Below are 56,027 nucleotides of genomic sequence, written 5' to 3'. Positions count from 1 at the left end.
CGTCAGGATGCGGATATGGCGATCACGAGATGGTTCTTCGAGCCCGGCCACACGGCCGCCGAATTCAGGGCCAGGCACATGATGGTCACGTACGTGCGCGGGCAGTTCAAGAACGTTCAGGGCTCGATCGAGGTGGATCCGGACCGGCCGGAGGACGCCCGGATCGAGGCGACCATCGACGCCACACAGGTGTACACGGGACAGCCCCAGCGGGACGCCCATCTGCGCAGCGCGGACTTCTTCGACGTCGAGCACCATCCGACGTGGACGTTCACCGGCACGGGCGTCACCCAGCTGAGCGAAACCGAGTTCGAGGTCGCGGGCGATCTCACGGTGCGCGGTGTCACCCGCCGGGTGCCGCTGCACGTGACATATCTGGGGCAGTGGGGCACGCCCTGGTGGGAGGGTGACCGGGACCTGGGGCCGCGGCGGCGGGCGGGCTTCCTCGCGACGGGCCGGGTCAACCGGCAGGACTTCGGGGTGTCCTGGAACGACACGGTGGACCGGGGCGGGGTCGTGGTGAGCGACATGGTCGACATCACCATCGACGTCGAGGCCGTTCTCGATCCCGCGGGCGGGCGTGCCTGAGCAGCTGGATCACTGACGGCCCGGGGGCGTGCGGGTGCGGGTCCACTCCCCCAGCTGCCGGGCCGTCCACGTGTTGATGATCCGTTCCTTCGGCACGCTGCATTCCACCGCCCGGGCGCATCCGTTGATCTGCCAGTCGAGCTGCCCGGGCGCATGGGCGTCGGTGTCGACCGAGAAGAACGTCCCCGCCTGGACGGCCTCCCGGAGCAGCCGACGCGGCGGGTCCAGCCGCTCCGGCCGGCAGTTGATCTCCACGGCGGTGCCCGACTCCGCGCAGGCCGCGAAGACCTCGGCGGCGTCGAACGCCGACTCGGGCCGCTTGCCGCCCAGCAGCCGCCCGGTGCAGTGCCCCAGCACGTCGACGCGCGGATCGCTGACCGCGGTCACCATCCGGCGGGTCATCGGGCGCGCGTCCATCCTCAGCTTGGAGTGGACGGAGGCCACCACCAGGTCCAGCCGGTCGAGCAGCTCGGGCTCCTGGTCCAGCGAGCCGTCGGTCAGGATGTCGACCTCGATCCCGGTCAGCAGCCGGAAGGGGGCCAGCGTCTCGTTGAGCTCCTCCACCACGTCCAGCTGCTCGCGCAGCCGGTCCGCCGAGAGCCCCCGGGCGACGGTCAGCCGCGGGGAATGGTCCGTCAGCACGGCCCAGTCATGGCCCAGCCGGGCGGCGGTACGGGCCATCAGCTCGATCGGGGAACCGCCGTCGGACCAGTCCGAATGCAGATGGCAGTCGCCGCGCAGCGCGGCCCGCAGCTCGTCCGCGGCGGCGTCCGGCCGGTCGGCGCCGTCCCCGCCACCGGGTTCCAGTTTCCGGAGATAGGCGGGCACCTCGCCCCTGAGCGCTTCCTTGACCACCTGTGAGGTCTTGGGGCCGAGGCCCTTGAGCGAGGCGAGGGTGCCCGCCGCCACCCGTCGCTCCACCTCGTCCGGGGACAGCTCGGCGAGCGCCGCCTGGGCGTTGCGGAAGGCGCGCACGCGGTACGTCGGGGCCTGCTCGCGTTCCAGCAGGAACGCGATCCGGTCCAGCGCCGTGAGCGGGTCCACCACCCTCTCCCTTGTCCTTGCGGCGGCTCAGGCGCGCCGGTCCGGGCGGCGGCCCGGGGGCTGCCGGGGCTCGGCGCGGGCGGTCTGTTCGGGCACGTCGCAGGTCTGCGGCGATTTGTCGGAGACGGTGATGGGCCGGCCGTAGTGCTGGATCTCCAGCGGGGCACCCTCGACCAGCGTGTACGTGGCGGTGAGGTCGGTGATCTCCACCCGCAGCCGCCGTCGCAACACCTGCACGCTGAAGGCCAGCCGGGCCAGCTTCTCCGGCAGCTTGGGCGAGAAGCACAGGCTGCCCTCGCGGTACCGCATCCCGCCGAACCCGGCGACCAGCGCCATCCAGGTGCCCGCCAGCGAGGCGATGTGCAGGCCGTCTCGGGTGTTGTGCTCCAGGTCCCGCAGGTCCATCAGGGCCGCCTCGCCCAGGTAGTCGTAGGCGAGGCGCAGATGGCCGACCTCGGCGGCCATGACGGCCTGGGCGCAGGCGGACAGGGAGGAGTCGCGGACGGTCAGGTGCTCGTAGTAGGCGAAGTTGCGGGCCTTCTCCTCGGGGGTGAAGCACTCGCCGCGCAGATACATGGCCAGCGCCAGGTCGGCCTGTTTGACCACCTGCTTGCGGTACAGGTCGAAGTAGGGGAAGTGGAGCATCAGCGGGTACTGGCTGGGGTGGGTGTTCTGGAAGTCCCACTCCTGGTGGCCGGTGAAGTCGGCGGACTGTTCGTGGACGCCCAGCGTCTTGTTGTACGGGACCGTCATGGCCTCGGCCGCGTCCCGCCAGGTCGCGGCCTCCTCGTCGTCGGCGCCCAGCAGTGACCCCTTGTCGGGGTGGCGCTCCACGACGTCCGCGGCGGCGCGCAGGTTCGACTGGGCCATGAGGTTGGTGTAGACGTTGTCGTCCGCGATGGCGCTGTACTCGTCCGGGCCGGTCACCCCGTCGATGTGGAAGCGGCCGTGGTGGTCGTGGTGGCCCAGGGAGCGCCACAGCCGGGCGGTCTCCACCAGTATCTCCACTCCGGTTTCGCGTTCGAACTCCTCGTCGCCGGTGGCGGCGACGTAGCGCACCACCGCGTCGGCCACATCCGCGTTGATGTGGAAGGCGGCGGTGCCGGCGGGCCAGTAGGCGGAGCATTCGGAGCCGTCGATGGTGCGCCAGGGGAAGGCGGCGCCCTCGTGGCCCAGCTGGCGCGCCCGCTCCCGGGCGGCGGGCAGGGTGGACTGCCGCCAGCGCAGCGCCTGGGCGACCGCCTCGGGGAAGGTGTAGGTCAGCAGTTGCAGGACGAAGGTGTCGGCGTCCCAGAAGGAGTGGCCGTCGTAGCCGGAGCCGGTGAGGCCCTTGGCGGGGATGGCGCGTTCCTCGGCGCGGGCACCGGCCTGGAGGACGTGGAAGATGCCGAACCGCACGGCCTGCTGGATCTCGGCGTCGCCCTCGACCTCGACATCGGCGCGGGCCCAGAAGTCCTCCAGCCAGGCGCGCTGCTGTTCGACCAGGCCCTCCCAGCCGGTGGAGGCGGCTCCGGCGAGCGCCGCCTCGACCTGGTCGCGTACGGCGGGCAGCGAGCGCGCGCCGGACCAGCCGTAGGCGACCAGCTTCTCGAGCCGCAGCTTCTCGCCCGGCTTGAGGACGGAGGTGACGGTGAGACGGGCGACGTCCTCGGCGCTCTCACTGGCATGACGGGTGGGCGGCGGCCCGGAGATCAGGTGGTCGGCGGCGGCTCCGATCCGCAGCCGGCTGGCCTTGGTGCAGTGGATCAGCCGCAGCCGCTTGTCGACGGCGGCGTTCTCCTCGGACTCGAGCGGACTCTCCAGCGCAGAGGCGACCCGGGGGTCCCCGCCACGCTCCGGCAGCTGCTCGTTGGCGACCAGCTCGGACTGGACGACGACGCGGATCTCGGCGTCCACCGCCTCCACCTCGTAGGCGATCGCGGCAACGGCCCGCTGGGTGAGGGAGACCAGCCGGGTCGAGCGGACGCGCACGCTGGTTCCCGAGGGAGAGGTCCATTCGCAGGTGCGGTGCAGTACCCCGGCCCGCAGGTCGAGCACGCGCTCGTGGGAGCGCAGCCGCCCGTAGCGCAGGTCGAAGGGCTCGTCGTCCACCAGCAAACGGATGATCTTGCCGTTGGTGATGTTGATCATGGTCTGGCCGGCTTCGGGATAGCCGTAACCGGCCTCGGCGTACGGCAGCGGGCGCAGCTCGTGCACCCCGTTGAGGTAGGTGCCGGGCAGCCCGTGCGGCTCGCCCTCGTCGAGGTTGGCGCGCCAGCCGACATGGCCGTTGGAGAGCGCGAAGACGGACTCGCTCTGCGGCAGCAGATCGAGGCGGAGCGCGGTCTCGCGCAGCTGCCAGGGATCGACGGCGTACGAGGCATCGGTGATCACGAGGCGTCCTCCAGCAGCTCGGCGAGATCCTTGACGACGATGTCGGCGCCGTGTTTGCGCAGGGCGTCGGCCTGGCCGACCCGGTCCACGCCGACGACGCAGCCGAAGTCACCGGCCCGGCCCGCCTCCATGCCCGCCAGGGCGTCCTCGAAGACGACGACCTCGGCGGGGGCGGCGTCCAGTTCCCGTGCGGCCTCCAGGAAGGTGTCCGGACGCGGTTTGCCCGGCAGCCTCCGCTCGGCGGCGACCACGCCGTCGATCCGCACCTCGAAGAGGCGCTCGATACCGGCGGAGATCAGCACGTCGCGGCAGTTGGCGCTGGAGGAGACGACCGCGGTGCGCAGCCCGGCGGCGCGCGCGGCCTCGGCGAAACGCACCGATCCGGGGTACGCCTGGACGCCTTCCTCCCGGATCTTCTCCAGGACGAGGGCGTTCTTCCGGTTGCCGAGCCCCCGGACGGTGTCCTTGTCGGGCGGGTCGTCCGCGCTGCCCTCGGGGAGGTCGATGTCCCGGGAGGCCAGGAAGGTGCGTACGCCGTCGGCGCGCGGGCGGCCGTCGACGTACTCGTCGTAGTCGGTGGTCTTGTCGAAGGGGCGGAAGGAGGGGCCGTCGCGGCGTTGCAGGAACTCGTCGAACATCTGCTTCCACGCCGCCGCGTGTACCACCGCGGTCCTGGTCAGCACGCCGTCGAGGTCGAACAGGCAGGCCCGGATGCCCGCCGGTAGGCAGAGCTTGGTCATGGCCCCCGGTTCCCCCGCGCACGCCGGAATATGCGGGGGATTCTCCGGTGGGGCCCGGGTCTCACCCCGGTACGGCCGTGCGGCCCTCGCGGCGGGAGCGGTCGGCGGCCTCCAGAACGGCGACCACCTCGCGGCCGAACCGCACGTCACAGGGGTCGGGCACGCCGTCCCGGGCGCTCAGCAGCAGCCGGTCGACGGCCGCGCCGAACGCCTCCACCGCCGTGGTTCCGGGATCGGGCACCTCCGCCGTGCCCTGTTCCCCGTAGAAGTCGCATCCGAATCCGGCGGCGGCGGGCGGGGCGTCCAGGGTGAGCGCGAGGGTGCCGACCGCGCCCGAGTCGTGCCGCAGCAGCACGTGCGCGGCGCCACGCGGTCCGTCGAGGGCGGTGACCTCGGCCACCGGGCCCAGCACCGGCAGCAGCAGGGACAGGGCGTGCGGCCCGACGTCCCACAGCCCGCCGCGTTCGCGGCGCCAGGGAGAGGCGCCGTAGGGGCTGCCGGTCCGGAATATGGAACCGAAGCCGGTGGCCCGGCCGCCGTCCCAGCCCCCGGCCGCCGCGGCCCGGTCCAGGAACGCTGCGATGGGCGCGGCGAAGCGCCGGGTGAAGAAGACCACCGAGGCAGACGAGCGCTCCTCGGCGGCGGCCACGATCCGGTCGGCGGCAGCGGTGGTGAAGGCCACCGGCTTGTCGAGCAGCAGATGGCGCCCGGCCAGCGCGGCACGCTCGGCGAGGTCGCTCTGGACGTCCGGCGGGAGGGCGACGGCGACCGCGTCGACGTCGGCGATCAGCGCGTCGGCGTCGGGGTAGGCGCGGGTGCCGTAGCGGTCGGCGAGCGCCTCCGCCTTGGCCGGGTCGCGGCCCCAGATCCCGGCCAGTTCCGCGCCGGGGTGCGCGGCGAGCGCCGCGCCGTGGGTCTCGGCCGCCCAGTGTCCGGTGCCCAGCAGTCCGAAGCGCATCCTGCCCGCCCTTTCGCCCGGTTCGCCGCGGGGCGCTCCCCGCGGCCGGACGCGATCCTACGCCGCGGGCGTTACGCCGCTCACCTGCTTGGACGTGGGCGGGTGCCGGGGTGCGGGGGCGGTGACAATCTTGGGCCACGGCCCCGCCACAGCCCGGGCAAGGCCGCGCTCCCCTCACCGCTGGAGGACGTCCGTGGCCAGCCCGACCCCCACCACTTCGGGCCGTACGACGCGGCCTGCCCCGGGGCGCCGCCGCAGCGCGACGCGCGCGGCCGCGGCGCTGCTGCTGTGCTGTGCGGCGGTGCCCGCCTGTGCCTCCTCCCCGGACCACGGCTCCCACCCGCGGAAGTCCGCGGCGCCGCACCACTCGGGCCGGGCGCAGGCCGCGGCCGAGAAGGCCCAGAGGGCGGAGAAGGCCGCCCGGGCCCGTCTGCTGCCGGGCATGCCCGCGCCGCTCGATCCTCAGGACCTGTACGCGGCGGACCGGCCGAACAAGCTGTCGCGCACGGTGAAGGGCTTCCCGTCGCGGGTGTACGTGCCCAACACGCTGTCGGACACGGTGAGCGTGATCGACCCGAAGACGTACAAGGTGGTGCGCACCATCGAGGTCGGTCACCAGCCGCAGCACGTGGTGCCGTCGTGGGATCTGAAGACGCTGTGGGTCAACAACGACCTCGGCAACTCCCTCACCCCGATCAATCCCAGGACCGGCCGGGTGGGCCGCCCGGTGGACGTCCACGATCCGTACAACCTGTACTTCACGCCGGACGGCAAACACGCCGTGGTGATGGCCTCCAAGGACCGGGCCCTGGTGTTCCGGGACGCGCACACCATGCGGGTGGTGAAGTCGGTGCCGGTGACGTGCTTCGGCGTCAATCACGCGGACTTCTCCCCCGACGGGCGCTACTTCATCGTCTCGTGCGAGTTCTCGGGCGAACTGCTGAAGGTGGACACGGCCCGCATGAAGGTGGTGGGTCAGCAGCGGCTGCCGCTCGCGGGAGCCATGCCGCAGGACGTCAAGATCTCGCCGAACGGCAAGACCTGGTACATCGCCGACATGGTGGCGAACGGCGTGTGGGTGCTGAACGGGGACACCTTCCGCCGCCCCCGGCTGCTGCCCACCGGCAAGGGCGCCCACGGGCTGTACGTCAGCCGGGACTCCCGCACCCTCTACATCTCCAACCGCGGCGAGGGCACCGTCTCCCTGCTGTCCTTCAAGTCCGGCAAGCTCACCGACCGTTGGCGGCTGCCCGGCGGCACCAGCCCCGACATGGGCGGTGTGTCCTCGGACGGCAAGGCGCTGTGGCTCTCGGGCCGCTACAACGGCGAGGTGTACGCGATCGACACCCGCACCGGGAGGCTCCGCGCCCGGATCCCGGTGGGCGGTGGCCCGCACGGGCTGGCCGTCTATCCGCAGCCGGGCCGCTACTCCCTCGGTCACACCGGCATCTTCCGCTGAGCCCGTTCCGCTGGGCCCGTAGAACCTGATGTATAGCCCGCCTATACAGACCCGTGATACGTATATACGTGTGGAGTACACGCATCACCCCGGCTCACCGGAACCCCCTGAGCCAGAGGGCGCCGCGGCCCGTGAGGAGGTCGCGGAGGCGCTGGAGCAGCTGGCGCTTCTCGCCGTGCGCCACCTGGCCACCCGGGACATCAGCTTCACCGCCGCCTCCACCCTCGGCCGCCTGGAGCGGGAGGGCCCGGCCCGGCTCACCGCACTCGCCGCCGACGAGGGCGTCAGCCAGCCCTCGATGACCCAGCTGATCCAGCGGCTGGAGCGGCAGGCCCTGGTGGCCCGGGTCGACGATCCGCACGATGGGCGCGTGGTGCTGGTGGCCATCACCGACGGCGGGCGTGCGCTGCTCGCCGAACGGCGCCGCGACCGTACCGCCCGGCTGGCCGGACTGCCCGCCACCCTGCCCCCCGAGGACGAACAGGCACTCGCCACCGCCGTCCGCGCCGCCGCCCCCGCCCTCCGGCGGCTGGCGACGAGCACGGGGGCGGACCCGCAGGCCCCCGGGGAGTTCCGCTTCCTGAACGGAGCCATGGCGGCCGAGTCCGCCCCGGTTCCCGCGGGCTGAGCCGAACGGCGCGGTCAGATGCGCCAGGAGCGGATGCGGCCCGCCGCGTCGAAGACGTCCGCCTTGCCGGACAGGATGTCGCGGACCAGGTCGATCAGCGCGCCGTACGGCGGGTCGATGCCCTCGCCGGACGCGTGCATATAGGCCACGGCGGTCGCGCTGGCGAAGCGCGCGTTGCTCGCCGGGAGCGGCCGGAGCATGGCGAGCGTGTGCAGCAGCGCCGCGGCCCGCCACGCCGGGTCGGGATCGACACCCAGGCGCGGCGGGTCGACGCGGTGCCGGGCCACGGCGGCGACCAGCCCCGAGAAGTCGGAGATGGCCGGCTGTTCGGGCAGGACTTCCTCATGGCGCTGGAGCAGCCAGGGGACATCGATGTGCAGCGGCGGCATCGTCAGGCGGCCTGTCCCGGGTGGCGGTGTTCGTCGTCCGGGAACGCGTCCGCGAAGGCGTCCGCGGTGTCCGCGAAGAAGCGGCGGAAGACCTCGGCTCCTTCCTGGAGGGCGCGGTGGCGGGCGATGTCGGCGACGGTCGCCTCACGGACGAGGGCCTTCATCGTCGTACCGCGCTCCTTGGCGATCTGGCGGAGGTCCTCAAGTTCCCGATCGCTGAATTCCACGTTGAGTGCTGACATGCGGCACACCCTACGCGCCCGGTACCCCGACAGCAATCGCCCCAGCTCACATCATGTTTTTGTAGGTACTTGACAACGCGTCGGGGGCGTGTTTGCCGGGCGGCCGGGCACCGTCCTGATCGACCCGGACGAACGGCTCGCGCACCTCATGGCTCGCCAGGGCGCCGTACGCGGCGGGGCGCCGGAACGCGTTCCCCCACGTCTCACGGCGCCGGTAGTCGCGGAGCGCGTCGAGGTCGAAGACCGCCGGGTAGATCCCCTCGGCCTCGCCCGCCTCGACCACGAGCATGTCCCGGGAGCGCCCATCGGCGAAGGCGATGCCGTCGAAGGCGATGGAGTGCCCCCAGCCGGGGCCCGCGTAGTTGGCCATGGCCAGGGCGGTCATGTTCTCGCTGGCGCGGGCCCGGAACTGGCTGAGCCGGTTGATCTCCAGATCGCAGGCGTTCGGCGTGAGGACGAGTTCCGCTCCGGCGAGCATCAGGGCCCGGGCGCTCTCCGGGAACTCCCGGTCGTAGCAGATCATCGCCCCCGTCATGACCTCGCCCGCCGCCGTGTCCAGGGCGCACACCTCGAAGCCGTCGCCCGGGGTGAGGACGGCCTCGGGCAGGTCGAAGGCGCAGGTGTGCACCTTGGCGTAGGTGAGCGCGAGGCGGCCGTGGCGGTCGATGAGGGAGACGGTGTTGCGCGGCTGCCCGTCCCACCGCTCCAGATAGGTGAGCGCGATCGCCATCTCGAGTTCGGCCGCCAGCTCACGGAAGTGGGTGACGAAGGGCCCGTCGCAGGTGATCGCCTCATCGCCCCATACGGCCTCGGGCGCGGGCAGCGGCGGTGCGGGCGGCGCTCCGTCCCACAGCCGGGGGTGGCGGTAGCGGTTACCGGTGGTCTCGTCGGCGACGGTCGCGCGGTAGCCGTTGCTCCACATCTCGGGGAAGAGCGCGATGTCCGCGCCGATGGCCTTGGCCCGGCGGCAGGCGGCCTCACCGGTGGCGAGGTTCGCCCGCAGGCCGCGGCCGGGAGGGGCGAGCTGGAGCAGGGCGACGGTCATGGTGGTCATGGCTGGTTTCTCCTTCGTCGGCTGGTGGGAGCGGTGGCGAAGGAGTGACCGGCGGACCCCGGGCGCGGGGCGGGCGTCAACGCATGCCCACCACGCTACCGGGCACCGGGGCCGCTTGTAAGGGGGCGGTTCCCGGCGAAGAGGCCGACGGCACGGTGCACGGCCGGTGAGGGTACGGTGAGCCGCATCACAGGAGATCACAGGGATCGCGGGAATCGCAGGAGGAGAGCGTGGCCATGGAGCAGCGGGTGTGCGGCCGGACCGGGCGCAAGGTCTCCGTCGTGGGGCTGGGGACCTGGCAGCTGGGCGCGGGCTGGGGCGATGTCAGCGAGGCGGACGCGCTGGCCGTGCTGGAGGCGGCCGTCGAGTCGGGGGTGACGTTCTTCGACACCGCCGATGTGTACGGAGACGGGCGCAGCGAGCAGCTCATCGGGCGCTTCCTGCGGGACCGGCCGGACGCCGGGATCTTCGTGGCCACCAAGATGGGGCGGCGGGTGCCGCAGGTCGCGGAGAACTACACGCTGGACAACTTCCGTGCGTGGACCGACCGTTCGCGCGCCAACCTGGGCGTGGACACGCTCGATCTGGTGCAGCTGCACTGCCCGCCGTCCTCGGTGCACGCCACCGACGCGGTGTTCGACGCGCTGGACACGCTGGTGGACGAGGGGCGGGTGGCGGCGTACGGGGTCAGCGTGGAGACCTGTGAGGAGGCGCTGACGGCGATAGCGCGGCCGGGGACGGCGAGCGTGCAGATCATCCTCAACCCGTTCCGGCTCAAGCCGTTGGAGAGGGTGGTTCCGGCGGCGGAGGAGGCCGGGGTGGGGATCATCGCGCGGGTGCCGCTGGCGTCCGGTCTGCTGTCGGGCCGGTACACCAAGGACACGCTGTTCGCCGACGACGACCACCGTACGTACAACCGGCACGGCGAGATGTTCGACCAGGGCGAGACCTTCTCGGGGGTGGATTTCGAGGAGGGCGTCGAGGCGGCGGTGGAGTTCGGGAAGCTGGCGCCGGAGGGCGCCACGCCCGCGCAGACGGCGCTGCGGTGGATCGTCCAGCAGCCGGGGGTGACCTCGGTCATCCCCGGCGCGCGTTCGCCCGAGCAGGCGCGGGCGAACGCGGCGGCAGCGGCGCTGCCGCCGCTTCCGCAGTCCACGCTGGACGCCATCGGCGAGCTGTACGACCGGCGAATCCGCGCGCAGGTGCACCACCGCTGGTGACGTGGCGCGGGCCGGTGGCGTCAGAATCCCGCGTCCGCCGCCCATCGGGTCAGCTCCCGCTGGGCGGCGGCGCGCAGCTCCGCGGAGGGGGCGGCGGTGCCGTCGGCGACCAGGGCGTAGTGCAGGGTGCCGGAGTCGGTGTCGGCGTCGGCAGGTGCCGACAGCACCAGACGGCGGGTGTCGGTGCCGCCGGGCTCGGCCGCGGTGGCGATGGAATGGTCGGCGGTGTGCCCCTGGGCGGTGTACGCGGGCGGGCCGGTGACGGTGCCCAGGTCGGAGACGACGGTGGTGGCGGCGGGGTCGAAGTCGCGTGGCAGGTGCAGCTCGGTGGGGGCGTCGGTGTCGCCGTCGGAGCGCCACACCAGCAGGCCGTAGCGGCCGGAACCGGTGAGCTTGGCGACGTTGGGGAGGGAGCTGGGGATGCGGTCCCAGCTGAGGGTGGTGCCGCCGTCGCGTGAGCGGTCCTCGAAGGTGAACGCGAGCGTGCGGCCCGCCACCGCGCTCGGGTAGAGGCGGTCGAGCAGCCGGGCGTCCTGGCGCAGCTGGGCCTTGCCGGAGTCGTCGAGGCGTACGGCCGAGAGGTCCTCGTCGTTCCAGGCGTCGCCTTCGGTGAGGATCTTGCCGGTGTTGCCGTTCATCGCCTCGCGGTGGCGGCCGTTGTAGATGTCCCATTGCCACTGGTTGGAGGAGAGGGCGGGACCGGAGGCGGCGGGCTTGGTCCACCAGGTGGCGCCGGGCAGGCGGGAGTCGAGCGCCTGGTACATGCCCTTGAGGACGGTGGGCGCCTTGTCGGAGGTGAAGCCGGTGAGCGGATGGCCGAACTCGCTCATCACAGCGGGGGTGTTGAGGGCGGTGGCGCGGTCGCGGACGGCTCCGAAGTCGGTCGAGTACTGGCCGTCGGCGGCCTTGCCGGGCATGAAGATGCCGGAGATGGCCTTCTGGTCGTAGTAGTGGGTGTTGAAGACGTAACGGGAGCCGGGCTTCCCCACGTCGAGCAGTCCGCCCTCCTGGCGCTGGAAGTCCAGATTGGAGTTCCAGAACATGTTGGGCTCCACGAAGGCGGGCTTGTCCCGCCAGCCCGCGGCGTCCATGCGGGCGCGGAACTTCTCGTAGAACGGCCACAGCACGTTCTTCTCCCAGGTGCGGCTGTTCTGGCCGTTGTCGTAGACGCCCGCGTAGGGCTCGTTGAGCGGGTCGAAGCCGGTGACACGGGCGAACGCGTCGGCGGGGAGGTGCTGGGCGACGTAGGACATGGTCTTCTCGGCGGTGGCGAGGAAGGCATCCTGGACGCGCACGGTTCCGGCGCTGGTGGTCAGGGCGCGGTTGTTCCAGAAGTCGCGGGTGGCCTTCATGACGGCCTGGTTCTGGGTGATGTTCTGGCCCCAGTGGGCGCAGATGCCGCAGGACTCCTTGCCGTAGCCGCCCGCGTCGACGACCCACTTCGGGGCGCCGTCGCCGCTGTACCAGCTGTCCTTGTCGAAGATGTGGCGGGAGTAGAGGTCCTGGTGGAAGTCGGGGTACACCCGGATTCCGGCGTCGAGGAAGGCCTTCATCTGGGCGGTGACCTGCTCCAGGTAGCCGGTGTCCACCTCGCCGGGCCGGGGTTCGGCGTGGGCCCAGGAGAGCAGGAAGCGCACCGAGTTCGCCCCGGTCAGGTTCCGCATCGCGGCGGCGGACTTCCGGGCGTCGGCGACGCCGGCGAAGGGGAGGCCGTTGTTCTCCTCCAGTTTGGTCTCGCCGGAGACGTTGAAGCCGCGGAGCACGACCTCGCGGCCGTGGCCGTCGGCAAACCGGGTCCCGTCCGTGGTCACCTCGTCCGCGGCCCGCCCGTCGAACCAGGGCGGTTCGGCCGCGGCCGCCGGGGTGCCCGGGGCCACGATCGCGGCCACCAGCAGAACGGCCGCCCCGAGCAGCCCTGTACGGCCCGCTCGGGACCGGCCGTTCCGTATGCCTGAAGTCGCGATGCCTCGCGTCGCATGCGTCGCCATGGACACTACCGTCCAGTAGACATGAAGAATCGTCAACTAGCGGCGGTCAGTGGATCGTTCGGCCGTCGCGACGCATCGGGACAATCGGGTTACCGCGGGAAACCGCTGCCCAGGGCCGCGCCCGCTTCCGGGGCGCCGAGCCCGTCGGGACCGAAGGAGACGATGCCGTCGGTCGTGAGACCGGCCGACGACCCACGCAGCGCCCAGGCGGCACCGCTGGAGGTCTGGGCGCCGTCCTCGCCGGGGGCACCCACGGACAGGTCGCTCTTGCCGTCGCCGTCGGTGTCGGCGTGCTGGACCGCCGCACCGAAGTAGTCGCCCGCCTCGGCGGCGCCCGGGACTCCGGCGGTGTCCTGGGTGAAGGCCTGGGCGCCGGTTCCGGACAGCCCGCCCGAGCCGCCGTACAGCTGGACGACGCTGCCCGCGTCCTTCTGACCGGCCTCCAGGTCCTCGTACGGGATGCCGACCGCGACGTCCGCGTAGCCGTCGCCGTTGACGTCGTCGGCGCTCAGCGCGTTGCCGAACTGGTCGCCGTCCTCGTTGACGCCCGGCACGCCCGCGGTGTTCTGGTCGATGGTCTTGGTGCGCGTGGTGCTCGGGCCCGACGCGGTGCCGTAGAACACCTTCAGGGTGCCGTGGTCGTACGGCAGGTTCTCGACGACACCGCCGGGGACGGTGCGCATGATGAGGTCGCCGAAGCCGTCCTTGTCGACGTCGCCGATGGTCGTGGCGGCGGCGTCGGTGAGCTTGGTGGGCGTCTTCCCGAGGCCGTCCGTGCCGCCCTTCCAGACGAGGGTGTCCTCTGACATCTCCTCGAAGGCGTGGGTGCTGACGAGTTCGTCCTTGCCGTCGCCGGTGATGTCGCCCGCGGTCAGGCTGGTCGGCCGGTCGATCTTTCCGGTGTCGACGGTGGCGCTCCCCGCCGCGGCACCCTCACGGGTGAACGGGCCGAAGCGGACGCGCAGCCCGGTCGTCTCGTCGAGCTCCGAGCCCTTGTCGACGATGACCTGGTCGACCAGATCGGCGTGGCCGTCACCGTTGAAGTCGCCACCGGCGATGGTGCTGTAGCCGAAGTTGTCGCCGTCGCCGTCGGGCAGCCGGGTGCCACCGCCCAGGCCGTCCGCCGAGCCCCACAGGACCGTGGTGGCGGGCTTGCTGCCCGTCTGGACCGCCAGGTCGGTGTAACCGTCGCCGTCCAGGTCGCGGGCGACCGTCTCCTCACCGAAGTACGCCGAGGCGGCGGGGTCACCGGGGACACCCTCGGTGGCCTGGCTGACGATCTGCCGGTGGCCGGTGTCCGTACCGGAGGCCGAACCGTAGACGACGGCGACATAACCGGCCTTGGTCTTGCCGCCCACGGTGCCGGTCGGCGCGGAGACGGCGAGGTCGGCGTATCCATCCTTGTTGAAGTCGGCCCGCGGCGCGGAGGCCGCCGCGGTGGTGCGGGCCTCGGCGGCACCCGCCGACGGGGCGGCGAGTAAGGCGGGGGTGGTCACAAGCGCGACCACCGTCGCGCAGCGCGCGACGGTGGAAAGAGAACGGGACCGCACAGATCCTCCAGCTCGTTGGTGAGCGTTTACCTCATGTACATCCACCAGGACAGCCGAAGTCACCGAACGGTTGCGCATGGGGACCTAGGGAATCCCCTAGCTAGGGGGTGCCTCGGCGATCGCCTGCGGCAGCTTTAAGCAACCGTGAGCACGATTTTGCCTTGGATATGCCCTCGTGCGGCCCGTTCGTGCGCCGCTCGGGCATCCGCGAGCGGAAACGTGCTGTCGATCGCGACGCGAACCGTGCCCGCCTCGAGCAGGCGGCCCAGTTCGGCGAGCTGTGCGCCGTTCGAGCGCACCTGGGCGCCCGAGACCGTGACGCCCAGCTTCGCGGTCTCCTCGTCGTCGAAGTCACCGAAGAACACCGGGAACAGGGCGCCGCCACGCCTGAGCGTGCGCAGGAAGCGACTGCTCCCGGGGCCACCGACGGCGTCGAGAACAAGGTCGACGTCGTGCACGAGTTCCTCCGGACGACTCTTGGTGTAATCGATGAACTCGTCGGCGCCGAGCTCGCGCAGGAACGATTCATGCGTGCCCGACGCCACCGCGGTGACCCGTGCGCCCTTCCACTTCGCCAGCTGTAGCGCGAAGTGCCCCACGCCGCCCGCGGCGCCGTTGACGAGCACCGTCGTGTCGGCGTCGAGCGGCACCGGGCGATGCCGCGCCGCCTGGAAGGGCGACGGGTGATCGTGTCCGACCTCGATCAGGAACTGCCACGCCGTCAGCAGGGCCATGGGTGCGCCGGCGGCGTGCACGTGGTCGATGCCGGCCGGCTTGCGCGCGAGGTCCGACGCGGGCGCTGCCACGTACTCGGCGTACGCGCTGCCGTCGAAGCTGGGAAACCGCAGGAGGCCGAAGACTTCATCACCGACGGAGAAGCCGTCCACATCGGCGGCGACGGCCTCGACCACGCCTGACACGTCGGTCCCCGGAATCACGGGCAAGCTGAACTTCGGCCTCGTCTCCGGGGGCAGATTGGTCAGCCCGTCGCGCAGGTACCAGTCGGGGGGATTGACCCCGACCGCGTGCACGCGAACGAGCACCTCACCCGGCCCCGGCTCGGGAATCGGCACCTCGTCGTCACGCAGAACCTCAGGGCCGCCGTGCTCATGGAGGCGGATCGCCCGCATCGTGTGTGTCGGCATCGTCTTCTCCTGCCCCTACCACGGGATACGCTGATCGGATCAGTGATCCATGCATCCGGATCACTGATCCAGATCATACATACGGATCACTGATCCGGAAAGGCAAGAGGGAGCGATGCGGGCCGACGCCAGGAAGAACCGCGACCACCTACTCGCCGTTGCGGGCACCGTCATCACCGAGCAAGGCGTCGACGCGTCGATGCGCGACATCGCCCGCAGGGCCGAGGTGGGGCTCGCGACGCTGCTCCGCCACTTCCCGACGCGTGAGGCGCTGTTCGAGGCCTTGCTCCGTACGAGCTTCGACGAGCTGACGGCGAGGGCAGGCGAAGTCGAAACGTCGAGCTCGCCCGACGATGCGCTGGTGTCGTGGCTGCGCGACTTCGTCGCATGCGCACACAACTATCGCGGCGTTGTGGCGTTGATGGTGGCTGCCATCGAGGACACGGAGTCCGCGCTTCATACGTCGTGCGTCACGATGCGCGCCGCCGGCACACGGCTCCTTGCCCGCGCCCAGGCCGAGGGCATGGCGCGCACCGACATCGACGGCACCGACCTGTTCGCCCTGGCCGGGTCGCTCGCGTGGCTCAGCGACCAACCCGCGCTCGCCCCGCGCGCCGATCACCTCTTCGAAGTCGTCGCGAGCGCGATCCTGACGAATCCGGCGAGCACGACGCCATAGGCATTCGCTATAGCGCCTGCTGGTATTCGGGTGTCACGCCGAGTTCCTCGGGGTGCGGGTGAGCAGATCGGCGACCCGAGCGGTCATCCGGCTCTCCTCGCCGTTGCGCGCGGTCGTCGGGTGGTACGCGAGCACAAAGCGGCGCCGCTGGTCACGGGTGGAGAACGCGGCGTTCTTGTAGCCGTACGTCTCACCGGTCTTGCCCCACAAGGTCACGCCGTTGACGGTGGCCTGCTGGAGCCCGGTGCTGTAGCGGGCCGGACTGCCGTCCAGCATCCGCACGTCGTCCGGCGGCAGGGTGAACATCAGCCGGAGCAGCTCGGTCGGAAGCAACTCACCGGAGAACAGCGCAGTGAGCAGCCGGTCGACATCGCGGGTGGTGGAGACCATGTCGCCTTCGCCCCGGGTGGACGACTGGTCGTACACGGTGATGTCCCGCAGACTGCCGTCGGCCATCTTCAGGTAGCCGTGCACGTGTCGGCCATGGATGTGTGGGTCGTCGCCTGGTACGACGGTGTGTTCCAGACCCAGCGGGCGCAGGATGCGGGCCTCGACGGCCTTCCCGTACGGGCGGCCGGTCACCGTGTCGATGATCAGCGCGGCCAGTACGTAGTTGATGCCGCGGTACTGCTGCCGGGTGCCCGGCGCGAACTTCAGCGGCCCGTGCGTCGCCGTCGCCACCCACTCCCGCGGCGTCCAGTGATCGAAGCGGTGCTGGAACACCTCCTCCGCGGTCTTCGGTTCCGGGATGCCGACGTGGTCGGGCAGCCCGCTGGTGTGGTTCAGCAGATGCGCCACGGTGACGGCCGCGTACCGGTCCGGCAGCAGCCCCGGCAGGACCCGTCGCACCGGCGTATCCAGCGTGATCCGGCCCTCCGCCACCAACTGGAGTACCACCGTGGCGACGAAGACCTTGGTGATGCTGCCGACCCGGACCTGGTCACCCGCCCTCACCGGCCGCCCCGTCCCGATGTCGGCCACGCCCGAGGTACCGCGCCACCGGCCCGCTGTGCCGCTGATGCGCAGCTGGGCCGCGGTCGACGGCGGGCTCTGGAGGTCGTCGATCGCTGCTTGTAGGGCGGTGGGATCCAGCGGCGGGAGCGCCATGGGCGAGGCGGCGGCGCGGCGCGCGGGCAGTGCCGCGCCGGTGGCCAGCGCGGCGGTTCCTGCCAGCGCGGCTCTCCCGAAAACCCTTCGTGACATGCGCGTTGAGGTCATGCCTTACACGCTGTCAGCGGGCGGGCACCTGGGCATCGGGGGCGCCCCTCAGTGTTCCCTGGTCCCGCCCTGACCCGTCCCGCACACAAAAGAACGTATCGCTGTCCGGCCGGGCTCGGCAGAACGATTGACGCACCAGCTGCCACGGTCTACCTTCTGACCGACTCGCCGAACTTCGTTCGAAATACCGACATCATCTGGTGCTTGGCCGCACATCCCATACCCTCGACACCCCCCACGAGCCGCGGCCGCTGGCCCGGCTCATGCACCTCCCTTGGAGACCAAGATGAGTGCCATGCTCCGCCCCGGCTCCCAGCCGTCCCGCCGCCGCTTCCTCGGCATGGCTGCCGCCACACCCCTGGCGGTTTCCGGCGCACTGACCCTCGGCGCCGGAACGGCCCACGCCGCCGACTCGGCCTATGCGATGTGCTACTTCACCGAGTCGACCAGCCTGGGCGCGGGCACCGACTACGGCCTCCACCTCGCCGTCAGCACGGACTCCCTCAACTGGACACCGCTGAACCAGAACAACCCCCTGGTCACCCCCACCGCGGGCGCGCTCGGCCTGCGCGATCCCTTCCTCATGCGCAAACAGGACGGGAGGTTCGTCGTCCTCGCCACCGACCTCAAGGGGACCGACTGGAGCTACAACAGCCAGTACATCCATGTCTGGGACTCCGCCGACTTACGCACCTTCACCGGCTACCGGCGGCTGAAGCTGCACGACATGACCACCCACAGCTGGGCACCAGAGGCGTTCTGGGACGCGGGCAGAGGGCAGTACGCGGTCATCTACTCCTCGGTCAACTCCAGCGGCCACAACGTGATCATGGTCAACTACACCAGCGACTTCGTCACCGCCTCCGCCCCGCTGGTCTTCTTCGACCCCGGCTACGACGTGATCGACGGTGACATGGCCGTCGGCGTGGGCGGCTACAACTACTTGTTCTTCAAGAAGAACCAGACACTGGTGGCGGCCCGCTCCACCTCCCTGAACCCCGGTAGCTTCAAGGAGTTCAGCGCCGGTGTCGCGCACGGCGGCACCGAGGCGCCGACCGTCTACAAGTCCCTGACCTCCAACACCTGGTACCTGTGGGGCGACACCTACACCCCCAACGGGGTCTTCTACGCCTGGCGCAGCACCGACCTCGCCTCCGGCACCTGGACCGCGCTCGACCAGAAGACCTACACCCAGCCCGTCAACTCCAAGCACTGCGGGATCACGACGATCACCACGGCCGAGTACAACAACCTGATCGCCAAGTGGGGCGCCCCGGCCTGGAACCGGCTGAAGTCGTACAACTTCCCGGATCGCTACGTCCGCCACTTCGACTACGTCGGCCGCATCGACACGTATCCCTTCGACCTGTACACCGACTCGCTGTGGAAGCTGGTGCCGGGCCTCGCCGACAGCTCGGGGGTGTCCTTCCAGTCGGTCAACAACCCGACCCGCCACCTGCGCCACTACAACTACGAACTCCGACTCGACGCCAACGACGGGACGTCCACGTACGCCGCGGACGCCACCTTCTACCGCACGGCCGGGCTGGCCGACTCCACCTGGGCTTCCTTCCGCTCGTACAACAACCCCACCCGCTACATCCGCCACTCCAACTACGTCCTGCGCATCGACCCCATCTCCACGGCGACCGAGCGGCAGGACGCGACCTTCCGCGTCGGCTACTGAGCGGCGTAGCCCCTGAGGCCGATCCGTCGGGGACGGGGAAATCCCCTACAGGTGTGTGATATCCGGGCGTTGGACGGTGTGGCCGATTCAAAACTGAGCTCGATTGATCGCTAGTCAGCTATGGCTGGTGTCCGCGCTGGGCTATGGCACCAGAAGGACGGCATCAGCGCCGGATGGCGCCAGGAAGCGGCCCACACGGTCCACTGGCCAGCTCTCCCCGCCTGGATTGGGCTGGTCGAGACAATCCTCATTGATCCGTTGGTGCGGCGAGTGCCGGGTTCTGTCCGGACCGGCTCAGGGCCTGGGCGACGAACCCGGACGCCGCCAAGTGAGCCACCGTCTCGCTCAGGAACCGCACCGTCTCCGGATGCCGCGCCTTCGTTGTCCCGAGCGCCTGCCGGATCGTCATGAACGCGGGCTCGATGAGACGCAGTTCGGGGCGGTCGGCGACGTGTGCGGTGAGTGGCTGCCGGATTCCCGCCGCGGCCTCCAGCTTATCGGCGTGGAAGACGTCCACACCCTCCGGGCCCCGGACCACGGTGGCGTGGCGCAAGGTGCGCGTCAGGTAGAGGTCGTAGGCGGAGCCCTGCTTCACGCCGATGCGGATGCCCGGGCGGTCCACGTCTTCAGGGGCCCGCAGGGTGGAGTCGGCAGGGACGGCGTACACGCCTTCGATGTGTACGTACGGGGCGGTGAACGCGATCTCCGTCTCACGGGCCGGATCGACGGCGAGGAAGCACAGGTCGGCGCGGTCGGTGGCCATGGCCTCGTAGGACTTGCGGGCCGCGTCGAAGCAGAGGAACTCCACGGGCAGGCCAAGGCGTCGGGCTATCTCACCGGCAAGATCGACGGTGATCCCGCGGGGCGCGTCCGCGGTGCCCTGGGCGAGGACGGGGTTGCCGAGGTTGATGGAGGCGCGGAGCACTCCGGTGGGGGCGAGGTCGCGGGCGAGCGCGGTGGCGTCAGGGATCTCCATGGGCCGAGTCTAGGTACGGTCGGCAGCCCCCGGCTTCGCCGAGTCCAATCGGCCCGCGGCCCGCCGCGCCGCCTTCCCGGCCGGGGCGGGCAGGACACCGACGCCGGGTACGTCGAGTCCGCCGGAGGGCATCAGCCGTCCGGAGAAGACGTTGTTGGCGCCGACGAATCCCGCGACGAACCGGCTCCGGGGGTGCTGGTAGAGCTCGACGGGGGTGTCGACCTGCTGGACGCGCCCGGCGTCCAGGACGGCGATCCGGTCGGCGAGCGACATGGCCTCCTCCTGGTCGTGGGTGACGACCAGGAAGGGCGGGGCTCACCAGATCGCCACATGAAAACGGCGGCCATTTTCATGGACGGGCTACAGGAACCACACCGAGCAGGAGAGGACCCCTTCGTCATGGCCGTACCCAAGCGGAAGATGTCCCGGAGCAACACCCGCAACCGCCGCGCGCAGTGGAAGGCAAGCGCGCCGGACCTGGTGACGATCACCATCGACGGCCGCGAACACCAGGTGCCACGACGGCTCGTCCCCGCTTACCGGCGCGGCCTGCTGCACCCCGAGAACTGACCGCACCATGGCCGACCGCGCCTCGCCGAGATGACGAACGGCCGAATCTGCTGCACCCCGCGCGACGACGGCGCCTCCAGCACCGCCCTCCGGGCCACCCGGCCCTTCCACCCCGCCCGGCCGTGAGGCGTCGTCGCCACGCACCCGGACACCGGAGCCTTACGGCAGCGTCCTGCGCATGGTGTCCCTTAAACGCTCACACATCGACGCCACAGTCCTTGGCGATTCCGAGCAGACCCGACGCATGACCCTGGCCGATCGCGCGGAACTTCCACTCCCCGTCCCGCCGGTACAGCTGGCCGAACACCATCGCTGTCTCATCGCGGCCGCCCTCGGTCAGCTCGTCGCCCCCTTCACCCTCGCCCGTCCTGTTGTCGCCGGTGTGCCGAACGGCGCTGTCGGGCGTGGCACGGTTGTTGAAGAAGACGAAATGCTCGTCCGAGAGGATCCGGCCGTCCACGCCCAGCACCAGCGCACTGGCGTCGAGGTCCACGTCACCCGGGCCGGTGTTCACCTTCCGGCCGAGGCCCGCGACCACGCCAGCGAGGCCGGGCTGGAAACACCGTCTGCTCGGGCCGCGTGCCCGACCAAGGGAAAATCTACAGGACCGTAGAAGTCATGGAGGCAGGTGACCGATCATGTGAAGCCACCAGGCCCCGCGGAAGTACAACCCCCTTCGCGGCACCTCTCTACAAACCTGTAGTTTTCTCTTTCCACGTCACGCGATGGGGAGTACCGACAAGGAGATGCAGATGGCGCTGTGGGACCGCCTCAAGGACTCGGTCCAATCGATGCAGGCTCAGCTCACGGCGAAGAAGAGCCACCTGAAGAGCGGAGCCTTCCGGGACGCCAGCATCGCGATGTGCGCCCTGGTGGCGGCGGCGGACGGCAGGATCGATCCCTCGGAGCGGGAACGCGTCGCCCAGCTCATCGCCACCAACGATGTGCTCCAGACCTTCCCTTCGGACGATCTGCACCGCCGCTTCGAGGAGAACCTCGACAAGCTGACCGTGGACTTCGACCTCGGCAAGGTCAGCGCGATACAGGAGATCAGCAAGGCGAAGAAGAAGCCCGCCGAGGCACGGGCCGTCGTCCAGATCGGCATCGTCATCGGTGGTGCCGACGGCCACTTCGACGACAGCGAACGGGCCGTCGTCCGCGAAGTCTGCTTCGCCCTGGACATTCCTCCGGCCGAGTTCGACCTGGAACCGCACACGGCCGACGACCAGGCCTTCCGGCCCGACGTAGAGCAGGAGACGCACCCCGGGGCCGCCCTGCCCGCAGACGAGCTCCAGGTGTTCCTCAAGGCGCTGGCCAGCGGGACGCGCCAGAAGCTCTTCTCGCACTTCGCCAACGGCGAGGAGCTGACGGTCGGCGAGGCCGCCGAACGCGCCGGACTCGGTGCGTCGACCACGTCCGAGCACCTCGCCGTCCTCCGACGCGGCGGGCTGCTCAAGTCGGTGCGTACCGGCAAGCTCGTCCGCTACCGCACCGACCAGGAGAACATCACCGAACTCCTCGGACAGCTCCATTCCTTCCTGCTCGTCCCATCGACACCGCAGGACACCGGCGACCCGGTTACATCGGGGTGGCCGCGTGGAGGATCAGGAACAGGGTGACCGCCGAGTTCGCCGAGGACAGCGCCGACGCCGTCGTGCCCACCGCGGCACCCCATGCGGCCAGGCCCACCGTGGTGAACGCGGGCGGCCAGATGCGCCCCGCGGGAGCGGGGCGCAGCAGCGCGGCCACCCGGCGGGGCACCGGCCCCGTGGCGGCGAAGCCCGCCAGCGTGCCGACCGGCGCGCCCCGGGACATCAGCGCGGACTTGCCGATCGCCCGCGCCACGGTGCGCCGGTTGCCGACCGTCTGTGCCGCCTCCTCGTCCGCCCACCGCTCGGCCGTGTAGGTGACCGCGGTCCGCAGCGGACGCAGGAACGGGTTGGCCCACGCCGCGAGTTGCACGGTGAGCAGGAACCGGTGGTGGCGGCGGGCGAGATGCGTGCGCTCGTGGGCGAACAGGGCCCGGCGCTCGGCCGAGTCCAGCCCGGCGAGCATCCCGGTGCTCACCACGACGCGGTCCCGCCTGCCCGGCAGGGCGTAGGCGTACGGCGCCTCGTCGGGCAGCACCGCCACCGGGGTGGCGGGCAGGCCCGCGAGGGCGCGCTCGGCGCGGCGCCGTACGCGCTGGTGGCGCCACAGCGCCCGGGTGCACGCGGCGAGCACGGCGAACAGCGCGGGAATGGCGGCCTTGCCCGCCACCTCGTCGTACGGAACGGCTTCGCGCACCTCCGGGTCCGACCAGCCGTCGGGCAGCGGGTTGCCGGGCAACTGGGCCGTGCCGACCACCATCAGCAGCCCCAGGCACAGCGTGCTGCACACCGCGAACACCCCGGCCACCGCGGACAGCAACCAGGTCGCCGCACGCGGGTGCAGATGCTGCTCCGCCAGCCGGGCGATCGGCCACGCAGTCAAGGGCAACACCAGCGGCAGGAAGACGAAGACCCCCATGAACTCCTCTACTCCTCCGCTTCCCTGGCCCGTGCCAACAGTTCCCGCAACATCTGCTCGTCCTGCTGCGACAGGCCGGTCACGAAGCTGGCCAGCACCGCTTCGCGATCGTCCTCCTTGTCCAGCACCCGCCGCATCCGCAAGGCGGCCAGACCCGCCTCGTCGGCCGCCGCCGTCCACACGAAGGACCGGCCGGCCTTCTCCCGCGTCACCGCGCCCTTGGCCAGCAGCCGCGTCAGAATGGTGATCACGGTCGTATAGGCCAGAGCACCGCCGAGCTTCTCCTGGACCCACGCCGCGCTCGCGGGCTCCGGCGCCTCACGCAGAGCCGCCAGCACCTGCGCCTCCAGCTCACCCTGACCGCGCCGTCGGCCGCGCCCCTGGTCTCTCACCCCGTCTCCCTCCGGTCAACTGCCGCCCATGCCCGGGCGGGGTGGTTCATCGTAGCCACGCGATCCAACGGCACCCTGGCCCATATTTCTACAGTGCCGTAGATTACCGTCGTCGTTCGCGGCCCACGTCACGGGCCGCCACCTACCGGAGGGGACCACCCACCCATGTTCGGCCTCAGCGAGCTCGCTCTCCTCCTCATCGTCGCCATCGTCCTGATCGGCGCCAAGAAGCTCCCCGACCTCACCCGCTCCGCGGGCAAAGCGGCCCGCATCCTCAAAGGCGAGGCCAGGGCCATGAAGGCCGACGACACCTCGGCCAACGCCCCGAACACCCCACGCGTCATTCGGGCCTCCCCCGGCGACGTCACGCGCAAGGACCCGTCCTGAGAACGTCGACGACACCCTCCGCGGTCATGGGGCGGGCGGGGCCGCCTGGGCCAGGCCCGTCTGGTAAGCGATGACGACCAGTTGGGCGCGGTCGCGGGCGCCCAGTTTCGTCATCGCGCGGTGGATGTGTGTGCGCACGGTCAGCGGGCTGAGGGTGAGGACCTCGGCGATCTCGGTGTTGGACTTGCCCTCGGCGGCCAGGCCCATCACCTCGCGTTCACGGCCGGTGAGTTCGGACAGGCACTCCGGGGGCGCGAGGTGGGTGTCGGGGGCGGGGGTCATGAGGAAGTTCGTGATGAGGGTGCGGGTCGCGGCAGGTGACAGGAGGGCCTCGCCGGAGGCCACCGTGCGCAGGCCCGCCAGCAGGGTGTCGGCGGTGACGTCCTTGCCGAGGAAGCCGCTGGCACCGGCGCGCAGCGCATGGGCGACGTAGTCCTCGGTCTCGAACGTCGTCAGGATGAGGACCCGGGTGGCGGCCGGTGACGCGCAGCCGTGCCTCCTCCCGGGTGCGCTCGGCGTGTTCGGCGCGGGCCTGCACCGATGCCAGGTAGGCGCGCCGCAGGCCGGTCATGGTGCCGGCGGCGAGCGGCAGCAGCAGCCAGAAGAAGGGGCCGATCGTCCTGAGCACCAGGGAGAGACGGTCCATGGAGTCGGAGACCGTCGACGCGACCGTCAGTGCCGCCATGACGGTGATGCCGAAGGCGCGGGTGGTCTTGCGGTCGGAGAGCGTGGCCAGCCAGTAGACGGCGCTGGAGCTGTTCATCTCGGTCAAGACCGTGCAGTACCACCTGACGCACGTCTACTCCAAGCTGGGCATCCGTTCCCGCAGCGAACTCGCCGCGCGCTTCAGGGAACCGGACGTCAGTCCGTGACGAAGTCGTCGGGGGCGGACCGGGCGAGTGCGGCGAGCGTGGAGAGCGCCTGGGGCAGGACGTCGATCCGCGGTGAGGCGAGTCCCAGCCGGATCGCGTTGGGGGCGTGATTGCCGCTGACGGTGAACGCGGCTGCCGGGGCCACCCCGATGCCGTGCCGCGCTGCTGCGGCCACGAATGTGTCCGCACGCCACGGGCGAGGCAGCTGCCACCAACAGTAGTAGGAAAGCGGATCGCTCTGCACCGTGAAGTCGCCGAGGAGTTCACCCGCGATCTCCTGGCGTACGCGGGCTTCCCGCTGCTTGGCCTGGACGAGCGCCTTCACCGTTCCGTCCGTCTGCCAGTGGGACGCCGCTTCCAGGGCGAACCGCATGGGTGTCCACCCACCCGAACGCAGCGAGGTGGCGACGCTTCCCGCGGCCGCAGCGGGTGCCACCGCATACCCCAGCGTCAGGCCGGGGGCGAGCCGCTTGGAAAGGCTGTCGACGAGGACTGTCCGTTCGGGGGCGAGTGCCGCGAGCGGCGGCAGATCGTCACGGAGGAAGGACCAGATGGCGTCCTCGACCGCAGGGATTCCCCACCGCAGAAGCACGTCGGCAAGCCGCTCCACCCGCTCTGGGGGCATGGTCAGCGACAGTGGGTTGTGGAGGGTCGGCTGTACATAGACAGCGCTCAGTGGACCGCTGCGGTGAGCCTCCTCGACGGCCTCCGGGATGAGCCCCTCGGCGTCCATGGCCAGCGGCACGAGGACGATCCCGAGCCGGGCGGCGATCGACTTGATCACCGGGTAGGTCAGCTCTTCGACGCCCAGCCGGGTGCCGGGTGGCACCAGGGCGGTGATGACGGCCGAGATTGCCTGACGCCCGTTACCGGCGAACAGAACCTGCGCCGGATCGGGGCGCCAGCCGCCGCGGGCGAGTAGATCGGCGGCGGCCTCCCGGGTGTCGGGGGTGCCTGCCGCGCCGACCGGTTGCAGCACGGACTCCAGGACATCGGGTCGCAACAGCCCGCCGAGCCCAGTGGCCAGCAGCTCAGCCTGCTCGGGCACCACGGGGTAGTTGAGCTCGAGGTCGATTCTGCTGGTGGTGGGCTCGGTGAACGCGGGGGCGGATGTGCGGGGAGCCGCGCGTACGAACGTGCCGCGGCCCACCTCGCCCACGGTGAGGCCGCGCCGGGCGAGCTCCTGATAGACCCGCGTCGCCGTGGAGTTGGCGATGCCGTGCCGCTGGGCGAACTCTCGCTGAGGGGGAAGCCGATCGCCCGGCCTGAGCATGCCCGACCTGATCTCCTCGGCCACGGTGTCGGCGACGCTCTGGTAGTCCTTCACGGCGCCATCCAAGCACGATATTGCACTGAGTGCAATATCCATTGTTGCTCTGAGATCAGACGGGGAATACACTCGGCATTGCTCTGAGGCGGCACCGGCTCTCCCGCCACCTCGGTGCATCCGTTGCGGGTTCACCTTGAGGGGTATTCATGATTGAGCTGAGCGGCATCCTCGGCGTCGTGACGGTGGCTCTGGGGATGGTGCTCACCCCGGGCCCGAACATGATCTATTTGGTGTCCCGCAGCATCACCCAGGGGAAAGGTGCCGGCATGATCTCCCTCGGCGGTGTCGCCCTGGGCTTCATGGTCTATCTGCTGGCAGCGAATCTGGGCCTGTCGGTCGTCTTCCTCGCCGTGCCCGAGCTGTACGTCGCCGTGAAGCTGGCCGGTGCGGTCTATCTCGCCCATCTCGCCTGGACCGCTCTGAAGCCGGGCGGTGTCTCCGCCTTCGCGCCGCAGGACGTCACGCGGGACTCGCCGCGCAAGCTGTTCACGATGGGTCTGATGACGAACCTGCTCAACCCCAAGATTGCCATCATGTACCTCTCGCTCATCCCGCAGTTCATCAACATGGACGCGGGCCATGTCCTCTTCCAGGGCCTGCTGCTCGGCTCCATCCAGATCGTGGTGAGCGTTGCGGTGAACCTGACCATCGTGTTGGCCGCGGGAACCATCGCCGTGTTCCTCTCACGACGACCCTCCTGGCTCAAGGTGCAGCGCTACATGATGGGGACGGTGCTCGGCACGCTGGCCATCACGCTGGCCCTCGACACGTCGAACCCTGGGGCGCGTTCCAGCTGACGGGTACCCCCGGCCCACTTGTCGCTGTGTGCGGCGCTCATCCGTCCTGTTGGCCGCGGGACGCCGGTCTTCCGGTGGGCTGGTCGGTCTCGGTGGCGGCCCAGGCGGCCAGGAGACGCAGGGTGTCGTGATCGGGTGTGCCGGGGGCGGCGCTGTAGGCGGTGAGGGTCAGGCCGGGCTGAGCGGGCAGTTCCATGGCGTCGAAGTCGAGGGTGATCACGCCGATGGCGGGGTGGCGGAAGGACTTGCGGCCGGTGTGGTGAAGGCGGACGTTGTGCTTGGCCCAGGCGGTGCGGAACTCCTCGCTACGGGTGACGAGTTCGCCGATCAGGCCGGTCGGCAAGACGCAGTGGGTGGTGGGTACGCAGACCGAATACTCCACGGTGTTCGACCTGCCCATGGACTCCGTCCGCGTCATCTCGCCGTTCGTCGGAGGTGTCTTCGGAAGTGGGTTGCGCTGCTGGCCCCACGTGGTCGTCGCCGCGCTGGCCGCCCGGGAGACGGGCCGTCCGGTCAAGCTGGTGTTGAGCCGCAGGCAGATGTACTTCGGGACCGGCTTCCGGCCCTCCCATGAAGCACGAATTGCGCCACATGCGCGTCCAAGGCAGCGGCGCCATCGTCAACTGCTCCTCCCTCGGCGGTCTCGTCGGCATCCCCGGCCGCGTCTCCTGCCACGCCTCCAAGCACGGAGTCATCGGCCTGACCACCAGCACCGCCCTCGAATACGCCTCGCGCGGCATCCGCATCCACGCCATCTGCCCCGGCACCATCGACACCCCCATGGTCAGCGACATGATCGCCAATGGAGAGCTGGACCGCGCCGAGGCCGAAGCCAACCAGCCCATCAACCGGCTCGGCACCGCGGACGAAATCGCCCAGGCCGTCCTGTGGCTGTGCAGCCCCGGATCCGGCTTCGTCGTCGGCGCCGCCCTGCCCGTCGACGGCGGCTACGTCGCCCGATAGCGACCGCCAAGGAGTCGTGCCCGCGATCCGCGGCGCGTTGGCTGTGACCGCTTCCGGGCGTGCATGACGCCGGTGACGACGCCTCTCCACCAAGTGGTGTCATCCGTGTCGGCGGGGCTCGGGGTGACCATCGAGTAAGTGGATTGGATGGCATCGTGCTCGGGCGAGTCGGGCAGGGGGCCACGGGCAGGGGTCGTCGCGGCGCTCCTCCAGGGCCTTGGCGGTGGGGAAGGTCATGGTCAGTACGTCGGCGAAGCCGTAGTCGGCGGCCTGCATCGCACAGGCGGCCTCCACGTAGCCGACGAAACCGTGCCAGGGGTCGTGGTCGTCCAGGGTGACCGCGACCGCGCAGCGTACGCGACCAGTTCCTCATCGCGTCTTCGTCGGGGCGCTGTGCTCGCAGCTGCTCCGAGCCGTAATACCGTGCTCGCATGGAACAGCGCATCACGTTGGTCACGCTGGGCGTCTCCGATCTCGCTCGGGCCAAGGCCTTCTACGAGGCCCTGGGCTGGCGGGGGCAGGAAGTCGAGGAGACCGTGTTCTTCCAGGCGGGCGGCCTGGGAGTGGTCCTGTGGGGGCGCGACAAGCTGGCGCGGGACTGCGGGCTGGAGCCGGGGCCCGCGGCCGGGTTCGGCGGGATCGCCCTGGCGCACAACGTGCGGTCCGAGGCGGAGGTCGACGCTCTGCTCGCGGCGGCGGAACGGGCCGGTGGGACGATCACCAAGCCCGCGGCCGTCAACGCCATCGGCTTCTACTCCAGCGCCTTCACCGACCCGGACGGCCACGTCTGGGAAGTCGCGTACAACCCCGGGTTCCCGCTCGCCGAGGACGGCTCGGTCACCCTTCCCGATTTCGGCACTCCGTAACGCCCCTCTAGTCCGCGTCGTCCACGTAGCGCAGCACTCCCATCATGTGCCGCTCGTCGACCTGCTCCGAGTCCGGACCGGTCGCGACGCAGTCGGTCAGCCGCTTGGTGAGGGTGTCGGCGTCGATGCCGGTGCCGATCATCACCAGCTGGGTGGTGCGGGGTTCCCCGCGCTCCCAGGGCACCGGCTGGAACCGCAGGTACGCGCCGACGGCGTGGAGGCCGTACTTCCGCTGAGGTTCGGCGCCCGCGAAGTGGACGAAGCCCTTGAGGCGGTAGAGGCCCGCGGGCCGGGCGTCGAGGAACTCCATGAACCGGCGCGGGTCCAGCGGCTCGGCCGAGGTGAATTCAACGCTCTCGTAGGCGGCGTGGAGATGGCGGCCGTGGTCGTGCTCGTCGGCACACACGTCGGCGAACGACAGCTGCCGGAAGCGCTCTTCGGGGGTGTCCCGGGGCTCGTGGTCGAAGAGGAGACCGGGGTCGACGCGGCCGTGCTCGGCGGTGAGGACGGGCAGCCCCGGGGCGATCTCGGCGACGGTGTCCAGGACGCGTTGCCGCTCCTCCTCCCCCACCCGGTCGGTCTTGTTGAGCACGATCAGGTCGGCGTCGCGCACATGGCGGTCCAGCTCGGGATGGCGGTCGCGGGTGCTCGCGAACTCGGCGGCGTCCACGACCTCCACCAGGCCGCCGTAGCGGATGCGCTGGTTGCCGCTGGACAGCAGCGTACGGATCATGCTCTGCGGTTCGGCCAGACCGCTCGCCTCGATCACGACCACGTCGATGCGCAGCTCCGGGTCGGTGAGCCGGTCGAGCATCTCGTCCATTTCGGAGGCGTCGGCGGCGCAGCACAGACAGCCGTTCTCGATGGGGATCATCGAGTCGACCTGTCCGGCGACGGCCATGGCGTCGATGTTGATGCTGCCGAAGTCGTTGACGATGACCCCGATCCGGGTGTCCACGCTGTCGCGCATCAGATGGTTGAGCATCGTGGTTTTTCCGGAACCCAGGAAACCCGTGATGAGAAGGACCGGGATCCGTTGTGTGGCCAAGGCTCTGTCTCCGTGCGGCGGTGCGGGCGGGCCGTCCATGCTATCCGGACGGCGGCCCGGGGCGGATCTCGGCCATCGGCGAGCGGGATGACATGGTGTCAGTTTCGGTGGCACCGCCCCGCTTCTGCCGCTACCAGGTCGGCATCAAGGCCACAAGGCATCTCTTTCCGCGCGGGTGCACTCTAGTGGGATCCTGGCCAACTTGTGCCCGTCGCCCGTCTTCCGTGCGCGCCGCGCACGTCCTTAAGCTCTCAAGCAAGCGAGACGGCTGATGATCACGTGCCACACGGTGCGCATGTGACCTGGCCGGCGGGGCCTGATCTCCTCGCCGACGTGCCACCTGTCGCACTTCAAACGGCTCATCACTTTTCACCCTCACCTCCGTACCTGGGCTCTTCGTGCCCGCACGCGGCTCCATCAGCCGAACAACGACCGACTTGTCGAACGAGAGTGGGCGACATATGCGGATACACACCCTGCATCGGGACGCACGACCGGAGTGGCCCGCCGATCCCCTCCGGCATCTCTCCGGCACGGACCGGCGGCTGTTCCAGCGGTTCGGCCAGGGACCGGCGACCACACCGCCCTGTTCCCTGATCCACCAGGCCATCGAGCGGCACGCCACCGCGTCCCCGCTCGCCGTCGCGGCCGAGCACCTCGGCGAGACGATCACCTACGGGGAGCTGGACCGGCAGGCCGGACGGCTGGCGGCACGGCTCGCCCGGCTGGGCGTGCGCCCCGGCGACCACGTCGCGCTGTTCGTCCGGCGCTCCATCCCCATGCTCGTCGGGCTGCTGGCGACCCTGAAGGCGGGCGCGGCCTATGTGCCGCAGGACGCGGGCCTGGCGCCCCCGGCCCAGCTCGGCCATGTCATCCGTACGGCGTCGACCCGGGTGATCCTGACGACGTCCGCCTACGCGGACCGCATTCCGGCGCCACCCGGCCACACCGTCGTCCCGATCGACACCGCGATGGCCGACTCCTTCGATTCGTTCGACCCCTTCGACGGCGAGGGGACCGGACGCCCCTTCGCCCCCGCCCGGCCCGTGACACCGGACGACGGCTGCTACATCCTGTTCACCTCCGGCACCACGGGAGCGCCCAACGGGGTCACCGTCACCCATCGCAATGTGTGCAACCTCCTGCTCACCGAGCCCGGGAACTTAGGGATGCGGCCCGGGCTGCGGGTGTCCCAGATCCTCAACGTGGCCTTCGACATGGCCGCGTGGGAGATCCTCGGCTGTCTGAGCCACGGCGCCACCCTGGTCATCCGTGGCGCCGACATCGCCGAGACCGTGCGCCGGGTGGACGTGGTCATCGCGACCCCCACCGTGCTCAGCGCGGTCGACCCGGAGCTGTGCGGGCGGGTCAAGGTCGCGGCCGTCGCCGGGGAGCCGTGTCCGCGCGCGCTCGCCGACCGCTGGGCCCGGGTCTGCACCTTCTACAACGCGTGCGGGCCGACGGAGACCACGATCGTCAACACCATGCAGCGCCATGACCCGGCGGCGCTGCGGCTGACCGTCGGACGGCCGACCCCCAACAACACCGTGTACGTCCTGGACGCCGAGCGGCGTCCGTGTGCCATCGGCGAGACCGGTGAGATGTGGGCCGGTGGCGACTGCGTGTCGGCGGGCTATCTGCACAATCCGCGGCTCACCGCGGAACGGTACGCGCCCGACCCGTTCCTCGGCGGCGGGCGGCTGATGTTCCGCACCCGCGACCTGGGCCGCTGGACGCCCGACGGCGAGCTGGAGCACCTGGGCCGCACCGACGACCAGGTCAAGGTGCGGGGCTTCCGGGTCGAGCTGGACTCCGTATCGGCCGTCCTCGAAGCGGTCCCCGGCTGCGTCCGCGCGGTGACGCTCAAGCTGGACGACCGCAGTCTGGTGTCCTTCGCCGCCCCGCTGCGGGTCGACCCCGAGTCGGCGCGGCAGGCCGTGGCCCGGGCCCTCCCCTACTACTGCGTGCCGGTGGCCGTCCACACCCTCCCCGCGCTGCCGCTCACCAGCCGCGGAAAGGTCGACAAGTCGGCTCTGCTGCGGCTGGCCGCCGAGCGCCGCACGGCCGGTGAGGTGGCGTCGTGACCACACCTCGCATCGTGACCACACCCCGCGCCGAAGCGCCGCCGCGCGCCGCGGACCTGCCGCTGCCGCCCCGGACACCGGGGGTGCGCGGGCTGCTGAAGCATCCGCGCCTGATGCACTACAACCGCCTCATCGCCCTGGTCCTCGCGGTCAACCTGGCGTTCCTGCTGTCCCGTTCGGGCGGTGGCCTGACGCCTCGTACGCTCTCCGACGCGGCGCTCGTCAACTTCGCGGTGGCCATCGTCATCCGCCAGCAGTACGTCATCAATCTGCTCTTCCGCATCGCCACCGCGGCGCCCACCAGCTGGCCGCTGAGGATCCGGTGGACGCTGGCGAAGGTCTACCACTTCGGCGGGGTGCACGTCGGCGGCGCCCTCGCGGGCACCCTCTGGTTCCTCGCCCTGGTGGCCTCGCTGACCCGGCACACCGCCCCGGCGGCGACGCTCATCGTCTCGTACGCCCTGGTCGTCCTGCTGATCGGGATCACGGCCACGGCGCTGCCGCCCTTCCGGGCGCGGTTCCACGACCACTTCGAGAAGACCCACCGCTTCGGCGGCTGGGCGGCGCTCGTGCTCTTCTGGGCGCAGACCGTGCTGACCACGCTCGACGCGCCCGGCGAGGGGTCGGCCGCCGGGCGGCTGCTGGCGGCGCCGGGCGTCTGGGTACTGGCCGTGATCACCTTCAGCATCGCGCTGCCGTGGCTGCGGCTGCGCCGGGTGCCGGTGGCCGTCGAACGTCCCTCCGCCCATGTGGCGCTCGCCCGTTTCAACCACGGGGTGACGCCCTTCGCCGGGTCCTCGACGGCGATCAGCCGCAGCCCGCTGCGGGAGTGGCACTCGTTCGCCAATGTGCCGGCGCCGGGCGAGTCGGGGTTCCGGCTCACCATCTCCCGCGCCGGGGACTGGACGGGCACCTTCATCGACGACGCGCCGACCCGGGTGTGGGTGAAGGGCATCACCACCGCGGGCGTGGCCAACATCGAGACCCTGTTCCGCAAGGTGGTCTACGTGGCCACCGGCAGCGGCATCGGCCCCTGCCTCCCTCATCTGCTGGCCCAGGAGGTCCCGGCGCGGCTGGTGTGGGCGACCCGCGACCCCCGGACGACCTACGGCGACGCCCTGGTGGACGAGATCCTGGCCGTCCAGCCCGACGCGGTCATCTGGGACACCTCCGAACACGGCAAGCCCGACATGGTCCGGCTCGCCCACGCTGCGTACGCGGACTTCGGGGCCGAGGCCGTCATCTGCATCTCCAACAAGAAGCTCACCTGGCAGGTGGTCCACGGCCTGGAGTGCCGCGGGATCCCCGCGTACGGCGCCATCTGGGACTCGTAGACCGGCCCCCGGAACCCTTGGGAAGGGAGACACCGTGAACTTCATCAAGATCGAGCGACAGGATCGCGTCGTCACCGTGACGCTGCACCGCCCCGAGGTGCTCAATGCGCTCAGCAGCGGGCTGCTGGCCGAACTGGTCGAGGCGATGCGGCCACTGGACCGCGACCCCGGGACCGGCTGCTTCGTGATCACCGGCTCGGAGCGGGCGTTCGCAGCGGGCGCCGACATCAAGGAGATGGAGCCCAAGACGTCCGTCGCGATGTTCGCCGAGGACTACTTCGCGGGCTGGGACGCCTTCGCCGCGCTGCGCACCCCCAAGATCGCGGCGGTGTCCGGCTACGCCCTGGGCGGCGGCTGCGAGCTGGCGATGATGTGCGACATCATCCTGGCCGGAGAATCGGCCACCTTCGGTCAGCCGGAGATCAAACTGGGTGTGATCCCGGGCATCGGCGGCACCCAGCGGCTGACGAAACTGGTCGGAAAGGCCAAGGCGATGGACCTGATCCTGACCGGGCGCACCATGGGCGCGCAGGAGGCGGAGCGCGCCGGGCTGGTCTCCCGGGTGGTCCCCGACGACCGGCTGACGGCGGAGGCGGCGGCCCTCGCCGCGACCGTCGCCTCCTACGGCAAACCGGCCGTCATGGCGGCGCGCGAGGCGGTGGAACGGGCGCTGGAGGTGGGGCTGCGCGAGGGGCTGCTGTTCGAACGGCGCGCCTTCCACGCACTGTTCGCCACCGAGGACCAGTCCGAGGGGATGGCCGCGTTCCGCGAGAAGCGCGCTCCGCGTTTCACCGGCCGCTGAGACCCGCCCGTCCCCGCTCCTGGTGCAGGAAGAGCCCGGGAGCGGGGCGGGAAGCGCCCGGTCAGGGGATCTCGACGCCCGCCTCGGCGGAGAGGCGGTCGATCTCGGCCAGCTCGGCATCGCTGAAGCCGGGCGAGTCCAGGACCGCGATGTTCTGCTCCAGCTGGGCGACGCTGCTCGCGCCGATCAGCACGGAGACCACCCGCGGATCCCGCAGCACCCAGGCGAGCGCCAGCTGGGCGAGGGTCTGGCCGCGCTCCCCGGCGATCTTGTTGAGGGCGTGCAGCAGCGTCAGCCGCTCCTCGGTGAGCGCGTCGCGCTTGAGGAAGTGGCCGAGCGCCATGCGGGAGTCCGCGGGCACACCGTTCAGGTAGCGGTCGGTGAGCTGGCCCTGCGCGAGCGGCGAGAAGGCGATGACACCGGCACCGGCCGCGGCGGAGGCCTCCAGCACCCCGCCCTCGACGCCGCGCTGGAGCATCGAGTACGGATGCTGGTTGATCAGGTACGGGGTGCGCAGCTCCTTCAGGATCGCGGCCGCCTCCGCGATGGCCTCCGGCGGGTAGTTCGACAGCCCGGCGTAGAGGGCCTTGCCCTGCCGAACGGCGCTGTCGAGCGCGCCCATCGTCTCTTCGAGCGGGGTGTCCGGGTCGAAGCGGTGGGAGTAGAACACGTCGACGTAGTCCAGGCCCATGCGGGTCAGCGACTGGTCGAGGCTGGACAGCATGTACTTGCGCGAGCCCCACTCGCCGTACGGCCCGGGCCACATCAGGTATCCGGCCTTGCTCGCGATGAACAGCTCGTCGCGGTAGGGGCGGAAGTCCTGGGCGAAGACCGTGCCGAAGTTGCTCTCGGCGCTGCCGGGCGGTGGCCCGTAGTTGTTGGCCAGGTCGATGTGGGTGACGCCGAGGTCGAAGGCGCGGCGCAGCACGGCGCGCTGGGTCTCGAGCGGGTGGGTGTCGCCGAAGTTGTGCCACAGGCCGAGCGAGACCTTCGGCAGCAGCACGCCGCTGCGCCCGCAGCGCTGGTACTGCATGGAGTCGTAGCGGTTCTCCGCCGCGAGGTGGGCCATGTACGTCGTCCTTGTCCATGCCGATCGGTTCGGGGGCGGGCAGGCCGTGGCCCGCCCGCCCGAGCTTGTCAGCTTTCTGCCAGGGTGGCGACCTCATTCGCGCTGAGTGTCCGGCCGTACACGCGGAAGTCGTCGTACGCGGCCTTGAGGTACGGATCCGGGTACTGCGACTTGCCGAGGTAGGCGGCGCGGATGTGGTTGCCGAAGTGGACCGGCTCGACGGTGACGCGGGTGTTGCGGCCGACCTCCCGCCCGCCGACGTAGAGGACGGCGGTGCCACTGCCGTAGGCGACGGCGACGTGGGTCCACTGGCCGGTGGGCAGCGGCGCGGCCTCGATGCGCTGCTCGGCGCCGCCTCCGCCCGCGGTGATGGCGAAGCGCAGCTTCCCGGAGTCGGCGATCGGGGTGAGGAACATGTTGGCGGTGACACCGGTGCCGATGTCGAAGATCCGGGTCCACTGGGCGGGGGTGCCGTCCAGTGGACCCAGGTGGCGACCGTGTACGCGGTGGCGCCCGCGAGGAGGTCGTCGGCGAGGGTCACGTACCCGTTGCTGCCGTTCAGCGCGACGGCGCCGCCGGTCCTGCCCTTGGTCCAGGTGGCGCCGCCGGTGAGCCGGGCGGTCTTGCCTCGGCCGGTGGCGTCGGCCGCGGCGGTGCCGGAGGTCTCGTCGAAGCGGTACCAGGCGGCGAAGGCGGGCGGCGGGGTGGGCGGCTGCCCGGTGAGCCAGTACACGTTGTAGCGCTGGTGGTGGACGCGGGCGATGGGAAGCAGGGTGACGCTCTGCCCGTCCGCGGTGGCGGTGAAGCGCATCGGGCTGGTGGCCTGCTGGACCACGGAGTCCTGCTTGAGGCGTGGCATGGTCATGCTGGTGACGGTGCCGTACGCCCCGGCCAGCACGACGGGCCCGTACAGCACGGCCTGGATGTCGGGGTCGTCTGGGGTGGGTTCGAGCTTCAGCTTCATCGGGAGGGTGACCTCGACCCGGTCGCCGGTCTTCCACTGACGGTCGATGATCAGCCAGCTGCCGGGTTTCGGCTGGTCGGGGAGGGTGGTGCCGTTGAGGCCGGCGCGGGCCCCGGACGCCCACGAGGGGATCCGGACGCGCAGTTCCAGGGAGGCCGCGCCGGAGCTGACGGTGAGGGTGGTGGTCTGCTGGTCGGGGAAGCCGGTGGTCTGGCGCCAGGTGATGCCCTTCTCCTGCCAGCGCACCTCGGAGGGGATGAAGAGGTTCACCAGGAGGCTGCGGTCGCCGCGGGTGTAGATGGTGTCGGCGAACTTGGCGTGGGTCTCCATGCCGCTGCCGTGGTCGCAGGAGAAGTTGTCGTAGTCGGTGGAGTACTGGTTCGGGTCGGGGCCCATGAAGGACGGCTGCTGTTTGAAGGAGCCGGGGGCGAGGCCCGTGTAGTAGATGTTGAAGCCGTGGGCCGAGTCGGGGTCCTGTTCGCCGAGCATCTGGTTGAACAGGGTGCGCTCGTAGTAGTCGAGCAGGTCGGTGCGCTCGGGCGCGTGGAAGTGGATCAGCCGGGCGAGCTTGAGCATGTTGTACGAATTGCAGTTCTCGCAGCAGCTGCCGCTGAGCTGGGCGGCGATGGCGTCGGGTTCGTGGAAGGCCTCGCCGTTGCTGTTGCCGCCGATGACGTACGTGTGGTGGTCGGTGACGATCTTCCAGAAGTTCTCGCCGATGGTGCGGTAGCGGCTGTCCAGACCCTCTTCCCACAGCCGCAGGGCGCCGACCATCTTGGGGATCTGGGTGTTGGCGTGGAGTCCGGCGAGCCGGTCCTCGTTCCGGCTGAGCGGGTCGAAGACGCGGGCGTGGGTGAAGCGCTCGGCGACCTTCAGCCACCGGCTGTCGCCGGTGATCGCGTGCAGGTCGGCGAGGACGTCGTTCATGCCGCCGTACTCGGTCTCCAGGACGCGCTGCATCTGGTCGTAGCCGAGCCTCGCCGTGCGGGTGTCGACCCAGGCGGCCTGGCGCAGCACGGTCTCCAGGGCCTCGGCGTTGCCCGCGAGCCGGTACTGGTCGACCAGCCCGGCCATGATCTTGTGGATGGTGTAGTACGGGGCCCAGACCCCGCTGCCGGACTCCAGCCGGTCGAAGAAGTTCTCGGGGAACGCCGACAGATAGCCCGTCCGGTAGCCGGCCGCCGGGGATTTGGCCTGGCAGGCGGCGAGCGCGGAGACCAGCTTGCGGCTCTTGTCGAGGAGCGCGGTGTCGCCGGTGTTGGCGTAGGTCAGGGCGAGGCCGGACAGGAGGTGGCCGGTGCTGTGGCCGCGCAGTTCGGTGGTCGGGCTCTCCCAGCCGCCGCAGGGCTTGGCGCTGCTGGCGATGCCGACGTTGAGGCGGAAGGTGTGCAGCAGCCGGTCGATGTCGACGAAGCGCAGATAGGCGGTGTTGCGGGACTGGTTGTCCTTGAAGGCGCCGGGGAGCAGGGTCACGGCGGTGAGCGGGAAGGGCCGGACGCTCGTCAGCGCCCCGGGCTTCCGCGGGGCCGCGGCCGGGGCGGCGCCGGGCGTGGCCGCCGCCGCGGTGCCACCGGCGGCCCCGGTGAGCATCACGGCGGCGGCCCCGGAGGCGGTGGTGGCGATGAAGTGCCGTCTGTCGACTGGTTCGTTCATGACTCTCCTCACGGAGGTTCGAAATTACGAACAAGGTCCGACATCGTGCGCACGTGAAGCTACCGGCGCCTCCGGGGATGTCAACGGCCTAGCGCCGAACGGGGGTTCAGCCGCGCTGCCACTGCTGGTTGGCACCGCCCGTGCAACTCCACTGGATGACGGCGGCCTTGTCCGCCGTGGAGGAGTCGGCCACGTCCAGGCACTTGCCGCTGGAACGGGCGGCGAGCCGGACGTAGCCGCTGCCCGCGTCCGTGACCTGCCACTGCTGGTGCGCGCCCGTGCCGCAGGCCGACTGGACGACCGCCGCGCCGTCGGCGGTGGAGCCGCCTGCCACGGTGAGGCACTGGGAGCTGTGCCGTGCGATCAGCTGGACGTACCCGTCGCCCGTGTTCCTGGACCAGAACAGCTGGTTGCCGCCGCCGTTGCAGGTGTACTGCACGGCCGCGGTGCCGTCGGTCTGCGCGGCGGAGAGGATGTCGGCGCACTTGCCGCTGTGCCGGGCCTTCAGCGGGGTGTACGGGCCGCCGGAGCCGGTCACGGTGCCCGCCGCGGTGTCGATGGTCAGCTGCGGATACCAGTCCATGGTCATGGTGGTCGCGGTGGGGAAGGTCAGCGGCAGCCACACGTAGCGCGAGTCGTTGACCTTGCCGCCGAAGGAGTTGCCCCAGCGGTCGCCCAGGTACAGGTACGAGGTCGCCCGGGTGCCCTGCACGGGCAGGACGTACGCGGTCTGCGAGCCGTAGGCGGTGGCGTCGCCCACGTTGCGCATCGCGCTCCAGGGACCGGCCATGCTGGTGGCGGTGGCGTACTGCTGCTGGTTGGGGTTCCAGCCGGTGGCGCCGGAGGTCAGCATGAAGTACACGTTGCCGCGCTTGAAGAGGGCCGGGGCCTCGCGGTGGCCGCCGGGCCAGGGGTTGGCCACCAGGCTCGCCACCGCGGTGTAGTCGTCGGTCAGCCGGTAGATGTGCAGGTCGTAGTTCTCCCGGGCGGCCGAGATCATGTAGCCGGTGCCGTCGCTGTCCTTGAACAGGGTGATGTCGCGCGACATGTGCTGGTCCAGCGGGCGGAAGCTGCCCCGCCAGGTGTAGTCGCCGTCGACGGTGGCGGACGTGGCGACGGCGGCGCGCGCCTCGCTGTAGTCGCTGCCGTTCTCCTTGTGCATCCACATCACGAACTGCTGGGTGCGCTCGTTGTAGATGACCTTGGGCCGCTCGATGTTGGCGGTGGCCAGCTCGGGGTCCGTGGCCTGGTTAAGGACGTGGCGGCGGAACTCCCAGCTCTTGAGGTCGGTGGAGCGGTAGGCGGACACATAGCGGAAGGTGTTGTCCGCGTTGCGGTTCTCGCCGAACCAGTAGTAGTACGCGCCGACCTTGAGGACTCCGCCGCCGTGCGCGTGCACCGCCTCTCCCGATGTGGTGGTGAACTGCGTCGCGTTGACGATGGTGGCGGGGGCCGCCTGCGCCGTACCGGCGCCCGCCAGCGGGGCGAGCAGTCCCAGGACGGCGGCCACGGTGACGGCCCACAGACGTCTGCCCATCACACGCCCTCCTTGAGGACGGTGAAGTGGCGGGCGAATCCGGAGAGCCCCGGCAACTGCCGGATCGGGGTCCAGGTCCGGAAACCGTCGAGGCTGTCGCTGTAGTAGTACTTCTTCTCGGCGTAGCCGTCGAAGTAGATCCGCCAGCCGCCGCCTGCCAGGGGCACCAGCGCCGGGCCCTCGCGCCAGCTGCCCCAGCCCGCCCAGTCGCCGGTTCCGCGGAAGGTGTAGGGGCCGCCGAGGCTGGTGGCGGTCGCGTACTCGATGTACTTCGTCGTCTCCTGCTTGGTGAAGGCGTGGTACTGCCCGCCGTGGCGGACCACGAAGGTGTCGATGTAGTTCGCCTTGTCCAGGCCCGTGAGCGGCTTCGGGGTGGTCCAGGACGAGAGCGAGGCGTTGGTGGCGGTGAGCAGATGCGGCCGGAAGATGTAATCCGCTGTGGCGGTGGTGTCCAGCGACACGATGATGTTGACGCTGCCATTGGCATCGACGAAGAACTCGGGCGCCCAGGTGCGCTCGACCCCGGCGAGCGGCAGCGTGTGGTTGCGGACGAAGGTCCAGTTGACCCGGTCCCGGCTGCGCGCGAAACCGATCGTGTTCCCGGTCCAGTTGGTGGTGTAGACGATGTAGTAGTAGCCGTCGGTGTGCTTGATGATGCTGGGGTCGCGGATCAGCTCCGCAGGCGGGGTGAACGCCGGTCCCTTGAGCAGCGTGTAGGTGAGCGCGTCCGGCGACTCGTACACGTACATGTTGGATTCGCTGCTGTTGGTGAAGGCGGTCATGGTGTAGCGGGTGGCGGCCGTGGTGTCCGGAGCGGGCCCGTCGGCCACGGGGATGCCGAAGTCCGGGGTGCCGTCGGCCTTCCAGCCGAGGGTCTGGACGCGGGTGTGCCGGTTGGGGTCGTTGAGCGGGTCGCCGGTGATGTCCTTGTACTGGCGGGCGTGGTAGACGAGGACATCGGTGCGGCCGTCCTCGGCGACGGTGAAGGAGTTGTGGCCCGGGCCGTACTGCTTGGTGGTGTCGTTGCTGGTGAAGACCGGCTGAGGGCTCTTCTTCCAGGAGGCGGCGGCCAGCGGGTCGCTGTCCGCGGAGGCGGTGAGCAGCCCCATGCAGTAGTTGGCGTCGGTGGCGCTGGCGGAGTAGGTGAGGAAGAGTTTGCCGTTCTTCTGGAGGACGGACGGGCCCTCGTTGACCTTGTAGCCGCGGGTCTCCCAGTCGTAGGTCGGACGGGAGATCTCCACCTGCGGCCCGGTGATGGTCCAGGGGTTGGCCATCTTGGCGATGTAGATGCTGGAGTTGTTGCCGACGTCCGGGTTGCTCTGGGCCCAGAGGAGATAGCGGGTGCCGCGGTGGACGAAGGTGGTGGCGTCCAGCGAGAACGAGTCGATGGGGGTGGCGATGCGGCCCTTCTCGGTCCAGGTCCCGGCGAAGGGGTTGGCGCTCGCGTTCTCCAGCACCCACATCCGGATCTTCCAGACGTCGTTCGCGGGCGCGGACGCGAAGTAGACGTACCACTTGCCGTCGATGAAGTGGATTTCCGGAGCCCAGATGTGGGCGCCCATGTCGCCGCTGGTGTGCTTCTTCCAGATCACCGACTCGGACGCGGTGGCGAGGCCGCCGAGCGTTCTGGAGCGGCGCAGGATGATGCGGTCGTACTCCGGGGCGGTGGCGGTGAAGTAGTAGTAGCCGTCGGTGTGCTTGAAGATGTGCGGATCGGCGCGGTTACGGACCAGCGGATTGACGTACCGGGGGGCCTTGGCGGCCGTCTCCCGCGCGGAGGGGGTGGCGGCCCCGGCGAGGCCGGGGGTTCCTGCCACCGTTCCCAGGGCCAGGGCACCCATCAGAACCCGTCTGCGGCTGGGCTGTCCGTCACTGCGGCTCATCGTCGCTCTCCTGCTGTGGGCATGCGGGGGCTCCCGCGCTCTCCGTCGACCGAGTGATGCATTGATCGAATTTGTTCGGAGATTAAGGGTTCTGATGACTTTCAACAGCCCCTGAGACGGGTGCGAAAGTTTCGAAAACCGTGGAGCCCCCGGAGCGCCGCTCAGACGAACGTCTGGCGCTGGAGCCAGAGGTCCCTGGCGATCCCGTTGCCCTGGAGGAACACGTACAGCAGGTTCTCCTCGTTGGCGATGGGGACGCTGATACCGGCGGAGCCGATGACGCCACCGAGGGACTGGAAGCCGGTGTAGGTGTTGCCGTTCTCCGTGGTCTGGACGGCGACCCACAACGCGTTGTCCGTCGCCTTGATGAACACGTTGACCCGGCCGTCCTGGCCCAGGCCGCAGGTGGGCCGCCACACGATCTGGGCGCCCAGGCTCACGGCGGCATTGAACGAGTTGTAGTCGTCGGTCTGCCCGACGCGCCGGACGGAGCCGTCGACGCCCCGGAAGAAGATCTGCACCCTGCCCGCCGCGTCCAGGCACACCGAGGGGCGGCTGGTCACGTTGGGGGCGTTCAGCGAGAAGGGCTCCCAGGTGGCGGAGTTCGTGGACGTCTGCTGGATGGTGTAGAGGGTCTCGCCGCTGCCCTTGACCGCCACCACGATCCGCCCTCCCCCGTCGAGGATGGGCGAGGGCGTGGCGAAGATGCCGCCGCCCAGCGACGTCGCGGCGGTGTACGTCTCGTACTGAAGATCCAGGTTGCGCAGGAACCACAGGGCGTCGTCGGTGCCGGGGAAGAACACGTAGATGCGGCCGTCGGCGCCGAGCGCCGCGGCCGGATCGTCCCCGATGCCGGTGGCCAGGATCTGGGGCGATCCGTACCCGGAGTTGATGGAGGTCTGGGTGATGACCTCCAGGTTGTTGCCCGGGGTGCGGTAGAAGACCCGCACCTTCCCGTCCTTCCCGCGGATCGGGGCGGGGATGCCGTCGACGGACACGCCCGGGTACTGCTGCCAGGGCCCCCACCCCCCGTCGCGGGTCTCGAGTCTGCTCCACAGGACGTTCGACCCGCCCCGGATGAAGACTTGGATCCGGTCGTCGGCCTGGGCCACCGGCGCGGGCTCGGAGTGAATGCCGCCTTCCAGGTTGATCCAGGTGCCCCATACGGTTCCGGGCGTGGTGGAAACGGACATGGGTCCTCCCTCACCTCGTGGCTGCCACGAGTCTGTGCGGATGTCCCGTCAGTTCCCGCACTAATCACAACGAATACCTGAAGAGGGGCGAATGAAAGGATATGACTGATAAACATAAATGAGCGCGGTATAGAGTTTGAATGTGATCTCTGATTGGTCTTCATTGGCCTTGGTTGACTTCGGTTGACCTTCTCCGAGGGGGAAGCTCCAGCATCGTGGTGGCCGGGCGAGGTGCCCGGCGCGAGGAGGGCGAGCATGGGACTGCTGACGATCGGCGCGTTCGCGAAGGCATCGAGGCTGTCCCCCAAGGCGCTGCGCCTGTACGACGAACTCGGGCTGCTGCCGCCCGCCCGCGTCGACCCGCGCTCCGGCTACCGCCTGTACGACCCGGCGCAGCTGGAGCGGGCCCGGCTGGTGGCCTGGCTGCGCCGCCTGGGGATGCCGCTGGCCCGGATCCGTACCGTGTGCGAACTGGACCCGGGCGCGGCGGCGCGGGAGGTCCGCGCGTACTGGGCGCAGGTCGAAGCCGATACGGCGGCCCGGCGCGACCTGGCCGCCTTCCTCGTCGACCAGCTGTCACAGCTGTCACAGCTGTCCGGAAAGGACATCGCCATGTCTTCTGCCCGCGGCACCCTGGGAGTTCGCTACGCCATGCTCTCCGACCGGGGCTCGGTCCGGATGAGCAACGAGGACTCCGGGTACGCCGGTCCGCGACTGCTCGCCGTCGCCGACGGCTTCGGCGGCAGCCGCCACGCGAGCGAGGCGGCCATCGAGGCGCTCAAGCCGCTGGAGACCGAGGTCCCGGGGGCCGAGCTGCTGAGCGCCCTGGAGGACGCGGCACACCGGGCGCACGCCTCGGTGCGCGAGCTGGCCGCGTCCGACCCCGCACTGCGCGGCGTCGGGACGACACTGACCGCGTTGGTGTGGTCGGGGTCCCGGCTGGGGCTGGTGCACATCGGCGATTCGCGGGCGTATCTGCTGCGCGACGGCGAGCTGTTCCAGATCACCCACGACCACACCGTGGTGCGGTCGCTGCTCGACGAGGGTCGTATCACCGCGGCGGAGGCCGCGTCCCATCCCCAACGGGCGCTGCTGCTGCGGGCCGTGGGCGGCGGAGCGGCGTTCGAGCCCGATCTGGCGCTGCGGGACGCTCTCGCGGGTGACCGGTATCTGCTGTGCTCGGACGGGCTCAGCGGTGTGGTGACCGGGGAGGAGATCCGGCGCGTACTGGGCTCGGTGGCCGACCCCGGGGAGGCGGCGCTCGAACTCATCGCCCTCGCCAACCGCGCGGGCGGGCCCGACAACGTCACGTGCGGCGTGGCCCATGTGGTGGACGGGGCGGAGCTGCCCGCCGCCTGACGTCCCGTCGCCTCCTCACACGAACCACGGTCGCCCCTCCTGACTCCGGCGCCGAAGTGCAGTGGAATGGCCCACAGGGCGCGTGCGGCTCGCCAGGCCGTGGAAGGCATGGCCGCCACGGAACGTACCGGGTAAGGGGTAGGCAGATGTCCGTAGGACCGATCCGGCTCTCGCAGGATGCGCACACCGCTCTCCGGCCGCCCGTCATGGCCCGGATCACCGGGGGGTTCTGGGCCGCGAAGCGGCGCGTCAACGCCGAGGTCAGCGTTCCGCAAGGGCCGGGGAGGCTGGAGGAGGCGGGCAATCTGGCCAATCTGCGGGCCGCCGCGGGAACGGCGGAGGAGGGGTTCACGGGGGACTTCCCGTTCCAGGACTCCGATGTGCACAAGTGGCTGGAGGCCGCGTCCTGGCAGCTCGCCGACGAGCCCGGCGGACCGGCCGCCGAGAAGCTGGCCGGGCACGTGGCGCGGCTGGCGGCCCTGGTGTCGGACGCTCAGGACGCGGACGGCTATGTGCAGACGTACTACCAGGCCCGACCGGGCGCCCGGCGGTGGGCGGAGCTGCACTGGGGACACGAGCTGTACTGCGCGGGCCACCTCCTCCAGGCCGCCGTCGCGCACCGGCGGGCCACCGGTGGGAACGGACTGCTCGATGTGGCGGTGCGGTTGGCCGACCACATCGACGCGGTCTTCGGCCCGGGCAAGGACGTGGACGCGGTGTGCGGGCATCCGGAGATCGAGACGGCGCTGGTCGAGCTGTACCGGGAGACCGGCGAGCGGCGCTATCTCGATCTGGCCGGGTACTTCGTGGACCGGCGCGGTGAGGGCACGCTCGGCGACGGCGGTGAGACCGGCCCGCGCCCCGGGGCGCCCTACTGGCAGGACCACGTCCCGGTGCGGGACGCGAGGGCGGTCGCCGGACATGCGGTGCGCCAGCTGTATCTGCTGGCCGGGGCCGCGGACCTGGCGGCCGAGACCGGCGACCGGGAGCTGCGGGACGTGCTGGTGCGGCTGTGGGAGGACATGGTCGCCACCAAGACCTACCTCACGGGCGGCGTGGGCTCCCGGCACGATCTGGAGTCCTTCGGCGACGCCTATGAACTCCCGTCGGACCGGGCGTACGCGGAGACCTGCGCGGCCATCGCCTCCATCCAGTTCAGCTGGCGGATGGCGCTGCTCACGGGGGACGCCCGCTACAGCGACCTGATCGAACGGACCCTGTTCAACGGCTTCGCGTCCGGCGTCTCCCTGGACGGCGAGCGCTGGCTGTACGTGAATCCGCTCCAGGTCCGCGACGGCCGTACGGAGTCCCACGGCGACCAGGAGGCGCGGCGGACGCCCTGGTTCCGCTGCGCCTGCTGCCCGCCGAACGTGATGCGGCTGCTGGCGTCGCTGCCGCACTACATGGCGAGCGGTGACGCCGGGGGCCTTCAGCTGCACCAGTACGCGTCGGGGGTGTACGCGGCGGGCGGCGGAAGCGTGCGGGTGGGCACCGGCTACCCGTGGGAAGGCCGGATCGCGGTGGTGGTGGACGAGGCTCCCGCGGAGGCGGCCTGGACGCTGTCGCTGCGCATCCCGCACTGGGCCGACCGGTACGAGGCGACGGTCGGCGGCGAGGCGGTGACGGAGCGCGCGGAGCGGGGCTGGCTGCGGCTGCGGCGCCGCTGGCGGCCGGGCGAGACCGTGGTCCTGACCCTGCCGCTGGCGCCCCGGCTGACCCGCCCCGATCCGCGGGTGGACGCGGTGCGCGGCTGCACCGCGATCGAGCACGGACCGCTGGTGTACTGCCTGGAGCAGCCGGATCAGCCCGCCGGGCTGCGGCTGGACGGCATCACGCTCGACACGGGCACCGAGCTGGTCGCCGAGCACCGGCCGCGGCTGCTGGACGGAGTGACCGTGATCATGGCCCGGGCACTGCGCCGGACGGCCCCGGACGGCGACTGGTGGCCGTACCCGGGCGCCGGGGGCGACGTCGGTGGCGTGGGCGACCCGGTGCGCGTCACCGCGATCCCCTATTACGCCTGGGCGAACCGGGAGGCCGGACCGATGCGGGTCTGGATCCCCTCCTGAGCGTCGTGAGCCCGCCTTGGGCCCCGTCGTGAGCCCGCCTCGGGCCCGCCGGAACTCGGCGGGCGTCCCACGCGTTTCTCGCTCCAGGAACACGCTTCGTGCCCGAGCGGCACATCGGCGGACGGGAGGTGCCCCTTGAGCACCGGCTCCACAGACCCCAAGGACGACGCGGACGACGCGGACGACTGGGACGACGTCGTTCTCGACGAGGACTTCGTCCGGGGTGCCGAGGTCACCGAGCCCGCCGCGCGCACGCGCATGCTCACCGCGCGCTGGCGGCGGCGCGGCGCGCCCGAGCCCCAGCCCTGGCGGGCGGACGAGCCGCCGGCCGGCTGGTTCTGGAGCAAGCGCCGCAGGCGGCGACGGCGGCGCTAGAGGGCGCCTTCCCACGGGTCTTCCGCGGAGAGGGCCCCGCGGCCGTTATGCGCTCGCAACGCACACGGCGGGGTCAAGGCGGCACGGAGAGTGGCAGGATGCGGGCCGACGCACTGATCACGTGTCCCGTGGGGTCGTTCACCGACCACGTCCCGGAGGTGCCGTGTCCGCTCGCTCCGCGCTGCCCGCCATAGCCACTGCCGCCGCTGCCGCCCTGCTCATCGGCTGTACCAGCACCGAACCGTCGGCCTCCGGCGGCCCGGACATCAGCCTGGTGAAGTCCGGCAAGCTGACCACCTGCACCCATCTGCCCTATCCGCCCTTCCAGACCCGACAGGGCAAGAAGATCGTCGGCTTCGACGTGGATCTGGTCGATCTCGTCGCCTCGGAGCTGAAGGTGAAGCAGGAGATCGTGGACACGCCCTTCGAGGGCATCCAGTCCGGCGAGGATCTCAACACCAGCACCTGCGACGTCGCCGCGGCCGGGATGACGATCACGGCCGTCCGCGAGAAGAACCTGGACTTCTCCCGCCCCTACTTCGAAGCCACCCAGGCGCTGCTCACCCGGAAGGGCAAGCCGTACCGGACCCTCGCCGACCTCAAGGGCAAGCGGCTGGCGGTCCAGCAGGGGACCACCGGGGAGACGTACGCCCAGAAGCGGGCCGTGGGCGCCACGCTGGTCCAGTTCGAGGACCTCGGGCTGCTGGTCTCCGCGGTCAAGACCGGACAGGTCGCGGCGGGCATCAACGACAACGGGGTGCTGTACGACTTCGTCAAGGACAACCCGGACACGGACGTGACGGCCGAGTTCAGCACCGGGGAGAAGTACGGCATCGCCGTGCGCACCGGCAACGACGCCCTGCGCAAGAAGATCAACCAGGTGCTGGCCGCCGCGAAGAAGGACGGCCGCTACGACACGATCTACCGGAAGTGGTTCGGCACCGCGCCCAGGAGCTGAGGAGTCCACCCCGTTATGGCAATGACCCGTCGGCAGCGGGCGCGGGCGGTACGGACGGTGCAGTACGCCGCGCTGGCCGCCGTGGTGCTCGTCGTCGCCCTGGCCGCGGACTGGGGTGAACTGCGCCGCGCGTTCTTCGACGCGGGCGTCGCCCGGTCCCTGTTACCCGACATCATCACCACCGCCCTGCTCAACACCGTCGTCTACACCCTGCTCGGCTTCGGGTTCGGGCTCGTGGCCGGACTCGTGCTCGCGCTGATGCGGCTCTCCCAGGTGCCGCCGTACCGCTGGCTGTCGGTGGCGTACATCGAGTTCTTCCGCGGCGTTCCGGCGCTGCTGGTGTTCATCGCGCTCGGCTTCGGGGTGCCGCTGGCCTTCCAGGTGGCGCTGGACCGCTATGTCACGGTCATGCTGGCGCTCGGGCTGGTCGGGGCCGCGTACATGGCGGAGACGATCCGCGCGGGCATCCGGGCGGTGCCCAAGGGGCAGATGGAGGCGGCGCGTTCGCTCGGCATGTCCCACGGCCGGGCGATGGTCTCGATCATCATTCCGCAGGCGTTCCGGATCGTGCTGCCGCCGCTGACCAACGAGCTGATCCTGCTGACCAAGGACTCGTCCCTGGTGTATCTGCTGGGGCTCTCCCTGGACCAGTACGAGCTGTCCAAGTTCGGCCGGGACGCACTCAATCAGCACCGCAGCCTCACCCCGATCCTGGTCGCCGGGCTGTGCTACCTGCTCATCACCGTTCCGCTGGGCCAGCTGGTCCGGTGGCTGGAGGCCCGTACGGCGAAGGCGAGGTGATCGGACCGTGATCCGGATCCGGGGGCTGCACAAGTCCTTCGGCGGGCTGGACGTGCTGAAGGGCATCGACCTCACGGTGGAGCGGGGTGAGGTGGTCTGCGTCATCGGGCCGTCCGGCTCCGGCAAGTCGACCCTGCTGCGCTGCGTGAATCTGCTGGAGGAGCCGACGTCGGGCACGGTGACCGTGGGCGGGGCCGAGGTCACCGACCCGGACGTGGACATCGACCGGGTGCGGCGGCGGATCGGCATGGTGTTCCAGGCGTTCAACCTCTTCCCGCATCTGACGGCGCTGGAGAACCTGACCATCGCGCAGCGGCGGGTGCTGCGCCGCGACAAGGCCGAGGCGGTACGGATCGGGCGGGACACCCTGCGCCGGGTGGGCCTGACGGACAAGGAGACCGCCTATCCGGCGCAGCTGTCGGGCGGGCAGCAGCAGCGAGTGGCGATCGCCCGCGCGCTGGCGATGGATCCGGAGCTGATGCTGTTCGACGAGCCGACCTCGGCCCTCGACCCCGAGCTGGTCGGGGATGTGCTCGCCGTCATGCGCGCGCTGGCCGACGAGGGGATGACGATGCTGGTCGTCACGCATGAGATGAGCTTCGCGCGGGAGGTCGCCGACCGGGTGGTGTTCATGGACGACGGGGTGATCGTGGAGGAGGGCGGCCCGGAGCAGGTGGTGGCCGCGCCACGGCATCCGCGGACCCGGGCGTTCCTCACCCGGGTGCTGGACCCCGCCGCGGCCCGGGTGGGTGAGGCCGACGGGGAGCGGCCCGCGAAACGCCCGTAACGGCCGCCGAGCGCACGGCAGTTTGTCAGTCCGTGCGCATCCCGGGAAGGGCGGCAACTTTCCGGGGCGCGGGGGCCACTGGAGGATGCGGGCGGCGTCCCCGTACGGCCACTCCCCGGCGGTGCGCCGCCCGCTCCCGTTCCCCCACACGGAAGAGAGCCGCCATGCCCGAACGAAGACTTCGCGGACTACGCGCCCTCGTGACCGCCGCCGCGGCGGGGGCGCTGTCCCTCATCGGATTCACCGCACCCGCCGACGCCGCCGGGACGGGCGCGTCGGACACCTGGAACCGAGCAACCTCGTCCAGCCGCTGAACGAGGTCTGGAGGCACGTCGAGTCCACCTATCCCGACCTGTACGGCTTCAAGAACTACAACTGGGATCAGGTGATGGCCAACAAGGGCAGCCTGAACTACTGCGTCCGCTGGGAATCCGACCAGCCGGTCACGGCGCAGATGCGCGACCAGATCCACACGGCGCTCAAGCGCCAGTCGAAGAAGTGGATCGACCAGGTCGCGGGCTTCGAGAAGTTCCCGTACAACGAGGTCCCGGTCAAGATCGTCGGCTGGGCGGTCAAGAACCGCTCCACGCTTCAGTGGAGCGACAACTCGGTCGACATCTACACCAACGTCCTGGACGGCGGCGGCGCTCCGCAGTGCGCCCCGGACTGCGGCCGCTTCTTCCACCAGGACGGCAACTACTCCACGTGCCCCGGTGGCGCGGCGCGCCACTACGACCAGTCGCTGTGGCTGACCAAGAGCGTCGGCGGCGGTGCCGGGGGCGACTGGGGCAGCGCATCGGCAGTGAGTACATGCTGGGCGCGGTGAACCAGGACAACATCCACATCCTGCTGCACGAGATCGGGCACACCTACGGTCTGGACGACTTCTACGACTGGTCCCCGACCGGGGTGGGCGGCTTCCTCATGAAGGCGGGGTCCGCCGACCGCATCACCGCATCACCGAATTCGACAAGTGGATGTACCGGGACTTCTGGCGCCATCTGAAGAACCGCTACTGCCTGTGACGTCACGGGCCGAAGGGAGCCGCCTCAACTCCCGGGTCTTCCCGTCGGAGTTGAGGCGGCCTTACTGTAGTAACCGGTTTCTGCCCGGTCGGTGTCGCGCTTGGGCGGGTTCGGGAAGGGGTATCTCGATGGCGCGTTCCCCGGGATCGACGGGTCCGACGCTGGCGGTCATCGCCCGCGAGGCAGGGGTTTCGGTGCCGACCGCTTCGAAGGTGGTCAACGGCCGCGAGGACGTGGCGCCCGACACCCGCCGCCGGGTCAGCGAGGTCCTGGACCGCCTGGGGTACGTCCGCAAACCGCGCCTCGAGACGCCCCGGCCGCCCGCCCTGGTCGATCTGGTGGTGCAGTCCCTGGACGGCGCGTGGTCGGGCGCGGTGCTGCACGGTGTGGAGGCGGCGGCGCACGACGCGGGGCTCGAGGTGGTGGTGTCGGCCGGGCTGCCGCGCCTGCGCGACGGGCGGCCCGTTCGCGGCTGGCTGGACAAGCTGTGCGCCCGGGGCAGTTCGGGGGTGCTGTTCCATCTCGCGGAGCTGACGCCCACGCAGTACGCCTGGCTTGATGAGCACCGGGTCCCGTTCGTGCTGATCGATCCCGGGCCGGTGCCGCCGCCGGGGGTGCCGTCCGTGGGCGCCGCCGACTGGCAGGGCGGGGTGAGCGCGACCGAGCATCTGCTCGGGCTCGGGCACCGGCGGATCGCGGTGATCGGCGGGTACCGGCGGAAGGTGTGCAGCGGGGCGCGGGTGGCCGGGTTCCGCTCGGCGATGGCCGCGGCCGGGCTGCCGGTGCCGCCCGCGTACGTACGCTACGGGGACTTCCGGGAGGCCGGGGCGTACCAGCGGATGACGGAGCTGCTGGAACTGCCCGAGCCTCCGACGGCGGTTTTCGTGTGCTCCGACCCGATGGCGCTCGGCGCGTACCGGGCGCTGCGGGAGCGCGGGTTGCGGGTGCCGGAGGACGTCAGCGTGGTGGGCTTCGACGATCTGCCGCAGGCCCGCTGGACCACCCCGGCGCTCACCACGGTCCGTCAGCCGCTGTCCGAGATGGCGGCGACGGCGCTGCGCACCCTGCTGCGGCTGAGGGCGGGCGAGGTTCCGGAAGGAATGCGGACCGAGCTGTCCACCCGGCTGATCGTCCGCTCCAGCACCGCTCCCCCGGCCCGTATTTCCTCTTGACCGAGAAGTCGAACGCTGATCGGATGTCCGAACGATCCATGGTCTCCGCACCTCACTCCTACCACGTCGCCCCTGGCCGTCGCCGTACCGATTTTCCGGAGGTCTTCGCCCCGTGTTCGTCGATCTGCCCCTGGACCAGCTGCGCACGTACCGGCCCCCGCTGCCCGAGCCGGACGGCTTCGACGCGTTCTGGGAGCGCACCCTCGCCGAGGCCCGCACCGCGGACCTGAACGCGGTCTTCACCGAGACCGACACGGGCCTGACCCGGCTGCACACCTACGACGTCGAGTTCTCCGGGTTCGGCGGGCACCGGATACGCGGCTGGCTGATGGCGCCGCGCGAGGCCGCGGGCCCCTTGCCGTGCGTGGTGCAGTACATCGGCTACAACGGCGGCCGGGGCCTGCCGCACAACTGGCTGCTGTGGCCGTCGGCGGGCTACGCGGTCTTCGTCATGGACACCCGGGGCCAGGGCTGGGCCCAGCACTCCCCCGGCGCCACCCCCGATCCGGCCGGCGGCACCGGTCCCGAGGCGCCGGGCAAGATGACCCAGGGGATCCTCTCCCCGGACGACTACTACTACCGGCGGCTGTACACCGACGCCGTGCGTGCCGTGGAGGCCGCCCGCACGCATCCGCTGGTCGATCCGGCGCGGATCGTCGTCAGCGGCGGCAGCCAGGGCGGCGGCATGGCCCTGGCGGCGGCCGGGCTGGTGCCCGATCTGACCGCTGCGCTGGTGGACGTGCCGTTCATGACGCACATCCGGCGGGCCGTCGAGATCACCGACGCCGATCCGTACGGCGAACTGGCCCGCTTCTGCGCCGGTCAGCGCGATCTCACCGAGCAGGTCTTCGCGACCCTCGACCACTTCGACGGCCTCAACTTCGCGGCCCGGGCCACCGCGCCCGCGCTCTTCTCGACCGCCCTGCGCGACGAGATCACCCCGACCTCGTGCGGCTTCGCCGCGTACCACCACTACGCGGGCGAGAAGGAGCTGAAGGTGTGGTCCTTCAACGGCCACGAGGGCGGCGGCACCCACCAGCAGGCCGAGCAGATCGCCTACCTGCGGAAGCTGCTCGGCTGAGCCGGGGGCCTCGCGGGTGAACCCGGCGCGGTGGGCGGCGTTCGGCGGCCGCTCACCGCGGGGAAGACAGGGGCTGTCCCTACCTGTCCGTATTTGCGGATTCGTACCGAAGGAGTCGCCCATGCCCGCACAGCCCCTGGACGGGATCACCGTCGTCGCCCTCGAACAGGCCGTCGCCGCCCCGTACGCCACCCGCCAGCTCGCCGACCTCGGCGCGCGGGTCATCAAGGTGGAGCGGCCGGGGCGGGGCGACTTCGCCCGGGAGTACGACCGTGAGGTCAAGGGCATGTCGGCGTACTTCGTCTGGGTCAACCGCGGCAAGGAGAGCATCGTCCTCGACGTGAAGGACGCCGCGGACCGGGCCCTGCTCGACGCGCTGCTGGCCCGTGCCGACGTGTTCGTGCACAACCTCGCGCCCGGCGCGGTGGACCGGCTCGGGCTCTCGGCGGAGGTGCTGCGGGCCGGGCATCCGCGCCTGATCAACTGCGCGATCACCGGCTACGGGGACCGCGGGCCGTACCGGGACAAGAAGGCGTACGACCTGCTCGTCCAGTGCGAGGCGGGGCTGCTCTCGATCACCGGGAGCCCCGAGGAACCCGCCCGCCCCGGTATCTCGATCGCGGACATCGCGGGCGGGATGTACGCGTACACCGGCATCCTCACCGCGCTGTACGAGCGGGAGCGCACCGGCGCGGGAACGGACCTGAGCGTCAGCCTCCTCGACGCGCTGGGCGAGTGGATGGGCCACCCCTACTTCGCCCAGGCCTACGGCGGGGGCGGGGTGGTGCGCAGCGGGGCCCGCCATCCGTCGATCTCCCCGTACGGGGCCTACGCTTGCGGCGACGGCGCCCAGGTGTTTCTGAGCGTGCAGAACGACCGCGAGTGGATCGCGCTGTGCGAACGCGTCGTGGGCCGCCCGGAGCTGATCCGCGATCCGCGCTTCGCCGACAATCCGCTGCGCCGCACCCATGACGAGGAGCTGACGGCCGAGCTGGAGCGGTCCTTCGCGGACCACACCGCCGACGGTCTGGTGGCCCTGCTGGACGGGGCGGGCATCGCCAATGCCCGGCTGCGGGATGTCGCGGGGCTGGCGGACCATCCGCAGCTGGCCGCCCGGGAGCGCTGGGGCGAGTTCGGCTCGCCCGTCGGGCCGCTGCGCGGCCTGCTGCCGCCGGTCGAGGTGGCGGGGCGTCAGGCGGCGCTGCGGCCGGTGCCCGCGCTGGGCGAGCACACGGATGCGGTGCGCGCCGAGTTCTCCTGACGCCCCACGACCGTCTCCGGCGGCTTACGCGGCGGGGACGACGGGCGACAGCTGGGCGTCGCGCCGCACCAGGGCGGCGTACCGGCCGTCCAGGGCGAGCAGTTCCTCATGGCTGCCCTGCTCGGCGATCCGGCCGCCGTCGAGGACGACGATCCGGTCGGCGTCGCGCACGGTGGAGAGCCGGTGGGCGATGGTGATCGTGGTGCGGCCGGCCGTGAGGCCGTCGATGGCCTTCTGCACGGCCTGCTCGGTGCGGGTGTCGAGGGCGCTGGTGGCTTCGTCGAGGATGAGGACGGGCGGGTCGCGCAGAATCGTCCTGGCTATGGCCAGCCGCTGCTTCTCGCCGCCGGAGAAGCGGTATCCCCGCTCCCCCACCAGGGTGTCGTAGCCCTCGGGGAGGGCGGCGATGTGGTCGTGGATCTGGGCGGCCTCGGCCGCCGCGACGATCTCCGCGTCGGTCGCGTCGGGCTTGGCGAAGCGCAGGTTGTCGGCGATCGAGGCGTGGAAGAGATAGGTCTCCTGGGAGACGACGCCGACCGCGCGGGCGAGGCTGTCGAAGTCCAGGTCCCGCACGTCGACCCCGTCGATCAGCACCCGGCCGCCGGTCACGTCGTACAGCCGGGGCACCAGATAGCTGAGGGTCGTCTTGCCGGAGCCGGTCGACCCGACGACGGCCAGGCTGCCGCCCGCCGGGATGGTCAGGTCGATGCCGCGCAGGGTCCCCTGCGGCGGGGCCGAGTCCGTGACGGCGTCGTAGTCGAAGTCGACGCCGTCGAAGCGGACTTCGCCGCGCACCGTCTCCAGCCGCACCGGCCGGGCGGGCTCGGTGATGTCGATCGGCAGGTCGAGGTATTCGAAGATGCGGGCGAAGAGGGCGAGGGAGGTCTGCATGTCCACCCCGGTGGACAGCAGGCTGACGGTGGGCCGGAACAGCCCCTGCTGCAACGAGACGAAGGCGACCAGGGTGCCGATGGAGACGGCCGGGCCCCCGGCCTGGAGGGCGATTCCGGCGGCCCAGTAGATGACGGCGGGCATGGCGGCCATCACGACGCCGATGGTGGACATCCGCCAGCGGCCCGCCATGCTGGCCCGCACCTCGAGGCCGACCAGGCGCTCGGACTCCCGGGTGAACTCCTGGGTGAGCGAGTCGGAGCGGCCCATGGTGCGGCCGAGCAGGATGCCGCTCACCGACAGGGACTCGGTGACCATCGCGGACATCGCCGCCATCTGCTTCTGGCGCTGCGAGGTGATCTTCTTGCGCTCGTTGCCGACCCGGCGGCTGATCCAGACGAACAGCGGCAGCAGGAGCAGCGAGACGACGGTCAGCCGCCAGTCGAGCGCGAGCATGGCGACGACCGTGGCCACGACGCTGGTGAGGTTGGAGACCAGCGAGGTCGCGGTGGAGGTGACGGTGGCCTGCATACCGCCGATGTCGTTGGCGATCCGCGACTGCACCTCGCCGGTGCGGGTGCGGGTGAAGAACGCGAGCGGCATGCGCTGGAGCCGGTCGTAGACGGCGGCGCGCAGGTCGTGCATGACGCGCTGGCCGACGGTGGTGGAGATGAGGGTCTGGAGGACGCCGAAGACGCTGTTGACGACGGCGGCCGCGATCATACCGAGGGCGAGCAGGGTCAGCAGACCGGTGCGCCGCCCGGGGATGGCGTCGTCGAGGATCTCGCGGAGCAGGAACGGCGAGGCGACCGAGACCAGCGCGGAGGCGGCGACCAGCAGGCCGACCAGGGCGAGGCGGCCGCGGTAGGGACGGAAGAGCCGGAGGATGCGCCGCACTTGCGCGGGCCGCTCCGGATCGGGGGTGGCTGGGGTCCACGGCGGTGTGTCGTGATGCATGGGCTCCTTCTGATGGCAGACGGCACGGACTTTCCGAGCATAGCTCACTGTTACCTATACTCACAATGAACGGGGTCCGATAGACTGCGATCATGTCCACCCCCGAGACATCCGGCCGCCTCGCGGAGCAGCTGCTGCGCCTGACCCGCCGACTTCAGCGCGCCCAGAAGCGTCACATGGAGCCGCTGGGCATCACCCCGGCGCAGGCCCGGCTGCTGCGCACCGTGGCCCACCACGACGGGCCGCCGCGGATGGCGGACCTCGCAGAGCGCCTGGAGGTGGTCCCGCGCGCGGTGACCTCGCTGGTGGACGCGCTGGAGGCGCACGGCTCGGTACGCCGTGCGCCGGATCCGACCAACCGCCGGGTGGTGCGGATCGAGCTCACCGACACCGGCCGGTCGACGCTGCGCGCCCTGCGCGACGCGCGCCGAGCAGCCGCCGAGGACGTCCTGGCACCGCTGAACGATCAGCAGCGCGACGCCCTGGGCGATCTGCTCGACGACCTCTCCGGACCCCCCGGCAGCCGCTGCTGACGGGAGGCGGGGCTTCCGTGCGGTCAGCCGCGCGGGGCCGGAGCGGTGACGGACTCGGCCGGGACCACGGGGTCCGACGCCGGGGCGGCGGCCTCGTCACCGATGGGGGCCACGGCCTCCTCACCGGCGAGGACCCGCTTGGCCCGTTCGGTGTCCAGCGCGCCCTCCCATCGTGCGACGGCGAAGACCGCCACACAGTTGCCGAGCAGGTTGGTGGCCACCCGCATCGAGTCCATGATCCGGTCCACCCCGAGCAGCAGCGCGACGGCGGCGGCCGGGATCACCCCGAGGGCCGAGGCCGTCGCCGACAGGGCGAGGAAGGCCGATCCGGGCACGCCCGCCATGCCCTTGCTGGTGAGCATCAGCACGAGGACGACCGTGATCTGCTGGCCGAGGCTCAGGTCCACGCCGACCGCCTGGGCGATGAACAGCGTGCCGATGGACAGGTAGATCGACGCGCCGTCCAGGTTGAAGGAGTAGCCGGTGGGCAGCACCAGCCCGACCGCGTCCTCGCGGCACCCGGCCGCGCGCAGCTTCTGCATCATGCGCGGCAGCACGCTCTCGCTGG

General features: G+C 70.7%; 51 protein-coding genes and 8 pseudogenes (1 of these 59 cut by a window edge). 31 read left to right on the top strand and 28 right to left on the bottom strand.

The features are described from left to right. The first annotated feature begins 15 nt into the window (after positions 1-15). The gene (locus LCH29_RS05000; protein ID WP_446460452.1) at positions 16-588 is read left to right on the top strand and encodes a YceI family protein; all 573 of its coding nucleotides are present in this window, start codon (positions 16-18) and stop codon (positions 586-588) included. 9 nt (positions 589-597) lie between these two features. On the opposite strand, the gene LCH29_RS04995 is transcribed toward LCH29_RS05000, so the two are convergent. The 4 genes from LCH29_RS04995 to LCH29_RS04980 all read right to left on the bottom strand — a co-directional run bounded on the left by LCH29_RS04995 (position 598) and on the right by LCH29_RS04980 (position 5,703). Beyond that, a complete protein-coding gene (locus tag LCH29_RS04995; RefSeq protein WP_446460451.1) occupies positions 598-1,632 on the bottom strand; it encodes a PHP domain-containing protein in 1,035 nt (344 codons plus the stop codon). A gap of 27 nt (positions 1,633-1,659) precedes the next feature. Beyond that, complete coding sequence (locus tag LCH29_RS04990; RefSeq protein ID WP_446460450.1) at positions 1,660-4,005, bottom strand: glycoside hydrolase family 65 protein; 2,346 nt, start codon at positions 4,003-4,005, stop codon at positions 1,660-1,662. Beyond that, entirely contained in the window at positions 4,002-4,745 is a 744-nt protein-coding gene (locus LCH29_RS04985) for an HAD family hydrolase (protein ID WP_446460449.1), read from the bottom strand. The genes LCH29_RS04990 and LCH29_RS04985 overlap by 4 nt, the downstream gene beginning before the upstream one ends. A gap of 61 nt (positions 4,746-4,806) precedes the next feature. Further along, a complete protein-coding gene (locus LCH29_RS04980) occupies positions 4,807-5,703 on the bottom strand; it encodes a Gfo/Idh/MocA family protein (protein ID WP_446460448.1) in 897 nt (298 codons plus the stop codon). 193 nt (positions 5,704-5,896) lie between these two features. Here LCH29_RS04980 and LCH29_RS04975 point away from each other — a divergent pair, with 193 nt between their 5' ends. Then, positions 5,897-7,162, top strand: a complete 1,266-nt coding sequence (locus LCH29_RS04975) for a YncE family protein (protein WP_446460447.1) — start codon at positions 5,897-5,899, stop codon at positions 7,160-7,162. A 70-nt stretch (positions 7,163-7,232) separates the two neighbouring features. Further along, positions 7,233-7,790 (top strand): MarR family winged helix-turn-helix transcriptional regulator, encoded by a 558-nt coding sequence (locus LCH29_RS04970; RefSeq protein WP_446460446.1) that lies wholly within the window; start codon positions 7,233-7,235, stop codon positions 7,788-7,790. Positions 7,791-7,804: 14 nt separating this feature from the next. On the opposite strand, the gene LCH29_RS04965 is transcribed toward LCH29_RS04970, so the two are convergent. Genes LCH29_RS04965 through LCH29_RS04955 form a run of 3 tightly spaced genes read right to left on the bottom strand, consistent with a single transcriptional unit; the run spans position 7,805 to position 9,475 of the window. After that, entirely contained in the window at positions 7,805-8,179 is a 375-nt protein-coding gene (locus LCH29_RS04965; protein ID WP_446460445.1) for a toxin Doc, read from the bottom strand. 2 nt (positions 8,180-8,181) lie between these two features. Then, complete coding sequence (locus LCH29_RS04960; RefSeq protein WP_123108537.1) at positions 8,182-8,421, bottom strand: hypothetical protein; 240 nt, start codon at positions 8,419-8,421, stop codon at positions 8,182-8,184. A gap of 46 nt (positions 8,422-8,467) precedes the next feature. Further along, on the bottom strand, positions 8,468-9,475 hold the full coding sequence (locus LCH29_RS04955) for a carbon-nitrogen hydrolase family protein (RefSeq protein WP_446460444.1): 1,008 nt from the start codon (positions 9,473-9,475) through the stop codon (positions 8,468-8,470). Between the two features lie 236 nt (positions 9,476-9,711). Here LCH29_RS04955 and LCH29_RS04950 point away from each other — a divergent pair, with 236 nt between their 5' ends. Then, the gene (locus LCH29_RS04950; RefSeq protein ID WP_446460575.1) at positions 9,712-10,695 is read left to right on the top strand and encodes an aldo/keto reductase; all 984 of its coding nucleotides are present in this window, start codon (positions 9,712-9,714) and stop codon (positions 10,693-10,695) included. 20 nt (positions 10,696-10,715) lie between these two features. Here LCH29_RS04950 and LCH29_RS04945 read toward each other — a convergent pair whose 3' ends face one another. The 3 genes from LCH29_RS04945 to LCH29_RS04935 all read right to left on the bottom strand — a co-directional run bounded on the left by LCH29_RS04945 (position 10,716) and on the right by LCH29_RS04935 (position 15,378). After that, on the bottom strand, positions 10,716-12,683 hold the full coding sequence (locus LCH29_RS04945; RefSeq protein WP_446460443.1) for a cellulase family glycosylhydrolase: 1,968 nt from the start codon (positions 12,681-12,683) through the stop codon (positions 10,716-10,718). An 89-nt stretch (positions 12,684-12,772) separates the two neighbouring features. Beyond that, positions 12,773-14,179 (bottom strand): FG-GAP-like repeat-containing protein, encoded by a 1,407-nt coding sequence (locus tag LCH29_RS04940; protein ID WP_446460442.1) that lies wholly within the window; start codon positions 14,177-14,179, stop codon positions 12,773-12,775. 188 nt (positions 14,180-14,367) lie between these two features. Continuing rightward, positions 14,368-15,378 (bottom strand): NADP-dependent oxidoreductase, encoded by a 1,011-nt coding sequence (locus tag LCH29_RS04935; RefSeq protein ID WP_446460441.1) that lies wholly within the window; start codon positions 15,376-15,378, stop codon positions 14,368-14,370. 115 nt (positions 15,379-15,493) lie between these two features. On the opposite strand from LCH29_RS04935, the gene LCH29_RS04930 reads away from it, so the two are divergent. Next, on the top strand, positions 15,494-16,057 hold the full coding sequence (locus LCH29_RS04930; RefSeq protein WP_446460440.1) for a TetR/AcrR family transcriptional regulator: 564 nt from the start codon (positions 15,494-15,496) through the stop codon (positions 16,055-16,057). A gap of 33 nt (positions 16,058-16,090) precedes the next feature. Here LCH29_RS04930 and LCH29_RS04925 read toward each other — a convergent pair whose 3' ends face one another. Beyond that, entirely contained in the window at positions 16,091-17,275 is a 1,185-nt protein-coding gene (locus LCH29_RS04925) for a serine hydrolase domain-containing protein (protein WP_446460439.1), read from the bottom strand. A 286-nt stretch (positions 17,276-17,561) separates the two neighbouring features. Between LCH29_RS04925 and LCH29_RS04920 the strand changes: the two genes are divergently transcribed. Further along, positions 17,562-18,962, top strand: a complete 1,401-nt coding sequence (locus LCH29_RS04920) for a glycoside hydrolase family 43 protein (protein WP_446460438.1) — start codon at positions 17,562-17,564, stop codon at positions 18,960-18,962. Positions 18,963-19,209: 247 nt separating this feature from the next. Here LCH29_RS04920 and LCH29_RS04915 read toward each other — a convergent pair whose 3' ends face one another. Both LCH29_RS04915 and LCH29_RS04910 read right to left on the bottom strand, forming a co-directional pair. After that, a complete protein-coding gene (locus LCH29_RS04915) occupies positions 19,210-19,938 on the bottom strand; it encodes a transporter substrate-binding domain-containing protein (protein ID WP_446460437.1) in 729 nt (242 codons plus the stop codon). A gap of 9 nt (positions 19,939-19,947) precedes the next feature. Further along, a complete protein-coding gene (locus tag LCH29_RS04910) occupies positions 19,948-20,211 on the bottom strand; it encodes a hypothetical protein (protein WP_446460436.1) in 264 nt (87 codons plus the stop codon). A 126-nt stretch (positions 20,212-20,337) separates the two neighbouring features. On the opposite strand from LCH29_RS04910, the gene rpmF reads away from it, so the two are divergent. After that, entirely contained in the window at positions 20,338-20,508 is a 171-nt protein-coding gene (gene rpmF, locus LCH29_RS04905; protein ID WP_446460435.1) for a 50S ribosomal protein L32, read from the top strand. A 196-nt stretch (positions 20,509-20,704) separates the two neighbouring features. Here rpmF and LCH29_RS04900 read toward each other — a convergent pair. Then, a pseudogene (locus LCH29_RS04900) lies at positions 20,705-21,103 on the bottom strand (TerD family protein); the annotation flags it as partial. Positions 21,104-21,260: 157 nt separating this feature from the next. On the opposite strand from LCH29_RS04900, the pseudogene LCH29_RS04895 reads away from it, so the two are divergent. Next, positions 21,261-21,713: pseudogene (locus tag LCH29_RS04895) on the top strand (tellurite resistance TerB family protein); the annotation flags it as partial. Positions 21,714-21,803: 90 nt separating this feature from the next. Further along, positions 21,804-22,127, top strand: a complete 324-nt coding sequence (locus LCH29_RS04890; RefSeq protein WP_446460574.1) for an ArsR/SmtB family transcription factor — start codon at positions 21,804-21,806, stop codon at positions 22,125-22,127. On the opposite strand, the gene LCH29_RS04885 is transcribed toward LCH29_RS04890, so the two are convergent. Both LCH29_RS04885 and LCH29_RS04880 read right to left on the bottom strand, forming a co-directional pair. Beyond that, on the bottom strand, positions 22,087-23,016 hold the full coding sequence (locus tag LCH29_RS04885; protein ID WP_446460434.1) for a M56 family metallopeptidase: 930 nt from the start codon (positions 23,014-23,016) through the stop codon (positions 22,087-22,089). The genes LCH29_RS04890 and LCH29_RS04885 overlap by 41 nt on opposite strands. 8 nt (positions 23,017-23,024) lie before the next feature. Beyond that, positions 23,025-23,408, bottom strand: coding sequence for a BlaI/MecI/CopY family transcriptional regulator (locus LCH29_RS04880; protein ID WP_446460433.1), 384 nt, complete (start codon positions 23,406-23,408; stop codon positions 23,025-23,027). Positions 23,409-23,573: 165 nt separating this feature from the next. On the opposite strand from LCH29_RS04880, the gene LCH29_RS04875 reads away from it, so the two are divergent. After that, the gene (locus LCH29_RS04875) at positions 23,574-23,795 is read left to right on the top strand and encodes a twin-arginine translocase TatA/TatE family subunit (RefSeq protein ID WP_446460432.1); all 222 of its coding nucleotides are present in this window, start codon (positions 23,574-23,576) and stop codon (positions 23,793-23,795) included. A gap of 24 nt (positions 23,796-23,819) precedes the next feature. Here LCH29_RS04875 and LCH29_RS04870 read toward each other — a convergent pair. Further along, positions 23,820-24,284, bottom strand: a pseudogene (locus tag LCH29_RS04870) (response regulator transcription factor); the annotation flags it as partial. Positions 24,285-24,571: 287 nt separating this feature from the next. Here LCH29_RS04870 and LCH29_RS04865 point away from each other — a divergent pair. Then, entirely contained in the window at positions 24,572-24,667 is a 96-nt protein-coding gene (locus tag LCH29_RS04865; protein ID WP_446460431.1) for a hypothetical protein, read from the top strand. Here LCH29_RS04865 and LCH29_RS04860 read toward each other — a convergent pair. Continuing rightward, positions 24,657-25,994: an aminotransferase-like domain-containing protein gene (locus tag LCH29_RS04860; protein WP_446460573.1), complete on the bottom strand. Its 1,338-nt coding sequence runs from the start codon at positions 25,992-25,994 to the stop codon at positions 24,657-24,659. The genes LCH29_RS04865 and LCH29_RS04860 overlap by 11 nt on opposite strands. Before the next feature lie 149 nt (positions 25,995-26,143). On the opposite strand from LCH29_RS04860, the gene LCH29_RS04855 reads away from it, so the two are divergent. Further along, positions 26,144-26,794, top strand: coding sequence for a LysE family translocator (locus LCH29_RS04855; protein WP_446460430.1), 651 nt, complete (start codon positions 26,144-26,146; stop codon positions 26,792-26,794). A 37-nt stretch (positions 26,795-26,831) separates the two neighbouring features. On the opposite strand, the pseudogene LCH29_RS04850 reads toward LCH29_RS04855, so the two are convergent. After that, a pseudogene (locus tag LCH29_RS04850) lies at positions 26,832-27,131 on the bottom strand (MmyB family transcriptional regulator); the annotation flags it as partial. Between LCH29_RS04850 and LCH29_RS04845 the strand changes: the two are divergent. The 3 genes and pseudogenes from LCH29_RS04845 to LCH29_RS04835 form a co-directional block, all read left to right on the top strand. Continuing rightward, positions 27,085-27,378, top strand: a pseudogene (locus tag LCH29_RS04845) (molybdopterin cofactor-binding domain-containing protein); the annotation flags it as partial. The pseudogenes LCH29_RS04850 and LCH29_RS04845 overlap by 47 nt on opposite strands. Beyond that, positions 27,365-27,757 (top strand): annotated as a pseudogene (locus LCH29_RS04840) (SDR family oxidoreductase); the annotation flags it as partial. The pseudogenes LCH29_RS04845 and LCH29_RS04840, both read left to right, overlap by 14 nt. 431 nt (positions 27,758-28,188) lie before the next feature. Continuing rightward, complete coding sequence (locus LCH29_RS04835; RefSeq protein WP_446460429.1) at positions 28,189-28,623, top strand: VOC family protein; 435 nt, start codon at positions 28,189-28,191, stop codon at positions 28,621-28,623. Between the two features lie 7 nt (positions 28,624-28,630). On the opposite strand, the gene LCH29_RS04830 is transcribed toward LCH29_RS04835, so the two are convergent. Next, entirely contained in the window at positions 28,631-29,671 is a 1,041-nt protein-coding gene (locus tag LCH29_RS04830) for a CobW family GTP-binding protein (RefSeq protein ID WP_446460428.1), read from the bottom strand. Positions 29,672-30,132: 461 nt separating this feature from the next. Between LCH29_RS04830 and LCH29_RS04825 the strand changes: the two genes are divergently transcribed. Genes LCH29_RS04825 through LCH29_RS04815 form a run of 3 tightly spaced genes read left to right on the top strand, consistent with a single transcriptional unit; the run spans position 30,133 to position 33,891 of the window. Continuing rightward, positions 30,133-31,755 carry an amino acid adenylation domain-containing protein gene (locus LCH29_RS04825; RefSeq protein ID WP_446460427.1) on the top strand — a complete coding sequence of 541 codons (1,623 nt, stop codon included), beginning with the start codon at positions 30,133-30,135 and terminating at the stop codon, positions 31,753-31,755. After that, entirely contained in the window at positions 31,752-33,089 is a 1,338-nt protein-coding gene (locus tag LCH29_RS04820) for a hypothetical protein (protein ID WP_446460426.1), read from the top strand. The genes LCH29_RS04825 and LCH29_RS04820 overlap by 4 nt, the downstream gene beginning before the upstream one ends. A 34-nt stretch (positions 33,090-33,123) precedes the next feature. Further along, entirely contained in the window at positions 33,124-33,891 is a 768-nt protein-coding gene (locus LCH29_RS04815) for an enoyl-CoA hydratase-related protein (protein ID WP_446460425.1), read from the top strand. 61 nt (positions 33,892-33,952) lie between these two features. Here the strand turns inward: LCH29_RS04815 and LCH29_RS04810 are convergent, their stop codons facing one another. Next, a complete protein-coding gene (locus tag LCH29_RS04810) occupies positions 33,953-34,960 on the bottom strand; it encodes an aldo/keto reductase (protein WP_123098412.1) in 1,008 nt (335 codons plus the stop codon). Between the two features lie 68 nt (positions 34,961-35,028). After that, the gene (locus LCH29_RS04805) at positions 35,029-35,376 is read right to left on the bottom strand and encodes a LamG domain-containing protein (protein WP_446460424.1); all 348 of its coding nucleotides are present in this window, start codon (positions 35,374-35,376) and stop codon (positions 35,029-35,031) included. A gap of 72 nt (positions 35,377-35,448) precedes the next feature. Between LCH29_RS04805 and LCH29_RS04800 the strand changes: the two genes are divergently transcribed. Together LCH29_RS04800 and LCH29_RS04795 are read left to right on the top strand one after the other, a co-directional pair. Beyond that, a complete protein-coding gene (locus LCH29_RS04800; protein ID WP_446460423.1) occupies positions 35,449-35,700 on the top strand; it encodes a hypothetical protein in 252 nt (83 codons plus the stop codon). Positions 35,701-35,721: 21 nt separating this feature from the next. Continuing rightward, entirely contained in the window at positions 35,722-35,964 is a 243-nt protein-coding gene (locus tag LCH29_RS04795; protein WP_446460422.1) for a hypothetical protein, read from the top strand. A gap of 17 nt (positions 35,965-35,981) precedes the next feature. Here LCH29_RS04795 and LCH29_RS04790 read toward each other — a convergent pair. The 4 genes and pseudogenes from LCH29_RS04790 to LCH29_RS04775 form a co-directional block, all read right to left on the bottom strand. Next, positions 35,982-37,514 (bottom strand): annotated as a pseudogene (locus LCH29_RS04790) (glycoside hydrolase family 127 protein); the annotation flags it as partial. A gap of 169 nt (positions 37,515-37,683) precedes the next feature. After that, positions 37,684-39,114, bottom strand: a complete 1,431-nt coding sequence (locus tag LCH29_RS04785; protein ID WP_446460421.1) for an RICIN domain-containing protein — start codon at positions 39,112-39,114, stop codon at positions 37,684-37,686. Continuing rightward, on the bottom strand, positions 39,114-40,997 hold the full coding sequence (locus LCH29_RS04780) for a family 43 glycosylhydrolase (RefSeq protein ID WP_446460420.1): 1,884 nt from the start codon (positions 40,995-40,997) through the stop codon (positions 39,114-39,116). Before LCH29_RS04780 ends, LCH29_RS04785 begins: the two co-directional genes overlap by 1 nt. A gap of 161 nt (positions 40,998-41,158) precedes the next feature. Continuing rightward, complete coding sequence (locus LCH29_RS04775) at positions 41,159-42,190, bottom strand: hypothetical protein (RefSeq protein WP_446460419.1); 1,032 nt, start codon at positions 42,188-42,190, stop codon at positions 41,159-41,161. A 255-nt stretch (positions 42,191-42,445) separates the two neighbouring features. On the opposite strand from LCH29_RS04775, the gene LCH29_RS04770 reads away from it, so the two are divergent. From LCH29_RS04770 to LCH29_RS04725, 10 genes and pseudogenes are all read left to right on the top strand, one after another. Then, a complete protein-coding gene (locus LCH29_RS04770) occupies positions 42,446-43,549 on the top strand; it encodes a MerR family transcriptional regulator (RefSeq protein WP_446460418.1) in 1,104 nt (367 codons plus the stop codon). 146 nt (positions 43,550-43,695) lie between these two features. Beyond that, entirely contained in the window at positions 43,696-45,618 is a 1,923-nt protein-coding gene (locus LCH29_RS04765; protein WP_446460417.1) for a glycoside hydrolase family 127 protein, read from the top strand. A 135-nt stretch (positions 45,619-45,753) separates the two neighbouring features. Beyond that, on the top strand, positions 45,754-45,993 hold the full coding sequence (locus LCH29_RS04760; protein ID WP_446460416.1) for an SGM_3592 family protein: 240 nt from the start codon (positions 45,754-45,756) through the stop codon (positions 45,991-45,993). 163 nt (positions 45,994-46,156) lie between these two features. Next, positions 46,157-46,951: an ABC transporter substrate-binding protein gene (locus tag LCH29_RS04755; RefSeq protein WP_446460415.1), complete on the top strand. Its 795-nt coding sequence runs from the start codon at positions 46,157-46,159 to the stop codon at positions 46,949-46,951. Between the two features lie 15 nt (positions 46,952-46,966). Further along, the gene (locus LCH29_RS04750; RefSeq protein ID WP_446460414.1) at positions 46,967-47,752 is read left to right on the top strand and encodes an amino acid ABC transporter permease; all 786 of its coding nucleotides are present in this window, start codon (positions 46,967-46,969) and stop codon (positions 47,750-47,752) included. A 7-nt stretch (positions 47,753-47,759) separates the two neighbouring features. Then, positions 47,760-48,539, top strand: coding sequence for an amino acid ABC transporter ATP-binding protein (locus LCH29_RS04745; protein ID WP_446460413.1), 780 nt, complete (start codon positions 47,760-47,762; stop codon positions 48,537-48,539). Positions 48,540-48,703: 164 nt separating this feature from the next. Then, positions 48,704-49,564: pseudogene (locus LCH29_RS04740) on the top strand (hypothetical protein). A gap of 128 nt (positions 49,565-49,692) precedes the next feature. Further along, positions 49,693-50,736, top strand: coding sequence for a LacI family DNA-binding transcriptional regulator (locus LCH29_RS04735; protein WP_446460412.1), 1,044 nt, complete (start codon positions 49,693-49,695; stop codon positions 50,734-50,736). Positions 50,737-50,848: 112 nt separating this feature from the next. Next, positions 50,849-51,817 carry an acetylxylan esterase gene (locus LCH29_RS04730; RefSeq protein WP_446460411.1) on the top strand — a complete coding sequence of 323 codons (969 nt, stop codon included), beginning with the start codon at positions 50,849-50,851 and terminating at the stop codon, positions 51,815-51,817. A 121-nt stretch (positions 51,818-51,938) separates the two neighbouring features. Then, a complete protein-coding gene (locus LCH29_RS04725) occupies positions 51,939-53,078 on the top strand; it encodes a CaiB/BaiF CoA transferase family protein (protein WP_446460410.1) in 1,140 nt (379 codons plus the stop codon). Positions 53,079-53,102: 24 nt separating this feature from the next. Here LCH29_RS04725 and LCH29_RS04720 read toward each other — a convergent pair whose 3' ends face one another. Further along, positions 53,103-54,926 (bottom strand): ABC transporter ATP-binding protein, encoded by a 1,824-nt coding sequence (locus tag LCH29_RS04720; RefSeq protein ID WP_446460409.1) that lies wholly within the window; start codon positions 54,924-54,926, stop codon positions 53,103-53,105. 92 nt (positions 54,927-55,018) lie between these two features. Here LCH29_RS04720 and LCH29_RS04715 point away from each other — a divergent pair, with 92 nt between their 5' ends. Continuing rightward, entirely contained in the window at positions 55,019-55,459 is a 441-nt protein-coding gene (locus tag LCH29_RS04715; protein WP_446460408.1) for a MarR family winged helix-turn-helix transcriptional regulator, read from the top strand. A 23-nt stretch (positions 55,460-55,482) separates the two neighbouring features. Here LCH29_RS04715 and LCH29_RS04710 read toward each other — a convergent pair whose 3' ends face one another. Then, positions 55,483-56,027, bottom strand: partial view of a cation:dicarboxylate symporter family transporter gene (locus tag LCH29_RS04710; RefSeq protein ID WP_446460407.1) — the 3' portion only. Its footprint extends 838 nt past the window's final position; 545 of the gene's 1,383 nt are visible here — the last part of the coding sequence; the start codon falls outside the window, past its right edge — the gene reads right to left on this strand; its stop codon occupies positions 55,483-55,485.

This window comes from Streptomyces sp. BRA346 (genome assembly GCF_052851135.1).
Note: the sequence above shows the minus strand (reverse complement) of the source record. Positions and strands in the feature narration are given on the sequence as shown.

Bases quoted from the DNA above. Each gene is read 5' to 3' on its own strand.
- LCH29_RS04770 (WP_446460418.1), top strand. From the start codon at position 42,446: ATGGGACTGCTGACGATCGGCGCGTTCGCGAAGGCATCGAGGCTGTCC.
- LCH29_RS04715 (WP_446460408.1), top strand. From the start codon at position 55,019: ATGTCCACCCCCGAGACATCCGGCCGCCTCGCGGAGCAGCTGCTGCGC.
- LCH29_RS04910 (WP_446460436.1), bottom strand. From the start codon at position 20,211: ATGTCGCTCGCCGACCGGATCGCCGTCCTGGACGCCGGGCGCGTCCAG.
- LCH29_RS04965 (WP_446460445.1), bottom strand. From the start codon at position 8,179: ATGCCGCCGCTGCACATCGATGTCCCCTGGCTGCTCCAGCGCCATGAG.
- LCH29_RS04925 (WP_446460439.1), bottom strand. From the start codon at position 17,275: ATGACCTCAACGCGCATGTCACGAAGGGTTTTCGGGAGAGCCGCGCTG.
- LCH29_RS04915 (WP_446460437.1), bottom strand. From the start codon at position 19,938: ATGGAGATCCCTGACGCCACCGCGCTCGCCCGCGACCTCGCCCCCACC.
- LCH29_RS05000 (WP_446460452.1), top strand. From the start codon at position 16: ATGGCGATCACGAGATGGTTCTTCGAGCCCGGCCACACGGCCGCCGAA.
- LCH29_RS04780 (WP_446460420.1), bottom strand. From the start codon at position 40,997: ATGAGCCGCAGTGACGGACAGCCCAGCCGCAGACGGGTTCTGATGGGT.
- LCH29_RS04855 (WP_446460430.1), top strand. From the start codon at position 26,144: ATGATTGAGCTGAGCGGCATCCTCGGCGTCGTGACGGTGGCTCTGGGG.
- LCH29_RS04935 (WP_446460441.1), bottom strand. From the start codon at position 15,378: ATGCCGACACACACGATGCGGGCGATCCGCCTCCATGAGCACGGCGGC.
- rpmF (WP_446460435.1), top strand. From the start codon at position 20,338: ATGGCCGTACCCAAGCGGAAGATGTCCCGGAGCAACACCCGCAACCGC.
- LCH29_RS04920 (WP_446460438.1), top strand. From the start codon at position 17,562: ATGAGTGCCATGCTCCGCCCCGGCTCCCAGCCGTCCCGCCGCCGCTTC.
- LCH29_RS04735 (WP_446460412.1), top strand. From the start codon at position 49,693: ATGGCGCGTTCCCCGGGATCGACGGGTCCGACGCTGGCGGTCATCGCC.
- LCH29_RS04805 (WP_446460424.1), bottom strand. From the start codon at position 35,376: ATGTTCCTCACCCCGATCGCCGACTCCGGGAAGCTGCGCTTCGCCATC.
- LCH29_RS04985 (WP_446460449.1), bottom strand. From the start codon at position 4,745: ATGACCAAGCTCTGCCTACCGGCGGGCATCCGGGCCTGCCTGTTCGAC.
- LCH29_RS04875 (WP_446460432.1), top strand. From the start codon at position 23,574: ATGTTCGGCCTCAGCGAGCTCGCTCTCCTCCTCATCGTCGCCATCGTC.
- LCH29_RS04775 (WP_446460419.1), bottom strand. From the start codon at position 42,190: ATGTCCGTTTCCACCACGCCCGGAACCGTATGGGGCACCTGGATCAAC.
- LCH29_RS04785 (WP_446460421.1), bottom strand. From the start codon at position 39,114: ATGGGCAGACGTCTGTGGGCCGTCACCGTGGCCGCCGTCCTGGGACTG.
- LCH29_RS04810 (WP_123098412.1), bottom strand. From the start codon at position 34,960: ATGGCCCACCTCGCGGCGGAGAACCGCTACGACTCCATGCAGTACCAG.
- LCH29_RS04980 (WP_446460448.1), bottom strand. From the start codon at position 5,703: ATGCGCTTCGGACTGCTGGGCACCGGACACTGGGCGGCCGAGACCCAC.
- LCH29_RS04765 (WP_446460417.1), top strand. From the start codon at position 43,696: ATGTCCGTAGGACCGATCCGGCTCTCGCAGGATGCGCACACCGCTCTC.
- LCH29_RS04955 (WP_446460444.1), bottom strand. From the start codon at position 9,475: ATGACCACCATGACCGTCGCCCTGCTCCAGCTCGCCCCTCCCGGCCGC.
- LCH29_RS04950 (WP_446460575.1), top strand. From the start codon at position 9,712: ATGGAGCAGCGGGTGTGCGGCCGGACCGGGCGCAAGGTCTCCGTCGTG.
- LCH29_RS04795 (WP_446460422.1), top strand. From the start codon at position 35,722: ATGGGAAGCAGGGTGACGCTCTGCCCGTCCGCGGTGGCGGTGAAGCGC.
- LCH29_RS04885 (WP_446460434.1), bottom strand. From the start codon at position 23,016: ATGGGGGTCTTCGTCTTCCTGCCGCTGGTGTTGCCCTTGACTGCGTGG.
- LCH29_RS04930 (WP_446460440.1), top strand. From the start codon at position 15,494: ATGCGGGCCGACGCCAGGAAGAACCGCGACCACCTACTCGCCGTTGCG.
- LCH29_RS04720 (WP_446460409.1), bottom strand. From the start codon at position 54,926: ATGCATCACGACACACCGCCGTGGACCCCAGCCACCCCCGATCCGGAG.
- LCH29_RS04945 (WP_446460443.1), bottom strand. From the start codon at position 12,683: ATGGCGACGCATGCGACGCGAGGCATCGCGACTTCAGGCATACGGAAC.
- LCH29_RS04835 (WP_446460429.1), top strand. From the start codon at position 28,189: ATGGAACAGCGCATCACGTTGGTCACGCTGGGCGTCTCCGATCTCGCT.
- LCH29_RS04725 (WP_446460410.1), top strand. From the start codon at position 51,939: ATGCCCGCACAGCCCCTGGACGGGATCACCGTCGTCGCCCTCGAACAG.
- LCH29_RS04960 (WP_123108537.1), bottom strand. From the start codon at position 8,421: ATGTCAGCACTCAACGTGGAATTCAGCGATCGGGAACTTGAGGACCTC.
- LCH29_RS04825 (WP_446460427.1), top strand. From the start codon at position 30,133: ATGCGGATACACACCCTGCATCGGGACGCACGACCGGAGTGGCCCGCC.
- LCH29_RS04750 (WP_446460414.1), top strand. From the start codon at position 46,967: ATGGCAATGACCCGTCGGCAGCGGGCGCGGGCGGTACGGACGGTGCAG.